51 protein-coding genes and 2 other annotated features (2 of these 53 only partly in view) are annotated in these 57,671 nt (G+C 45.0%); of the genes, 9 read left to right on the forward strand and 42 right to left on the reverse strand.

Going from position 1 to position 57,671, the window contains the following annotated elements; translation table 11 throughout:
- The 3 genes from galE to EV212_RS01225 all read right to left on the reverse strand — a co-directional run.
- On the reverse strand, positions 1–900 hold the 5' portion of the coding sequence (gene galE / locus EV212_RS01215) for a UDP-glucose 4-epimerase GalE (RefSeq protein ID WP_132087631.1). The gene continues 120 nt to the left of window position 1, outside the view; 900 of the gene's 1,020 nt are visible here — the first part of the coding sequence; its start codon is at positions 898–900; its stop codon lies beyond the left edge, outside the window.
- Between the two features lie 90 nt (positions 901–990).
- Positions 991–1,224, reverse strand: a complete 234-nt coding sequence (locus tag EV212_RS01220) for a helix-turn-helix transcriptional regulator (protein ID WP_132087634.1) — start codon at positions 1,222–1,224, stop codon at positions 991–993.
- Between the two features lie 87 nt (positions 1,225–1,311).
- Entirely contained in the window at positions 1,312–1,863 is a 552-nt protein-coding gene (locus EV212_RS01225) for a class I SAM-dependent methyltransferase (protein WP_165873257.1), read from the reverse strand.
- A gap of 125 nt (positions 1,864–1,988) precedes the next feature.
- Between EV212_RS01225 and EV212_RS01230 the strand changes: the two genes are divergently transcribed.
- The gene (locus tag EV212_RS01230) at positions 1,989–2,279 is read left to right on the forward strand and encodes a hypothetical protein (RefSeq protein ID WP_132087640.1); all 291 of its coding nucleotides are present in this window, start codon (positions 1,989–1,991) and stop codon (positions 2,277–2,279) included.
- A gap of 70 nt (positions 2,280–2,349) precedes the next feature.
- Positions 2,350–2,826 (forward strand): hypothetical protein, encoded by a 477-nt coding sequence (locus EV212_RS01235; RefSeq protein WP_132087643.1) that lies wholly within the window; start codon positions 2,350–2,352, stop codon positions 2,824–2,826.
- A gap of 56 nt (positions 2,827–2,882) precedes the next feature.
- Here the strand turns inward: EV212_RS01235 and EV212_RS01240 are convergent, their stop codons facing one another.
- Positions 2,883–3,089, reverse strand: a complete 207-nt coding sequence (locus EV212_RS01240; RefSeq protein WP_132087646.1) for a hypothetical protein — start codon at positions 3,087–3,089, stop codon at positions 2,883–2,885.
- A gap of 35 nt (positions 3,090–3,124) precedes the next feature.
- Entirely contained in the window at positions 3,125–3,610 is a 486-nt protein-coding gene (locus tag EV212_RS01245; RefSeq protein ID WP_132087649.1) for a cytidylate kinase-like family protein, read from the reverse strand.
- 160 nt (positions 3,611–3,770) lie between these two features.
- Between EV212_RS01245 and pdaA the strand changes: the two genes are divergently transcribed.
- Entirely contained in the window at positions 3,771–4,595 is an 825-nt protein-coding gene (gene pdaA / locus EV212_RS01250; RefSeq protein WP_132087653.1) for a delta-lactam-biosynthetic de-N-acetylase, read from the forward strand.
- A gap of 79 nt (positions 4,596–4,674) precedes the next feature.
- On the opposite strand, the gene EV212_RS01255 is transcribed toward pdaA, so the two are convergent.
- From EV212_RS01255 to EV212_RS01315, 13 genes are all read right to left on the reverse strand, one after another.
- The gene (locus EV212_RS01255) at positions 4,675–6,741 is read right to left on the reverse strand and encodes an ABC transporter permease (RefSeq protein WP_132087656.1); all 2,067 of its coding nucleotides are present in this window, start codon (positions 6,739–6,741) and stop codon (positions 4,675–4,677) included.
- Entirely contained in the window at positions 6,738–7,502 is a 765-nt protein-coding gene (locus tag EV212_RS01260) for an ABC transporter ATP-binding protein (RefSeq protein WP_132087659.1), read from the reverse strand. Before EV212_RS01260 ends, EV212_RS01255 begins: the two co-directional genes overlap by 4 nt.
- 113 nt (positions 7,503–7,615) lie before the next feature.
- Entirely contained in the window at positions 7,616–8,605 is a 990-nt protein-coding gene (locus tag EV212_RS01265; RefSeq protein ID WP_132087662.1) for a sensor histidine kinase, read from the reverse strand.
- A 12-nt stretch (positions 8,606–8,617) separates the two neighbouring features.
- Positions 8,618–9,289, reverse strand: coding sequence for a response regulator transcription factor (locus EV212_RS01270; RefSeq protein WP_132087665.1), 672 nt, complete (start codon positions 9,287–9,289; stop codon positions 8,618–8,620).
- A 178-nt stretch (positions 9,290–9,467) separates the two neighbouring features.
- Positions 9,468–10,625 (reverse strand): N-acetylglucosamine-6-phosphate deacetylase, encoded by a 1,158-nt coding sequence (gene nagA / locus EV212_RS01275; protein ID WP_132087668.1) that lies wholly within the window; start codon positions 10,623–10,625, stop codon positions 9,468–9,470.
- Entirely contained in the window at positions 10,625–12,079 is a 1,455-nt protein-coding gene (locus EV212_RS01280; protein WP_132087672.1) for a glycoside hydrolase family protein, read from the reverse strand. Before EV212_RS01280 ends, nagA begins: the two co-directional genes overlap by 1 nt.
- A gap of 28 nt (positions 12,080–12,107) precedes the next feature.
- Positions 12,108–13,025, reverse strand: coding sequence for a dihydrodipicolinate synthase family protein (locus EV212_RS01285; RefSeq protein WP_132087675.1), 918 nt, complete (start codon positions 13,023–13,025; stop codon positions 12,108–12,110).
- 31 nt (positions 13,026–13,056) lie between these two features.
- Positions 13,057–13,509: a YhcH/YjgK/YiaL family protein gene (locus tag EV212_RS01290; protein ID WP_132087678.1), complete on the reverse strand. Its 453-nt coding sequence runs from the start codon at positions 13,507–13,509 to the stop codon at positions 13,057–13,059.
- Positions 13,506–14,525, reverse strand: coding sequence for an ABC transporter ATP-binding protein (locus EV212_RS01295; RefSeq protein ID WP_132087681.1), 1,020 nt, complete (start codon positions 14,523–14,525; stop codon positions 13,506–13,508). Before EV212_RS01295 ends, EV212_RS01290 begins: the two co-directional genes overlap by 4 nt.
- A 1-nt stretch (position 14,526) precedes the next feature.
- Positions 14,527–15,555 carry an ABC transporter ATP-binding protein gene (locus EV212_RS01300; RefSeq protein ID WP_132087684.1) on the reverse strand — a complete coding sequence of 343 codons (1,029 nt, stop codon included), beginning with the start codon at positions 15,553–15,555 and terminating at the stop codon, positions 14,527–14,529.
- Between the two features lie 11 nt (positions 15,556–15,566).
- A complete protein-coding gene (locus EV212_RS01305) occupies positions 15,567–16,454 on the reverse strand; it encodes an ABC transporter permease (protein ID WP_132087687.1) in 888 nt (295 codons plus the stop codon).
- Positions 16,455–16,471: 17 nt separating this feature from the next.
- The gene (locus tag EV212_RS01310) at positions 16,472–17,431 is read right to left on the reverse strand and encodes an ABC transporter permease (protein WP_132087690.1); all 960 of its coding nucleotides are present in this window, start codon (positions 17,429–17,431) and stop codon (positions 16,472–16,474) included.
- A 135-nt stretch (positions 17,432–17,566) separates the two neighbouring features.
- Positions 17,567–19,174: an ABC transporter substrate-binding protein gene (locus EV212_RS01315; protein ID WP_132087693.1), complete on the reverse strand. Its 1,608-nt coding sequence runs from the start codon at positions 19,172–19,174 to the stop codon at positions 17,567–17,569.
- Between the two features lie 317 nt (positions 19,175–19,491).
- On the opposite strand from EV212_RS01315, the gene EV212_RS01320 reads away from it, so the two are divergent.
- Entirely contained in the window at positions 19,492–20,349 is an 858-nt protein-coding gene (locus EV212_RS01320; protein ID WP_132087696.1) for a MurR/RpiR family transcriptional regulator, read from the forward strand.
- 57 nt (positions 20,350–20,406) lie between these two features.
- Here EV212_RS01320 and EV212_RS01325 read toward each other — a convergent pair whose 3' ends face one another.
- The 4 genes from EV212_RS01325 to EV212_RS01340 form a co-directional block, all read right to left on the reverse strand.
- Positions 20,407–21,288, reverse strand: a complete 882-nt coding sequence (locus EV212_RS01325) for an ROK family protein (RefSeq protein WP_132087699.1) — start codon at positions 21,286–21,288, stop codon at positions 20,407–20,409.
- Positions 21,288–21,992, reverse strand: coding sequence for an N-acetylmannosamine-6-phosphate 2-epimerase (locus tag EV212_RS01330; protein ID WP_132087702.1), 705 nt, complete (start codon positions 21,990–21,992; stop codon positions 21,288–21,290). The genes EV212_RS01325 and EV212_RS01330 overlap by 1 nt, the downstream gene beginning before the upstream one ends.
- A 16-nt stretch (positions 21,993–22,008) precedes the next feature.
- Positions 22,009–22,737, reverse strand: a complete 729-nt coding sequence (gene nagB / locus EV212_RS01335; protein ID WP_132087705.1) for a glucosamine-6-phosphate deaminase — start codon at positions 22,735–22,737, stop codon at positions 22,009–22,011.
- 99 nt (positions 22,738–22,836) lie between these two features.
- Positions 22,837–23,748 carry a helix-turn-helix transcriptional regulator gene (locus tag EV212_RS01340; RefSeq protein WP_132087708.1) on the reverse strand — a complete coding sequence of 304 codons (912 nt, stop codon included), beginning with the start codon at positions 23,746–23,748 and terminating at the stop codon, positions 22,837–22,839.
- Positions 23,749–23,873: 125 nt separating this feature from the next.
- Here EV212_RS01340 and EV212_RS01345 point away from each other — a divergent pair, with 125 nt between their 5' ends.
- Positions 23,874–24,200, forward strand: a complete 327-nt coding sequence (locus tag EV212_RS01345; protein WP_132087711.1) for an LPS biosynthesis protein — start codon at positions 23,874–23,876, stop codon at positions 24,198–24,200.
- Positions 24,201–24,277: 77 nt separating this feature from the next.
- On the opposite strand, the gene EV212_RS13840 is transcribed toward EV212_RS01345, so the two are convergent.
- The 6 genes from EV212_RS13840 to fusA form a co-directional block, all read right to left on the reverse strand.
- The gene (locus EV212_RS13840; protein ID WP_132087715.1) at positions 24,278–25,264 is read right to left on the reverse strand and encodes a GNAT family N-acetyltransferase; all 987 of its coding nucleotides are present in this window, start codon (positions 25,262–25,264) and stop codon (positions 24,278–24,280) included.
- Positions 25,265–25,403: 139 nt separating this feature from the next.
- On the reverse strand, positions 25,404–25,874 hold the full coding sequence (locus EV212_RS01355) for a VOC family protein (protein ID WP_132087718.1): 471 nt from the start codon (positions 25,872–25,874) through the stop codon (positions 25,404–25,406).
- Between the two features lie 117 nt (positions 25,875–25,991).
- A complete protein-coding gene (gene leuS, locus EV212_RS01360; RefSeq protein ID WP_132087720.1) occupies positions 25,992–28,403 on the reverse strand; it encodes a leucine--tRNA ligase in 2,412 nt (803 codons plus the stop codon).
- Positions 28,404–28,586: 183 nt separating this feature from the next.
- The gene (locus EV212_RS01365; protein WP_132087723.1) at positions 28,587–29,828 is read right to left on the reverse strand and encodes a MucBP domain-containing protein; all 1,242 of its coding nucleotides are present in this window, start codon (positions 29,826–29,828) and stop codon (positions 28,587–28,589) included.
- Between the two features lie 222 nt (positions 29,829–30,050).
- Positions 30,051–30,647, reverse strand: coding sequence for a recombinase family protein (locus tag EV212_RS01370; protein ID WP_132087726.1), 597 nt, complete (start codon positions 30,645–30,647; stop codon positions 30,051–30,053).
- 300 nt (positions 30,648–30,947) lie between these two features.
- The gene (gene fusA / locus EV212_RS01375) at positions 30,948–33,029 is read right to left on the reverse strand and encodes an elongation factor G (protein WP_132087729.1); all 2,082 of its coding nucleotides are present in this window, start codon (positions 33,027–33,029) and stop codon (positions 30,948–30,950) included.
- A 185-nt stretch (positions 33,030–33,214) separates the two neighbouring features.
- Positions 33,215–33,469: a binding site (T-box leader), on the forward strand.
- A gap of 184 nt (positions 33,470–33,653) precedes the next feature.
- On the opposite strand from fusA, the gene EV212_RS01380 reads away from it, so the two are divergent.
- The 3 genes from EV212_RS01380 to EV212_RS01390 all read left to right on the forward strand — a co-directional run bounded on the left by EV212_RS01380 (position 33,654) and on the right by EV212_RS01390 (position 36,532).
- Positions 33,654–34,757: a prephenate dehydrogenase gene (locus EV212_RS01380; RefSeq protein WP_132087732.1), complete on the forward strand. Its 1,104-nt coding sequence runs from the start codon at positions 33,654–33,656 to the stop codon at positions 34,755–34,757.
- 18 nt (positions 34,758–34,775) lie between these two features.
- Positions 34,776–36,053, forward strand: a complete 1,278-nt coding sequence (aroA, locus tag EV212_RS01385; protein ID WP_132087735.1) for a 3-phosphoshikimate 1-carboxyvinyltransferase — start codon at positions 34,776–34,778, stop codon at positions 36,051–36,053.
- Positions 36,054–36,268: 215 nt separating this feature from the next.
- Positions 36,269–36,532, forward strand: coding sequence for a hypothetical protein (locus EV212_RS01390; protein WP_132087738.1), 264 nt, complete (start codon positions 36,269–36,271; stop codon positions 36,530–36,532).
- Positions 36,533–36,535: 3 nt separating this feature from the next.
- Here EV212_RS01390 and EV212_RS01395 read toward each other — a convergent pair whose 3' ends face one another.
- The 13 genes from EV212_RS01395 to pheS all read right to left on the reverse strand — a co-directional run bounded on the left by EV212_RS01395 (position 36,536) and on the right by pheS (position 55,290).
- Positions 36,536–37,438, reverse strand: coding sequence for an AEC family transporter (locus tag EV212_RS01395; protein WP_132087741.1), 903 nt, complete (start codon positions 37,436–37,438; stop codon positions 36,536–36,538).
- A gap of 48 nt (positions 37,439–37,486) precedes the next feature.
- Positions 37,487–38,665, reverse strand: coding sequence for an iron-containing alcohol dehydrogenase (locus EV212_RS01400; RefSeq protein ID WP_132087744.1), 1,179 nt, complete (start codon positions 38,663–38,665; stop codon positions 37,487–37,489).
- A gap of 87 nt (positions 38,666–38,752) precedes the next feature.
- Positions 38,753–39,253 carry an SEC-C metal-binding domain-containing protein gene (locus EV212_RS01405; RefSeq protein WP_132087747.1) on the reverse strand — a complete coding sequence of 167 codons (501 nt, stop codon included), beginning with the start codon at positions 39,251–39,253 and terminating at the stop codon, positions 38,753–38,755.
- A gap of 85 nt (positions 39,254–39,338) precedes the next feature.
- Positions 39,339–40,916 carry a hypothetical protein gene (locus EV212_RS01410; RefSeq protein ID WP_132087750.1) on the reverse strand — a complete coding sequence of 526 codons (1,578 nt, stop codon included), beginning with the start codon at positions 40,914–40,916 and terminating at the stop codon, positions 39,339–39,341.
- Positions 40,909–41,616: an ABC transporter ATP-binding protein gene (locus tag EV212_RS01415; RefSeq protein ID WP_132087753.1), complete on the reverse strand. Its 708-nt coding sequence runs from the start codon at positions 41,614–41,616 to the stop codon at positions 40,909–40,911. The genes EV212_RS01410 and EV212_RS01415 overlap by 8 nt, the downstream gene beginning before the upstream one ends.
- A gap of 138 nt (positions 41,617–41,754) precedes the next feature.
- Entirely contained in the window at positions 41,755–42,489 is a 735-nt protein-coding gene (locus tag EV212_RS01420) for a class C sortase (protein ID WP_243115425.1), read from the reverse strand.
- Entirely contained in the window at positions 42,479–43,363 is an 885-nt protein-coding gene (locus EV212_RS01425) for a class C sortase (protein ID WP_132087756.1), read from the reverse strand. The genes EV212_RS01420 and EV212_RS01425 overlap by 11 nt, the downstream gene beginning before the upstream one ends.
- 95 nt (positions 43,364–43,458) lie before the next feature.
- Positions 43,459–45,048, reverse strand: coding sequence for a SpaH/EbpB family LPXTG-anchored major pilin (locus tag EV212_RS01430; protein WP_132087759.1), 1,590 nt, complete (start codon positions 45,046–45,048; stop codon positions 43,459–43,461).
- A 63-nt stretch (positions 45,049–45,111) separates the two neighbouring features.
- The gene (locus EV212_RS01435; protein WP_132087762.1) at positions 45,112–49,434 is read right to left on the reverse strand and encodes an MSCRAMM family protein; all 4,323 of its coding nucleotides are present in this window, start codon (positions 49,432–49,434) and stop codon (positions 45,112–45,114) included.
- A 347-nt stretch (positions 49,435–49,781) separates the two neighbouring features.
- On the reverse strand, positions 49,782–50,612 hold the full coding sequence (locus tag EV212_RS01440) for a tyrosine-type recombinase/integrase (RefSeq protein WP_408609153.1): 831 nt from the start codon (positions 50,610–50,612) through the stop codon (positions 49,782–49,784).
- A gap of 184 nt (positions 50,613–50,796) precedes the next feature.
- Positions 50,797–51,822 (reverse strand): tRNA preQ1(34) S-adenosylmethionine ribosyltransferase-isomerase QueA, encoded by a 1,026-nt coding sequence (queA, locus tag EV212_RS01445; protein ID WP_132087769.1) that lies wholly within the window; start codon positions 51,820–51,822, stop codon positions 50,797–50,799.
- A gap of 6 nt (positions 51,823–51,828) precedes the next feature.
- A complete protein-coding gene (gene pheT / locus EV212_RS01450; protein ID WP_132087772.1) occupies positions 51,829–54,255 on the reverse strand; it encodes a phenylalanine--tRNA ligase subunit beta in 2,427 nt (808 codons plus the stop codon).
- Between the two features lie 15 nt (positions 54,256–54,270).
- On the reverse strand, positions 54,271–55,290 hold the full coding sequence (pheS, locus tag EV212_RS01455; RefSeq protein WP_132087775.1) for a phenylalanine--tRNA ligase subunit alpha: 1,020 nt from the start codon (positions 55,288–55,290) through the stop codon (positions 54,271–54,273).
- 54 nt (positions 55,291–55,344) lie between these two features.
- Positions 55,345–55,570: a binding site (T-box leader), on the reverse strand.
- Positions 55,571–55,693: 123 nt separating this feature from the next.
- On the opposite strand from pheS, the gene EV212_RS01460 reads away from it, so the two are divergent.
- Positions 55,694–56,533: a YihY/virulence factor BrkB family protein gene (locus tag EV212_RS01460; protein WP_132087778.1), complete on the forward strand. Its 840-nt coding sequence runs from the start codon at positions 55,694–55,696 to the stop codon at positions 56,531–56,533.
- Between the two features lie 39 nt (positions 56,534–56,572).
- Here EV212_RS01460 and EV212_RS01465 read toward each other — a convergent pair whose 3' ends face one another.
- Positions 56,573–57,671, reverse strand: the 3' portion of a protein-coding gene (locus EV212_RS01465) for a SpoIID/LytB domain-containing protein (RefSeq protein WP_165873258.1). 1,094 nt of this gene lie beyond the right edge of the window; the window shows 1,099 of its 2,193 coding nt (coding positions 1,095–2,193); its start codon lies off the right edge, out of view; the stop codon is at positions 56,573–56,575.

A 57,671-nucleotide genomic window follows, 5' to 3' on the forward strand; every position in this document is an offset into this window, starting at 1 on the left:
ACACGTTGCGATATCGCCGGGACGTCTTGGCTTAATGACATATGGAATCGGTTGCCCAACGGCTTTTTCGAAACCTTTCACAATATCGAGAACGCTGTAGCCAATACCTGTACCAAGGTTATAGATCAGAACGCCATCCTTGATCTTTGCCATCTTCTCAATCGCTTTTACATGACCAATGGCCAGATCTACAACGTGAATGTAGTCCCTCACACCCGTACCATCCGGCGTGTCATAGTCGTCGCCAAAAACGCCAAGAGATTCCAGTTTGCCGACAGCCACCTGAGTAATATACGGCACCAGATTGTTCGGTATACCCTTTGGATTCTCACCGATCCGACCGCTCTCATGGGCACCGATCGGATTGAAATAACGAAGTAAAATAACCTTCCACTCTGGATCCGCCGTATGCAGGTCTGTCAGAATCTGTTCCAGCATAGATTTCGTCCAGCCGTAAGGATTGGTACATATGCCCTTCGGGCATTCTTCTGTGATCGGAACAAAAGCCGGTGTGCCGTAAACGGTCGCTGAGGAACTGAATACAATACTTTTTACACCATGGCGGCGCATCACATCACAAAGGACCAATGTGCCTGTAATATTATTTTGATAATATTCCAGTGGTTTGGCTACAGACTCGCCGACCGCTTTCAGTCCGGCAAAATGAATCACTGAATCAATCTGCTCTGCCTCAAATACTTTTGTCAGGCCCTCTCTGTCCAAAATGTCCACTTCATAAAATTTTAAAGTTTTTCCGGTAATCTCCTGAACCCGGTCCAAAGCTTCTTTACATGAATTACATAAATTATCCACAACAATGACATCATAACCTTCATTTAAAAGTTCGACACAGGTGTGGCTTCCAATATATCCTGCGCCGCCGGTAACTAATATCGCCATGTTCATTCTCCTTTTCATCTTTTAAAATAACTATACCATATTTTTTAATCTGATGAAATACCTCCCCAAAGAATATACCCTTTTATGTATTCAATAATCTTTTTTGGCCTTTGAAATAATGTCGAGCAGTGAAATTTCCAATAAATCAGACAACAGCAGTAATGAGCCCATCGAAGGCTTGCATACTTTCGTCTCCCAGAGATGAATCGTGTTCGTGCTCACGCCCAGTTTTTCTGCCAGTTCCTGTTGGGTCATGTTATGTCTGACCCGATATTCACGCAGAGCATATCCCAATTGGGTCATCTTGTGTTCATCCGTTTTCATAAGTCATTCTCCTCATTTAAAGATATGTCCCGATTATATCACGAACAATCTTCAGAATTTGTCGAAGCCTGACGAGAAAATAAAATTTTATTTTTTCTCCATTATGTATAAAATTGGCGGACAATTTTTTCTATTGACAATTTCTGTCCGCAAAATTTCTCCCCATTCGGAGGGCATTTCTTTCATAAAGGTTTCCACTGCTTCTTTTTCTTCATTTCCCCCCGGATGACCATAATAAATAAGGACAAGTCCCAGACCACCGGGACTTAAAAGCTGTGTGAGTGCCCTCAGAGCGGCAACCGTAGATTCACTCCGGGTAATGATCTTCTTATCTCCGCCCGGAAGATAGCCAAGATTCATCGTAAAAGCCTGAATATTTTCATGAATACGCTCACCGGCTTCACTATGAGAACAGCAGAATAATTTAGCCCTTCCCAGAAAACCGGCATTTTCCAGACGCTCCTTTGTTGTTGAAACAGCCTTCTCCTGTATGTCAAATCCATAGACCATTCCCCTCTCCCCGACCAGTTCGCAAAGTTTTAACGTATCCCAACCATTTCCCATAGTCGCATCTGCCGCCCGGTCTCCCGGCTTTAATTTCTCACTTAATAGCTGATGGACTCTGTCGACCATCTGCATATTCATCCCTCCTTATACAGATTTTTCAAACCTGAATAAATTTTATCGTAAAATATGAAACCAGACAAGTCCTCCCACATAATATAAATCAAAAGTAATCAATTAAAAATATATGGAGGCAAATTATGAGTGATTTAGCTGCTACTGGCTGCGGTAACAATGATTGTGGTTGTGGATGTGGTAACAATGACTGCGGTTGCGGATGTGGTAACATGACCGGATTTTTTAACGGAGGCGACAGCTGTTCTTTAATCTGGCTCATCCTTATCTTAAGCTGCTTTGGCAACGGCGGATGTGGATGCAACAATGGCGGATGCAACGGATTCTCCAATGGTTCCAGCTGTGACTGGCTGCTTCTGATTATTCTCCTGTCCTGTTTTACGGGCAACTGCAATAACGGTTGTGGCTGCTGCTAATTTCTGATAACAAAAGACGGGGTGCCTTCGGGCGCCCCATGCTCCAATATATAAAATTTGAGGTGAAACCATGTCCAATGAAACAACCTATATTCCTCTGACTGAATTGGATCGTCAATCCTTTCAGGGTACATCCCAGATGCTGAAAGCAGCCGTAACCTATATGGACCCTTCTTCCGGGAAAATGTTGGCCATGCTTGCCCGGATGCTGGAATTAAAGCAGACCATCAATCTTTTCAATCAGGAACAAATTTCTATCTGCTCTGTCCCCCCCGACGGCCACCGCCCCGGCATCGAAGAAGTTCTCAAAGATATCCGTAAATATTGCGCTCCGGCGGAAGCCGAACAGATTGACCAGTTTTTAAATATCTTAAATGCGGTACGGCTCTATAATCAATATAATGAACTCACTAAAAATACAGACTTTTCCAATATGATGAATCAGATGAACCAGATGAAAAACATGAATATCTCCCCGGAACAACTTCAGATGATACAGACACTTCTGCACGCCCAATCGGTCTCCTCGGATAAAGAAAAAAGCTGATCTTTCTTTTGAAATCCTGAAAAGGGCTGGCGCTCTGCCCGCGTCAGCCCTCTTACTTACATCAACATCTTAAACAGCATGGCTACCTGTTCCTCTTCCACCTGCTGTTCTTCGTCCCACATCGTCACTTTTCCATCTTCATAATCCGCCGCATCTCCCGGGAAAACACGTCTCGGAAAAAGTTCTCTCGGCAGTCTGAGCGTCTCCCTGTCCGACTCGCATACAATGACGTTTTCCATAACTTCTCCAACTACAATTTTCATTGTTTTTACCTCCGTCATGTTTCTTTTATGTATCCTTAAATATACTGCATCCGTTCAAAATAGCGAATCAGTACATCCGCACAATTCTCAATACCCCATTCCGACGTATCCAGTATAATGTGATAGTCGCTCACATCTCCCCAGGTCCGTCCAGTATGCTGATAGTAGTATTTCTCCCGCTCCGCATCCGTCTCTTCAATGCGCTTTACAGCTTCTTCATAGGAAAGCCCATCCTTTTCCATCACCCGGTGAATCCGGTCCTCTTTGTCGGCGCACACATAAATATTAAAAACATTGGATTGATCTTTTAATATTTCTGACGCGCACCGTCCGAGAATAATACAAGGCTTCTCAGCTAACTCACGGATAGCTTCCGCTTCCGTCTCAAAAGCATTCTTGCGAACCTCCTGCTCCACATTCACCTTGTCATAAACCGGCAATCCCAGTCTCTCCGATAATTCTTTCGCAATGGTGCTTGCGCCTGTACCATATCTACGGCTCATGGTAATAACTAATCCCATACCCGTGTGCCCCCTTTGATGTAAATCTTCTTATACAGGTTCTATGATAAGTCACTTGATGTTATTTGTCAAATTCTCAAAGGTCTTTTTATCCCATTTTTTTAGAATATTTTTCACTTTTTACACATACAATTTATGGAAAAATTTTTTGAGGTTTTTTATGAAAATGAAACCCAGATACATAACTGCCGTAAAAATCGGCATGCTTTTTGTCGCCGCTTACATGTTTGGCCATTTCAGCGCCGTTGCCGCAGATTACTTTCAGCCGGAAGCTGTAGAAGCCTCTGCTGACGGTAACTGGGGACTGAGTTTCCAACAGGAAGGAGAACCCCCGGTAGCCAACGCTTCTGCTGAAGAACTGGCAAAATATGATGCCTACTATGCCGAAATGACCGATGAAAAAGTTCTCTATCTGACCTTTGATGCCGGATACGAAAACGGAAATATGCCTGCTATTTTAGATGCGCTGAAAAAGCATCAGGCACCGGCCACCTTTTTTGTTGTGGGAAACTTCATCGAGAGCGAACCCCAATTGATCCAGAGGATGGTATCCGAAGGCCACACCGTTGGAAATCACACCTACAGCCATCCGGATATGTCAAAAATCTCCACTGTGGAAGCCTTTACCCAGGAGCTTGAAGGCGTCGAAAAGCTCTATGAAAAAATAACCGGTCAGCCGATGATCAAGTATTATCGACCACCGCAGGGTAAATACAGCGAAATGAATCTCCAAATGGCCAAAGATCTGGGATATAAAACCTTTTTCTGGAGTCTGGCCTATGTGGACTGGTATGTGGATAAACAGCCGACGAAGGAGGAAGCCTACGATAAACTCCTTGGCCGCATCCATCCCGGCGCTATCGTCCTCCTCCACAGTACCTCTTCCACCAACGCTGAAATCCTCGATGAACTTCTGACCAAATGGGAAGAAATGGGCTACAGCTTTAAGAGCCTGGATGAACTGGTCGGCGCCCCGCAGACATAATTCGTAAATTTTTTCCCTTCTCTCAGGGCAAAAAAATTCCTTCTCTGTTCATCATATCCGGAACAGAGAAGGATTTCTTTTAATCTAAATTATTTTCACTGACAATGCTATAATAGGCCCTGGATGTTGCCAGGTATACTAAAATATAAAACAGAGCAAATACGCCAAAACTACCAAGGGTTACCAAAATCAATAATCGGATATTCATTAATCCAAACAGCATCAACAATTTGGAAACCAGAGGAAACGCAAACCCCATATGAATCCCCGACATAATCAGTGGTGCAAAAAAGACGGTCAGCACCTGAGAATTGATGCTTTTCTTAATCTCCTTTTTCGTCATGCCCACTTTCTGAAGAATTTCAAACCGGGACTGATCTTCGTATCCCTCGATAATCTGTTTATAATACATGATCAGCACAGCGCCGCAGATGAACACAAGCCCCAGAATCAGACCAAGGGCAAAGAATCCGCTGTTTAATGAGAGATAATCATCCCGATAGGCAGCCATACATTCAAAGGACACGCTGAGATTCTGTTCAGCCACTTCCTCCGCTGAAAGTCCGGTGGCTTCCATAATTGGCTCTGCCGTGACCCTTTCCATGATACGGTTATATATTTCCGTCTGTTCCTGCTCATCACACGCCAGATCGAAGCCGTAATAATCATGAATATAGGCCATTCCTCTCGCTCCTTTATCTCCCGTCCGGACCACTATTTCATTGAGAGCATTTAAAATGTCGGTCACATCCGGGACGAACAGAAACATCGACGGCATGATCTGCATCGAATCCGTTTTGTTTGACACGAATCCTTCTTCTGCGTTTTTGACGTGGAAAGTTCCGATGCCATCCAGAGTAATCTCATCATATTTAAAGTTTGTCTTCGTCGCATAGATTAAAGCCTCCCCTTCTGCAACGGTCTCGGACGTTCCCATAATCTGGTTATAATCTTCCAGAGGGATAACAAATATCTGCCAGTAATTGGAAAAATCCACCGAAGCGCTTATCTTGCTCTCATCTAAAATGATTCTGTCATCCTCCCTGATGCCTCCAAAGCTCACGTAACGGTAATGAATGGCATTTTCCTCCCTCTGCTGATGGGCTGCGAGCTCTTCGTCAATCACCTGATGAAAATAGGCCGTATACTCCTTATCCGCCACATTCGTTTCCAGGACCATATTTCTCGGATAACGCTGACGCAGCATATCTTCACCGCCAATGTAGAGGCAGGAAGTGGATGAGATCATTACAAGTACCATCGTTGAAAGAATACATATAGAAGCCAGCCCGGCGCCGTTGCGTTTCATCCGATACACCATGGAAGACAAAGAAATAAAATGATTCGTTTTATAATAATAGCGTTTATTTTTCTGGAGCAACCGGCAAAAAGTTACTGAGCCGGCGATAAACAGCAGATAGGTCGCCACAATGACCATGACGACAGCAACAAAAAACAAGAGCATGACCGTTATCGGATCCTGGATCGTTATGGCCAGATAATAAGCGCCGCCTAAAAGAACAAGGCCGACCAAAGCCAGAAGCCAGTTGGCCTTCGGCGGTTTCTCCCCTACCGACTCACTCTTCATCAGTTCCACTGGTTTTGATTTATAAACCTGATACAGACTACTCAGCAGAATCAAAGAGAAAATAACTCCAAACCATTTTAAAGTCATTACCAGAGCTTCTTCATCAACGGTAAAATTAAATCCCACCGTACTGTCTAAAATTCTCGATACCAAAAGCTCCGCAGCTTTTGAAAAAAGGACGCCGCAGCCAAGCCCCAGAACAATCGATGTCACAGCGATGATCAAGCTCTCCCAGATAATCACTCTCGAAAGATTTCCCTTACTCATACCAAGAATATTATATAAACCAAATTCCTTTTTTCTGCGTCGTATAAGAAAGGAATTTGTATAAAACAAAAGCATGGTCGAAAAGATGCCGATGACCCCGATTCCCAGACTCAGAAATCCCTGGACGCTCTCACCGCCCCGCATATTGCCCACGGCGCTATTTTCAGATAAAAAAGTGACAATATAAAACATCATGACCATACCGATGCCCGTCAATATATAAGGAACATAGGTTTTTTTGTTTTTGGCAATGCCTGTCACTGCCAGTTTTGGATAAAATCCCAGTCTCATCGCCGCTCACCACCTGTCATTAAAATGGTCAGCGTATCTGAAATCTTCTGATACAGCGCCTCACTGGAACTATTGCCACGGTAAATTTGATGAAAGACTTCGCCGTCTTTGATAAATAATACCCGGCTTGCATGACTGGCCGCTTTCACCGAATGGGTAACCATCAGAATAGTCTGACCTTCCTGATTGATTTTTCCAAACAGTTCCAGCAATTCATCCGTAGACTTGGAATCCAGAGCCCCCGTCGGCTCATCCGCCAGGATGAGCTTCGGATGGGTAATAAGGGCCCGGGCCACCGCCGCCCGTTGCTTCTGACCTCCGGATACTTCATAAGGATACTTGCCCATCAGTCCTTCAATCCCCAGTTTCTGCACGATAGGCATCAGTTTCGCCCGCATTTCTCCATAATGCTTTCCGGCCAAAACCAGCGGAAGCATGATATTATCTTTTAATGTAAATGTATCCAGGAGATTAAAGTCCTGAAAAACAAACCCCAGATTCTCCCGCCGGAATTCGGCGATCTTCGTCTCACGGATTTTTGAAAGCTCGTTTCCATCCAGACAGACACTCCCGGAAGTCGGTCGGTCTAATGCCGCCAAAATATTCAGCAGGGTTGTTTTTCCTGAACCGGATTCTCCCATAATCGCTACATATTCGCCTTTTTCCACACTGAAAGACACATCCGAAAGGGCCTGCACTTTATTGGCTCCAAATCGTGTCGTATAAATTTTTTTAATATTATTGACTTCCAAAATTGCCATTTGGAATCCCTCCTTATTCTCTTTTACGAATCTATTGTAGCAAAACAGGGAAATGTGCTGCCATCGCTTTGGCTTACATTTCCCCGGTCCAACCTTACATTTTTGAAATATTTCTATTCAACTTCCAGTACTTTTCTATTAAGATCAATACGTACCTCGGTTCCTTCATCTACCTTTGAGGTCACGCTGATCTCATGATTTAATCGGCCGCAGATCCTCCGACACAGATATAATCCGATACCACTGGCCTTCTTATCGCTCCGGCCGTTATATCCGGTAAAGCCCTTTTCAAAAATCCGCGGTAAATCCTCCGGTGCGATACCGATGCCCGTATCCCGGATACACAGTGTTTTCGGAGCCTCCAGGGTAATGCTGATTTCCCCGGAACGGGTATATTTCAGCGCATTGGACAATACCTGCTCAATAACGAATAAAAACCATTTTTCATCCGTCAGCACCTTGCAGGAAAGAGGTTCATAGACAAGCCGGATTTTTTTACGGATAAACTGGGAAGCATATTTCCGCACGGCCTGACGGAGAATGTCATCCAGATCATACTGTTTTAAAACGTAATCCGTAGCTCCGGCATCCAAACGCAAATATGTAAGCACCATCTCCACATACTGTTCAATCCGCTGTAATTCATCCAAAAGTTCCCGGTTGCTCTCGCTATCCTCGCCCTGCAGCTGGAGCCGCATGGCTGCAATCGGAGTTTTTATCTGATGAACCCAGATTGTATAGTACTCCATCATATCCGTATATTGATGGGTCATCTGATTCGTCATCTGCTGTTTTTCTTCATAAAGCGAACGAATAACCTCCTGATAATCCATTTCAATCCGCCCATCCGCTTCCGGAAAATGGCTGTCTGTGTATTTGATTTCTTCCACCATCGACTCAAGCTGCTTATGTTTCGCACAAAAACGATGATAATCCCGTCCCCATATGATCACCGCGACAAAGAGTCCAATCACAGTCCCATAAAGGACCGAAACAACCGGAAGTTTCCATAGAGCAAAAATAATCCCAAAGATGACAGCAAACAGGAAATATACTCCAATCACTTTTCTATGAAGTTTTATATACTCTGCCAACATTTCCATTGTCCATCCCTCTTATCCGATCAAATATCCCATACCTTTTTTGGTCACAATAAATTCCATTAATCCAACCTGTTCCAGCTTCTTCCGAAGCCTTGCAATATTGACTGTCAAAGCATTTTCATCCACAAAGCTGTCTGTCTCCCAAAGCCGCTCCATCAATGTATCCCGGCTGACAACCTTTCCTTTGTTCTCCATGAGTGTCCTTAAAATACGATAATCATTTTTGGTCAATTCAATCCGCTCCCCATTATAGGTCAGACTGGCATCCGAAGTATTCAACATGGCGCCCCGGTGCTGTAAGATTGTCATCTGCCCGCCAAAATCATAGGTTCTCCGCAGTATAGCCTGAATTTTCGCCGTAAGTACATTCAAGTCAAAAGGTTTGGCGATAAAATCATCTCCCCCCATATTCATGGCCATGACAATGTTCATATTATCCGAAGCGGAAGAAATAAAAATAATCGGTATTTTGGAAAACTTTCGGATTTCCGCACACCAGTAATATCCATTATAAAAAGGTAGTGAAATATCCAACAGCACCAGTTGGGGGGCAAATTCTGAAAACTCTTCCAGCACATTTCTGAAATTCTCCACACAACTCACTTCCAAATCCCACATCTCTATCTGTTTTTTCATTGCAGACGCAATGCCCATATCGTCTTCCACTATCAATATCCGATACATCCGCTACCTCCTGTCTCATACTTTGTCTGTTGCAGTCATCCCTCCATCTGAATAAAAGAAGTATATCATACCAGACCTGGTGTTTCAAGAAGCGATAAACACTATGATTTTTATATAAAAATGTCCGGGATTTCTGTCTGACATTCAAGAAATCCCGGACACTTTTTATTTTTTTACTTTAAAGCATAAAACATTTTTCTCTAAACGCATTGCCGCGGCAATAGGTCTGGATAACATCATAATCCCTGTTCAACACCACCAGGTCTGCATCATATCCGGCGCAGATCCTGCCTTTCCGGTCGTCTACCCCCAAACATCGTGCCGGATTCAATGTACAGGCATTGATTGCCGCATCCACAGGAACGCCTGCTTCCTCAATGAGAATCCGAAGCCCCCTGTTCATCTGCAGTGTACTTCCCGCAATGGTATCCGTTCCTTTGAGTCTGGCCAGACCATCTTCACCGATTTCAATATCATGACCGCCAAGCTGGTAATCTCCTCCCGGCGGGCAATGTTTCGCCCGCAAGGAATCCGTGATCAGAATTCCCCGTTCCCGGCCTTTCGTCTGAAAGAATATATTCAAAGCCCCAACATGGGAATGGTGCCCGTCACCGATAATCTCTCCGTAAATATCCCGGATACGGAAGGCAGCGCCAACCAATCCCGGGTTTCGATGGTGCAGTGGCGTCATTCCATTATAAACATGGGTCATAGATGTTGCGCCATTAGCCACTCCCATTAAAGCTTCCTCGTAAGTTGCCGAGGAATGGCCCATGCTGACAACAACGCCGTGAGACGCACAATAACGAATCAATTCAAAATCTTCATCGTGCTCCGGGCTGACCGTAATATACTTAATCCATCCTTTGGCAGCCGCCTGATACATTTTAAACTGCTCCACCACAGGCTTCGCAATCGCTTCCGGCGGCTGAGCGCCTTTATACTCCATGTCCAGATAAGGCCCCTCAAAATGAATACCGAGAATTTCAGCGCCCTTATATCCTTCTTCAATAACATTAGCTACATTGGCTACAGCCTTAGTAAGAACATCCGGCATTTGCGTCACCGTTGTCGGCAGAATGGCCGTTACCCCTTCTTCCGGAATCCGTTCCATCCAATCCCGGAGTCCGGACGGTTCACCATCATTTGTATCAAAGCCATAGGCGCCGTGGGTATGAATATCTATAAAGCCCGGAAGTATGGCCAGATTTTCATAATCCACATCCACAGGTTTTGTTCCCCAGGTATAAATTCTTTCAATCTTACCTTGTGAAATTTCTATCTGAGCCGGCAGAAACTGGCCGCCAATCCAGACTCTTTTGCTCTGAATAATCATTAAAATCCCTCGTTTTCCATATCGGCGCCTTCCCAGAGGCGATGCCCATCCAGGCAGATATCTCCCTGCACTGCCCAGATTTTCAGATTTTTAAATTTCAATTTTATACAGCCGCTTGTTCCGGCAAGACTTTCCAGTCCCTGTGTCCACTCGATTCGTTTCCATCCGCCCTCCAGTTCCGATACCCTGCTCTCCTCATAGGAAAAGCCTGAAATCGGTGCTTCTGTCCACACTCGGTGAATCTGGGCTTCCAGATAAATCGGCATAGAAGGTTCGACCGCTTCTGCCAGAATTTCCAAAGATGGTCCCTGAAATTTTAATTTGCAGGAAGTCAACAGACTGTTTTCCTCCTCACGTTTAGGCACCATAGATGCAAAACAATCTGCTTTCCACCGGGCCCTTGCCAGTGATGACTCACGGAAATTCGTATGTCGTCCATTGCCTCCCATATAATAGATCCACAAACTGCCATCAGGCCCCTTGACCGGCTGCGACGCATAAATACAGCCGCAATCAAAATCTCCCGTCGGATAAGCTCCCGCTCCCCTCGGAATGACTGTCTGTCCCGGTGCCACAAAGTCAAAATGATCCGGAGACACGGCCCAGGTCAGTTCACAGTCTACTGTATCAAAATCCACATCCGTCCGATCCCCTTCGTGGATGATCGATGCCAGTCCGAGATAAAGGTTGTTCCAAAAAAATACAGGCATGGAATAAATCTGATTTTCAAATCCACGCCCCCGAAGTGTCTCTTTCGGCTCACTCCAATGGATAAAATCATCGCTCCGGCTCAACGTCGTCATGCGGATACCGTCTTTCCATACTCTGGATAACAGCATATAGCACCCTTCCTCTTCATTCCAAAAAGGAAGATTATGACTGTCTGCCGGCGGATTATATTCCGGCCATGGAATCAGATCAGACCAGTTAACGCCATCCGGCGAAAAGGCCACCGCCATATAAGCTCCATGCCCCGGAATATCCACTTTTGTGACCATTTTGTATCTTGCGGCAGAATCAGAGCCATGGTGATCCACCATGACTCCGGTTCCGTGTGCAAATAGAAAAAGAATGTTATTTTCTTTATTACCGCGCCATTCGACCCGGCCTAAAGCCGGCTTCTCCCAATGAATGCCGTCTTTGCTCTCGGCATAGGCCAGAGAAGTTACCCGGTCCATTCTCGGAAGATAGTCTCTGGATGTCCGTTCTTCAAGAGTTGTCCCTTCCGTATCCAGATCGTCTGTAAACAATGTATAATAACAACGGAAAATCTGAGCCTGTTCATCATAAATAACGTTCGGATAGCCATTATCAATGCGTATCTCCCACGGCTGATCCTGTATAAACAGCGGATTATTTGCCTGATCCTTTTCCGGTGGCGTTATCCGAAGTGTGACATTTTCCATTGCCTGCGGATTCAGAAACCTTCGGTCAAGCATTAGATACTTTGCCAAAGAATCATCTCCATTTCCCGACACAGGCTTAGCAGTAAGCCTTGATTGCCTCGTCAATCATTGCAGCACATTTTTTTACCTGTTCCATATCCTCAGGAATCAGTTCCGGCAGAGGTTTACGAACCCCACCGACATCCAGACCTTCACGTATTCTTAAAATCTCTTTCATAACCGCATAGAGATTTCCATGACATTCACACATCGCATAAATGACAGCGTCTGCCGCATACTGAATCTTCTGAGCCTCTGCAAGATTTCCGGCTTCAACGAATTCTTTGATCTTTAAATAAAGTTCCGGCATTACCGCATAAGTTCCGCCGATACCGCCATCGGCGCCCATAGCCAGACCGGAGACAAGCTGTTCATCCGGACCGTTGAATACCACAAATCCTTCGCCGCCTTCCATCTTGAACATCTGAATGTCCTGAACAGGCATGGAACTGTTCTTTACAGCAGCCACCTGCGGATTTTTACGCATCTCTTTAAATAATGACATTGTCAATGCGACTCCGGCTAACTGAGGAATATTATAGATCACAAAGTCTGTATTCGGTGCGGCTGAGGAAATATCATTCCAATACTGGGCAATGGCATGCTCCGGTAAGTGGAAATAAATCGGAGGAATGGCAGCAATGGCATCTACACCAAGGCTTTCCGCATGTGCCGCCAGTTCCATACTGTCTGCCGTATTATTGCAGGCAACATGAGCGATCACTGTCAGTTTTCCTTCAGCTGCTTTCATCACATGCTCCAGAACCAATTTACGTTCCTCAACACTCTGGTAGATACATTCGCCGGAAGAACCGCCGACATAAACACCTTTAACACCTTTTTTGATCATATACTTTGTAAGCGCTTCCACCCGCTCCGGGCTGACAGCTCCCTGATCATCATAACATGCGTAAAATGCCGGGATAATTCCCTGATACTTCGAAATATTTTTCATAATTCTCGCTTTCCTTTCAATTCTGTCTTAATTATTTCATCTGTACTTTTACTACTGCCTTCTCGACACGTTCCGGGCCGTCTACGGCAATCTTAACCTTATGCGCGTCCTCTGGAAAGACGATCAACACCTTCCCCGGAGTCATATAAAGCCGATTCTCCACCGGACCGTCGCAGTCCACCGAATCTGTCACTTTATCTATGGCAGTGACGTTCATCTTCTCCATGTCCGTCACACCGACCCACTCCTGTCCGGATAATACCAGATGTATATCCGCATAAAATTCATGGGCCTCAAAAGCAGCCGCTTCCTCAGCCATCGTCTCGTAACCAAAACGATTAATAAACACATTCTCGCCGTCCACATCATTCCTTCCGGCTTTAAGCTCGGTGAGCGCATGACTCTTTAAAAAATCAATAGCCGTATCCAGATGTGGTGCCATTCCGCGATAATGCTCCAAATTGTTCATGTCCGTATAAATCATTCGCTGTCTCCACTTTCTTTTCCATCATATAAGTGGCATGCCACCATATGGCCCTCTTTTCCATGATACCGGAGCGCCGGGTCCTGTTCTTTGCATATATCCATGCAATGTGGACATCTGTTACGAAATGCGCAGCCGCTCGGTTTATGGATCGGGCTTGGAACTTCACCTTCAAGAATCTGACGCTGTTTTTTATTATGTATATCCGCTACAGGAATTGCTGAAAGCAATGCTTTTGTATACGGATGAAACGGTTCTTCGTAAAGCGCTCTGGAATCGGCAACCTCCACGATCTTTCCAAGGTACATGACCATGATACGGTCGGACATATACTGAACAACCGAAAGGTCATGGGCAATGAAAAGGTAAGTCAGATTCAGTTCCTGCTGAATCTCTTTCATCAGGTTCAACACCTGAGCCTGAATAGATACATCCAGTGCAGATACCGGTTCGTCACAGATCAGCACTTCCGGCATAACCTCCAACGCTCTGGCAATACAAAGACGCTGACGCTGTCCACCGGAAAATTCATGCGGATAACGCAGCAGATAATCCGGCTGGATATTTACCATTTTTAATACTCTCTGCATCATCTTTTCCCGTTCTTCCTGAGAATTAATGCCGTGAGTTTTTAACGGTTCTTCAAAGGAAGAATAGATTTTCTTCTGAGGGTTTAACGCAGAATACGGGTCCTGGAAAACCATCTGAACCTTTTTACGAAATTCAAACATTTCCTCTTTATTAAATTGGGTAATATCTTTATATTCACCGTCATAGTTAAACATAACCTGTCCGCCTGTCGGTTTTTCAAGCATCATAACCGTTTTGCCAAAGGTTGATTTACCACAGCCGGATTCGCCAACGATTCCCAAAGTTTCACCCTTATAAACATCCAGACTGACGTCATCCACCGCTTTAACGTGGCCGACTACTTTTTTCATAAAACCTTTTGTAATCGGAAACCATGTCTGCAAATTCCGGATCTTAAAGATAATTTCTTTATTTTCTGTACTCATATCAGTCCACCTCCGGATAAGAATCAAATTTCAGGCAACGTACCCGGTGTCCCGGGGCAATTTCAAACATTGGTATCGTTTTTTCACGGCACCGATCCATACATTCGGAACAACGGTCTGCAAATTCACAGCCGCCTTTCAAATCGGCCGGGTTCGGTGTAGCTCCAGGAATTGTCTCCAGCTTCTGTCCGTCAGCCAGACCGAGTACAGGAACGCTTCGAAGCAATGCCCGTGTATATGGATGACTTGTGCGGTCAAAAAGATCTTCCAGACTTCCAAACTCAACCACACGGCCCATATACATAACGCAGACTTCATCAGCCATTTCGGCCACCAGACCCATATTATGGGTGATCAGAATAATCGACTTGCCTTCCTTCAACTGAAGTTCTTTTAACAAGTCCATGATCTGGGCCTGAATCGTAACATCCAGCGCCGTTGTCGGCTCATCACAGATGATCAGCTCCGGATTACAGATCATAGCGATGGCGATGACCACCCGCTGTTTCATACCGCCGGAAAACTGATGCGGATAACAATCGATACGCTCTTCCGGATCCGGAATACCAAGTTTCCTGAACATCTCAAGAACCAGTTTGCGGGCCTCATCCTTTTTCATGCCCTTATTATGCTGAAGCAATCCCTCAGCCACCTGATCGCCAACCTTATATACCGGATTCAAACTGGACATTGGATCCTGGAATACCATAGACATATCCGGTCCGCGCAATGCACGCATCTCAGGACCGTTCGGTTCCTTGATACTTTCCAGATGATATTCGGTGACTTTCCCATCCCGAAGTGCATTATACTGGATATTTTCCGCTTTGACAATGGCATTCTTTCCGGTAAACCGCATAATAGAATTCATGGTAACACTCTTACCGCAGCCGGATTCTCCAACAACAGCTAATGTTTTTCCACGGCGCACCTGGAAAGATACGTCTTTAACAATCTTAATTTCTTTTCTATCAGAGATAAATGTAGTATTTAATTTCTCAACATTTAAAATAATTTCTTTATTATCCATGAGGCCCCTCCTTACTGCTGTTTAGCATCCAGCACATCACGCAGACCGTCGCCGAAGAAGTTGATTGCCAGGACAAAAAGACTGATGGCAAGACCCGGGAATACCCAAATCCACCACTGGTTAGTAACAACGGATACGGATTTCGCCGCATTTAAAATATTTCCCCAGGTCGGTGTACTGTCAGCGACGCCAAGACCGATAAAGGAAAGCGCTGCTTCCTGAAGAATGAAAAAGGCTACGTTTGTCGTTGTGGAAACGATGATCGGACTCATAACATTCGGAAGAATCTGCTTAAACATAATATTGCTCTTCTTCATACCAAAGGCTTCACATACTTTAACGTAAGTCTCATTTTTCAAGCTCATAAATTCGTTGCGGACCATACGGAAAGTCGTCATCCATCCGGTAAATACGAAGATAAACAACAGATTGCCAAGGCCTCGTTTATTTACGATAGCCACAAGCATCATAACAAGTACCAGCTGTGGGAATGCCTGGAATATTTCGGAGATACGAATAAGGACCATATCGACTTTTCCACCGAAATAACCGGCCAGAGCGCCCAAGATGGCGCCGATCACGGAACTCATGATCGCACAGAAAGCACCGATCAGGATAGAATAACATCCGCCGACAAGGACACGAGCGAACAAGTCGCGTCCAATAGTGTCCGTCCCAAAAAAATGTCCATTTCCCGGCGCCTGTTTCATATCAGTTATGACCGGTGTGCCATAATCCACACCAACGATCATGCCGATCACACAGGCGATCGTAATAACCACAATAATAACCAAACCAAGAACGGCCAGCTTATTATTCATAAACTTTCGTACATTTCGTTTAAATAAAGAAGAAGATGCACTTTTATTCGAATCTTTAATACTCGTTGTTTCACCCATAACTTCTTCCTCCTTCTTTATTCACCAAGACGTACACGCGGATCTAACAATGCGTTGAATACATCGACCATGAATGAACAGATCAACATGGTAGCCGCAATAATTAACGTTGTTACAAGAACGACCGGATAATCTCCGGATACAATCGCATTTGTCATCGTGAGACCGATTCCAGGATAAGAGAATACAGTCTCAATAACAACGGAGCCGCCGATCAATGCCGGAATACGGAACACCAGAATGACGAGAACCGGTTTCATGGCATTTCTGAATCCATGTTTTAAATAAACCTTCCACTCCGGAATGCCTTTCGAGCGTGCCGTTTTAATATAATCACTGTTCAACACATCCAGCATGGTATTTCGGGCATAACGCATCAATACGGCTACCATACCAATAGTCAATGTAAGGACCGGAAGAAACAGATGGAAAAAGGCATCTGCAAAAGCGCTTGTTGCATCCGGACTGACACGGTTGCTGGCCGGAAACCAGCCAAGCTTGATTGAAAAAACCTGAATCAGTATAATACCAACAAGGAACTGAGGAACGGCCTGTCCAAGAACAGCAAGAACACGTCCTACATAATCAATGATACCATTCTGACGTACAGCAGAAATGATACCAATGCCAATACCAATGATAGTAGAAAAAAGAAGTGAATATCCAGCCAGTTCAAAGGTATACGGAAGTCTCACTGCAATAACAGAAGCGATGGATGAACCGTCAAAGGAATATCCAAGGTCACCGTGGAGAATATTTCCCAACCAGCGGAAATATTGAACGATCAACGGGTCATTTAATCCAAGGGATTCTCTCAGAGCCTCTACATTTTCTTTATTTGAAGAAAGCATTTCCGGGCTGACCATAAAGTTGATCGGGTCGATACCTGTCAGCTGCAGACCATAATACACAATAAAACTGATAATCAAAAGCATCGGAATCATCATGAGCAGCTTTTTAATGATGAATTTTAACATTCTATCACCCCATTCTTAAGGAAACATCAAACAAAAGACTCTCAACCTCCAAAAATCAAGGGGAGACCTTCGAAAAATTCTCTCCCGTCTCCCCCTTTAATCACTGAATCAATGTTTGATTTCTAAACAACTATCTTACTGAGCCATTTCCCAGTTAGCGAAATCCAGATCGCACATATACAGTGGATTACAGAATGTTACGCCTTCCGGAATGACAACTTTGTCACTTGTGAATACATATGTACCAACAGTGAATACCGGAACTTTATAAACAACTTCCTGTTCTTTTTCCTGAAGAGCTTTCAGAGCTTCGTTTCTTGCTGCGGAGTCTGTAGCTTTAAACAGATTGTTGACCAGTTCGTCAAATTCGTCTGTTCCGCCGAATACGTTAGCGAACAGAGCATCTGAACTCTGATATTCGGTATACCACTCATCGATAGAGAATGCACTCTTACCTTTGAAACCAATATCGTAGTTACGTGTTGTAAACAGATCTGTTGTACCGTCGTTGGACAATGTAGCTTCAACTGTCAGACCTGTCTGTTCAAGATAATGAACAACTGTCTGGATCAGGTCAATCGATGTCTGATCGTTGTTGTAGTAACAGATCTTCAATGTACGGCTCATATCATAGCCGGCTGCAACGAGGTCTGCTTTTGCTTTTTCAGCATCGAAAGTATATTCAAAGCCATTATAAGCTTCATTGCTGTTTGGAACACCACTGTTCAGAACAGTTGCTGTTGGGTAAAGTGTTGCCAGAGTTGCACGGTCAATAGCTTCGATCAAAGCTTTACGAACTTCTACATTCTGCATAGCTTCGTTTTCGTTGCCGTCGGCGCCCTTCATGTTGAACAGGAAGTATTTATAGAATAATACATCAACTTCGTGTTCTGTGTAGTTCGGCATAGCTTCAAGTGCTTCCACAAGGTCTGCTGCATTACCAAATACATAGTCAGCCTGTCCAGCCTGTGCTGCTGTAATGTAATCCTGTACAAAATAGCAGATAATAGACTGAATCTTTGGTGCTGTACCTTCATAGTTTTCATTTACTTTCAATGTAAAATAGTTACCAACATTCAATTCATCCAGTGTATACATGCCGGAGCAAACTGGATTTGTCCAGAACGCATCCGATTCCAGAGTCAGAGGATCTGCGTTTTCAAGACTATGTTTCGGTAAGATTGCAAACTGAGCAAGTACGTCTTTCATTGATGCATATGGCTCCGTCAGAGTCATTGTGATCGTACTGCCATCAACAGCCATATTGTCAATCTTTTTGAAAGCAGATGTATAAATGGAGTTACATGTTGCTGCTTTTAATGCTGTTTCAATAGACCACTGAACATCTTCTACTGTCAGGGCTTCTCCATCAGACCATTTGAGGCCTTCTTTCATCTTAATGGTGTATACAAGACCATCTTCACTGACTTCTACAGATTCGGCCAGATCCGGCTCTGGATTTGTCAGATCACTGTCTGCGATAAGCAGGGCGCGGAACATCAGATTGGTTGCCATGATGCGGTTATACCATGGGGTTGGAATCTTGTCATCTGTTGTAGAACCATCACCTGTCGTTACAGACAATTTTAAAGTTCCGCCGTCAACGTTTGCTGCTTCTGCAGTACTCTCTGCCGTTGTTTCGCCGGACTTTGCTGCTGTTGTCTCTTTATTACCGGAACCACATCCTACTAAAGAAGCGACAACCAGCGTTGTTGCCAATAAGGCGGCCAACATTTTTTTCATAGTAACATCCTCCTTTTTGCACAAGCATTTTCAATGCTTATCGTTATATCTATCATACTATTCCTGAAAATAATTTTCAATATCTCATTTACATGAAAATTGCTTGTTTTTTTGTGCAAAGTGCACAATATGATTTTGCTTTTTCCTTTCCCAATTAAGCAAAAAGAATACCATTTGTGTCGAATTTTAAAATTATATTCATTAAAATGTAAATTTTTGTCATCAATTTTGAAAAGTTTTTGAAACTTTCCTTGCGTTAGAAATCAAATTGTATTATAATGTAATAGATTTTGAATATATACAAGGAGGCGGTTTTTTTGGCTGAAAATATACTGGATTCGATTACAAAGCAATATAACTCGTTGACCCGTTCCGGGAAAAAGCTGGCAGACTACATTTTTGCCAATACAGCCAGCACACAATATATGTCGATCACCTCCCTAGCGGAAAGCTGCGGTGTATCTGAAGCCACAATTACCCGTTTTTGCCGCGGGCTTGGTCTTTCCGGATATAATGACTTTAAACTGGCTCTGGCCAAATGCGAACGCATCAGCAACCTGGGAGACCCATCGGATATACCTCAGACGATCAATGCTGAAGACGACTTTGACACCATGTGTCATAAGCTGCACGCTTCCAATATTGTCTCTTTAAATGAAACATTGGAACATTTGAATGAAAAAACACTGAATCAAGCTATTGATCTGTTATCTGCTGCCCGCCACGTATACTGCTTCGGTCAGGGAGGCAGTATGGTCATGGCAATGGAAGCATGGGCGCGCTTTTCCACAACTACTTCAAATTTTATCCACATTGAAGATTCTCATATGCAGACGATGGCTGCTGCTCTGGCTTCTCCACAGGATGTGATTCTCTTTTTCTCTTACTCAGGTTCCACAAAGGATATGGAAGAGGTTTTAGAGCTGGCCGAAGAACAGAAAACACCGATCATCCTGGTGACTCACTTTCCAAAATCACGGGCCGCCGAGATTGCCGATGTTGTTCTTCAATGTGGTTACAGCGAAAGTCCGCTTCAATCCGGATCCATTGCCGCTAAAGTCGGACAATTATTTCTGATCGAGTGTTTGTTCTACGGCTACTGTCGGAAAAATCCTGGAATCCGCGCTGCTGCCCGTTCAGCAACAGCCCAGGCCATTGCAAAAAAATTGCTCTAAAAAAAACAGCCGTTTTCCTGCCGCTATATGGCAGATAAAACAGCTGTTTTTATTTTCTTACTTTTCTAAAAGTTCGCGGGCCAGCCAGGCTGCTCCCAAAAGCCCTGCCTGATTGCCAAGACCTGTCTGTCGGATACGCGTTCCCCGAAATCCTTCTGAGATTCCCACATCTACTCTCCGGCGTACTTCTTCAATAATATATTTCTGAGCGAGAATTCCGCCGCCCAACAGAATATCCGAAGGATTGAAAATGTGAATCAGCGTGATCAGTCCATAGACAATTTCATCAATCCAGCCATCAATCTCCGCCCGTATTTCCGGGCGTTCAAAAGCCTCAAAAATCTTTCGGCCATTATCCAGCGAAGCATCTACTGCCTTCACTCGTTTAACAAGGGCCGTTGTAGACGCATATTTCTCATAACAACCACTGAATTCCTCATCTTTTCTGATGGACTCCGGATGAACGACAATGCCGCCGAAACTGGCGCCCGAAAATGTATTGCCGGTATAAATGCTTCCATTCAACACGATAGCTCCGCCAACGCCGGTGCCATAAGTAAGGCAAAGAAAATTTTTACTGCCCTTAGCCGCTCCAAAATAAAGTTCTCCAAGCGCTGCCGCATTGACATCATTTTCCACAGCAACAGGAACACGGAATTCCTTTTCCAAAACAGCACGGATTTCCATCCCTGTATAATTCGGAATATTGTCATTTGCATAATGAATTTTTCCTTTTTCAGAATCTACCTGTCCGGCCGTACTGATACCAATAGCGTCAAAAGCCCCATACGTATGTAAAATCTCTTTTACACGCTCCATCAGATATTCGCCGCCCCGGCTCGCATTTGTATCCCATTCTTTTAATTCGCTGGCCTGGCATCCATCCCAGATACCCGATTTTATCGACGTACCCCCAATATCCAGTGCTGCTATTCTCATTATTTCACGCCCTCATCAATCGCTTTCATAAACCGCTGAGCAATTTCCAGCGGACGAGTGATCGCTCCGCCGACAACAATAGACCAAATACCTGTCTGAAGAGCTTTTACAGCCTGATCCGGATAGTGGATTTTTCCTTCGCCAATAACCGGAATATCAATATCCGCCGCCAGACGGGTCATCAACTCATAGTCCGGCTCATCTTTTTTGGATGTATAGTCCGTATAACCGCTCATGGTCGTGCCTACGATATCCACACCGCATTTCCATGCGTTGATACCTTCTTCATAGTTGGAAATATCCGCCATCAGAATAATATCCGGATATTTTTGGCGAATCTGAGCGATAAACTCATTGATGGTCGTACCATCGCCACGTTTACGGAGTGTACAATCCAGTGCCACCACATCCGAACCAACAGCTACCAGATCATCCACCTCTTTCATCGTTGGTGTGATATAGCTGTCATATCCCGGATAATTAATCTTTACCAGCCCAATGACCGGTAGACCGGTTTCTTTTTTAATCGCTGCTACATCCCGGATGCTGCTTGTCCGGATTGCCGGTGTGCCTGCTCTTTTGGCAGCCCGTGCCATCAGATACATAACAGAATCATCTTCCAGATATAATGGCTCTCCCGGAATTGCCTGACATGAAATAATCATTTTACCATGAATTGCATCTAAAATTTCCTGCTTTGTCACAATCGCCACACTCCTTTTATTTAATCAAACTCAACGCCGCTTCATCGGCCACAACCGTCACATCATTATGCATCTGAAGAATAGAAGCCGGTACATTAGATGTCACAGCGCCAAATAAGGAATCTCTCAAAATCTGTGCCTTATCTACTCCGCTGACAACAAGAAGAATCTTTTTTGCCTGCATGATCGTCTTGATCCCCATCGTATAAGCCTGGCGCGGCACATCATCGGCAGAAGCAAAGAAACGCTTATTTGCTTCAATCGTACTCTCTGTCAAATTCACACAGTGGGTCATCTTTTCAAAAACTTCTCCCGGCTCGTTGAATCCGATATGTCCATTATGTCCAAGCCCTAAAAGCTGCATATCAATACCGCCGACTTTCTCGATCACATGATTATAACGTTCACATTCCTTCTCGCTGTCCATCTCCATACCATTTGGAATATTTGTGTTCGCCATATCAATATTAATATCTTTAAAGAAATTTGTGTACATAAAGTAATAATAACTCTGATCGTGATCCTTTGGAAGTCCCTTATATTCATCAAGGTTTACGGATTTCACCTCAGAGAAATCCAAATCCCCTTTCCGATACCACTCAATCAGCTGTTTATAAACGCCGATCGGTGTGGAACCTGTGGCCAACCCCAGGACACAGTTTGGTTTCATGATGACCTGTGCAGATAAGATATTCGCCGCTTTCCGGCTCATGTCCTGATAATCTTTCGCTTTGTAAATACGCATATGTAACTCCCCCTTTTATTATGATCATTCACTATCTATCCTCATTATAACATAGTGAAAATTATTTTCAATATTACTTTCAAATTAAAATGCTCAACATTACAGAAAAAGCGACTCTTTATTCTGTCGATATTTTACAGGCGTCATTCCATAAAATTTTTTGAAATATTTAATATAGGAACTGACGGAATGAAATCCCACATTCATGGCAATCTCTGTGACTGTCTCGTCGGAATCTCTCAGCATCACCGCACTTCTGTCCAGGCGATACCACATCAGATATTGATAGGGCGAGCGCTGAACATATGCCCGGAAACACCGCTGACACTCTGTGACGCTGATATTTGCCGCCCCTGCAATATCGTTCAGGGAAATATCTTTTCCATAGTTTTCATGAACAAAAGAGAGCAATGTCCGAATCCGTTTATGACTTCGCGCATTTTCGTACCATTCAGGTGACACCGTATTGGAAAACTGTTCAAGGAATGCCAGCCATACCTTCACCAATTGTATAGAAATCCGATATTCCAAATGGTCTGTATGTTCAGATTCATTAAAATATATCTGATCCAGCTCCCGGACTTCTTCCAGGATACTCCCACACTTTTCGTCCTCCCTCCGCATTGCAAAATGGGTCAAAAAAGGATGATTGACCACTGCCCCTACATCCCGCTCTTCCATAATACTTCCCTGAAAAAATGAAAGCAGTCTCAACGGAATAATATAGCTGTGATAATGGCAGTCTTCCTTTTCCATGATCTGATGCAACGCTGCCTGATTAATAAACATGCAGTCCCCAGCTCTTAAATCTACTTCCTTATCATAAATATGAAAATGTACGATTCCCTGTAAAATATAGACAAACTGTATTTCATCATGCCAGTGAAATACCCGAAAGCCTTCATTATAAGGTTTGCATACCTGCCGTTTCACGTCCAGAACAAGAAGCGGAAACCGGGTGGCATCATAAGGGTTATGGGAATAAACAGGAATCACATCTTTTTCAATCATTATCCAGTCACTACCTTTCCGCGAGAGTTGGTTATTTATTTATAAATTATAGGTAAAAATCGACTATCATTCAAGGCTTTTGTGCTATATAATTCTATTTGTTTAAAGCAAAGGAGGAATTCCCGATGATGATTGAAGAAAATCCAATTGAAAAACAAGCCATGAAAGCTTTTCACGCCGGCCGCCGGGAGGAAGGCCTAGAAATTCAGGAAAAATTTGTTTCCAGATTTCGGCTGGAATACGGCGAAAAAGATCACTGTCCATGTAAAAAGGCCTGCCGCTATCATGGCAACTGCAAAGAATGTGTGGCAATCCACAGAGCCCACGGTGAACATGTCCCGAACTGTATGCGCCCTCTCATCAATAAGAAACTCAAAATATTGTCGGAATTAACAGAACATACGCTGGCTTATGAAATCGAACCCCCAAAAGAAATTCTTCGCAAGAAATAGAAAAGTGCGTGATCTCAACCCCGCACAACGCCAAACTGCCGGATATCATCTGATCCGGCAGTTTTACGTTATAAAATTTATTCTTTTTTCTCATCTACTTCCCATATCATCAACAATTCGGTCTCTCCGGTATTTTCATCGGTCTGCTCATGTTCAATCTGAAAACCCTCCCGCAGATAAAAATGCAACGCCCTTTCATTCTTTTGGTAAACATGTAGTGTCAGACGTTTTTTTACCTGCTTTGCATGATCCAGCAGCACTTTCCCAAGTCCCTGACACTGCTTTTTTTCATCCACAAATACTCCCGCAATATAATCATCCATCAATCCGATAAAACCGGTCACCTGCTGATTTTCTTTACAGACATAAACCTCTGATGCCGGCAGCATCTGGCGAACCGCCTTCTCATTGGATTTCCAATAATCTGCCGGAATAAATTCATGGGCCCGCACATTGGCCTGAAGCCAGATTGTCATCACCTGATCCAAATCATCCTCAGAAAATTTCTGTGCCAGCGGCCGAATTACCCGACATGGATTTCCCCCGGCCAGTACATGATCCGGAATATCTCTTGTAACAATACTGCCTCCCGCAATCACCGTGTCGTTACCGATCGTCACTCCTGGCATGACATGTACGCCGCCGCCAATCCAAACATTGTCCCCAACAAAAATCGGACGGGCATATTCCAGCCCCTGATTTCTCCGCTCCGCATCCATCGGATGGCCCGCCGTATAAAATCCACACCCCGGTGCAATAAAAACATTATCTCCAAAGGTAACCTTTGCGCAATCCAGAATGACACAATTGTGATTCATAAAAAAGTTTTCCCCAATCTCGATATTATATCCGTAATCACACCAGAAGGGTGACAATACATAGAAGGATTCTTTGGTCTTTCCAAATATTTCTCGAATTAACCGTGTTTGTTCCTCAATCCGGGACGGGCGCAGCTGATTGAACTCATAACACAAATCTTTACATTTAAGCCGTTCCTGCATCAAATCCTTATCATAATTGGCATCATAAATCATTCCGGCCAGCATCTTCTCTTTTTCTGTCATTGAGTCATCTCCAATTTTCATATTTTTTCATAAATAGTTATCCCTTCTTTTGCGATGGATTCTCTCAGCTCCTGTTGCACAGGCCCGTCTAAATTAACAACATCAAACTTTAATAATGTATATGTTTCTTCATCGACATCTATTGTAAAAGATATGATATCGCCTCCACCTGGGCCAAAGGTAACTGGGTCTTTTTTGCCGTCTGCTCTGCTGTCATCCCCTGTCTTAAAAATCTCCGTGCAACATATTCCATTTCCTCACCTATTTCGATGATATGCCGGTCCGGATCATAAAGCCGAATCACCCTCTGACCCCAATCATGCTCTTTCAGACGATTCACATATTCGATATTGAAGGAACTGTCATCCAGTTTTTTCAAAAATCCATCAATATCATTTTCCTCAAAATAAAGTTCCGCATCATTGCCGCCTTCGATGGACTTTCTCTCAATAAATGTCTCCCACAGGTTCTTTTCTTGAAGAGCCAGTCCTTCAGTCAGCACAACATTCTCGCCAAAATCGGCTGCTATTTCCAGACCAAACAATTCTTTATAAAATTTTTTTGACTTTTCAATGTCCTTTACAACGATCAATATATTTTTTAGACGCATAAATTTCATTCCTTTCCAGAACTCTGACTCCGAATCTTATTTACTGCTTCTATTATATCAAAAAATCATTCAAAATAACGCAGATAATGTCTCCACTACCTGCGCTATTTTTCATTATTATTTCTGCACAATATTTACGATTTTACCCGGCACATAGATTTCTTTCACGATGTTGCCGCTTAAGCGGTCCCCAAGAACTTCTTTTGCTTTGGCAATGACCGCATCTTTCGCTTCATCGGCTGAAATGCTGATGACAGCCTTCGTTTTTCCGTTAATCTGAACCGGAATTTCCACTTCGTCATCTTTCATGGCTTCTTCATCGGCGGATGGCCACGTATTCTTAAATACGGAGGTATCATGGCCTAACTGCTGCCACAATTCCTCTGCCACATGCGGAGCAAACGGAGCCATCAGGATAACGGCTGTTTCCAGTGTTTCCTTATCTACGCCGCCTTTTTTGGTCATCTCAATTAATTTATTGTTATATTCCATGAAACCGGAAATAACCGTATTTAAACTAAAGGACTCAAGACGGCTTGTGATATCGTAAACCATCTTATGACGCAGCTTCACAAGTTCTTTTGTCTCTTTAACGTCCTTATCTTTATTCTGAAGAACCATATTCCAGAAACGATTGAGGAAACGATATACACCGTCGATTCCCCGGTCATCCCATTCGGAATCCAGTTCCGGCGGACCCACAAACAGCTCGTACATTCTCAGAGAATCACAGCCGTAATCGCGTACCAGATCATCCGGTGAAATAACATTGCCTTTAGATTTACTCATCTTGATACCGTTTTTACCTGTGATCATCCCCTGATTGAACAGTTTATGGAACGGCTCGTCAAAATCGATCACGCCGATATCATAGAGGAATTTTGTGTAGAAACGGGAATAGAGCAAATGCAGTACCGCATGTTCTACGCCGCCGATATACATATCTACCGGCAGATATTTATCCGCTTTTTCTCTGGACACGAGTTCATCCTTATTATGTGAATCCACATAACGAAGGAAATACCAGGAAGAACCGGCCCACTGAGGCATGGTATTTGTCTCTCTCTTCGCCGGAGCGCCACACTTCGGACAGGTTGTATTTACCCAGGAGTCGATGGCCGCCAATGGAGACTCACCGGTGCCTGTCGGCTGATAGGATTCAACTTCCGGAAGCAATAATGGAAGTTCTTCTTCCGGTACAGGAACACAACCGCATTTCGGGCAATGGACGATTGGAATCGGTTCCCCCCAGTAACGCTGGCGGCTGAATACCCAGTCACGCAATTTGTAATTAACGGTCTTACGTCCGAAGCCTTTTTCTTCAATGATCATCGGAGCTTCTTTTTTCAGAACCGCCGATTCCATACCGTTCCACTCACCGGAATTGATCATCGTTCCTGATGCTTCCGTATATGCTTCGGTCATATTTTCAATCGCTTTTCCGTCTTTGGCAATAACCTGAATGATCGGAATATTGAATTTTGTAGCAAATTCGAAGTCGCGGTCATCATGGGCCGGAACGCACATAATCGCACCGGTACCATAATCGGCCAGGACATAATCGGAAATCCAGATTGGTGTCTTTGCACCATTCAGCGGATTAATCGCATAGCTTCCGGTAAATACGCCGGTCTTTTCTTTATCCTGCAGACGATCCACGTTCGATTTCATGGAAGCTTCATAAATATACTTATCCACAGCTTCTTTATTCTCCGGTGTTGCCAGAGATGCTGCCAAAGCATGTTCCGGCGCCAGTACCATAAATGTCGCACCGTGAAGCGTATCCGGACGGGTCGTATAGACTGTAATCTTTTCGTCTCTTCCGTCAATCGGGAAATCTACTTCCGCACCATAGGATTTTCCAATCCAGTCGGTCTGCATCTTTTTAACCTTTTCCGGCCAGTCCAGCTTATTCAGATCTTCCAGCAGACGATCCGCATATTTTGTAATCCGGAGCATCCACTGTTTTAAGTTTTTCTTTGTTACAGGGGAACCGCAGCGCTCGCAATTACCATTGACAACTTCCTCATTTGCCAGACCTGTCTTACAGGAAGGACACCAGTTGATCGGCATCTCTTTTTCATAAGCCAGACCTTCTTTGAACATCTTTACAAAAATCCACTGAGTCCATTTATAGAAATTAGGGTCGGTCGTATTTACTTCCATATCCCAGTCATAAACAGCGGCGATTTCATTAATCTGACGTTTAATATTGGCCACGTTCTCCGCGGTGGATTTTGCCGGATGAACGCCCATCTTAATGGCATAGTTTTCAGCCGGAAGTCCGAAAGCATCCCATCCCATCGGATGGATAAGATAGTATCCCTGAAGCATCTTATAACGGCTCCACACATCAGAAATAACATAGCCTCTCCAATGTCCGACGTGCAGGCCGTTTCCTGACGGATATGGGAACATGTCCAGGCAGTAATATTTCGGTTTCTTACCGTCATTGACGTTTACCGGATTCTTTTCCCAGTTCTGACGCCATTTTTTTTCAATCTCCTTATGATTATAAGGTGTTGCCATAATATAAACATCCTCTCTGTATCTCAATTTTGAACTTTCATTCTATCGTTCACAGTATACCATATTCCAGCCAAAATTCAACGTTTATTTTGAACACTGATTCCCTTTTCATGGTGTCCTCCCAGAACGCGCAAAGCGACGGGGCAGATATGATTGGTTCATTTGCCCCGCCGCCAGACTTATTTATCTTTTGCGCCGTTTTCCTTTGTGCCGCATTTTAAACATGGCTAAAACAACAATTATTCCAATGCCGGAACCCCCCATCAGCGCCAGCCACAAGGTCAGATCAGCGTCATCCCCTGTTGCCGGTACATCATCGGTTGGTGTGGATTTCGAAGGCTTTGTATTTGGTTCTGTTGGCTTTGTGCCCGGCTCTGTCGGTTCATCAGATTCGCCCCTGGTGGTTCTCTCATATGTCAGAACAAATTCCTGAGAATCACTGTCCGTCTGCCCAGCCACGAGGGTGATCTCATCCGGACTGGTACTTTTATAGGTATATGTCACCTCCTGGTATGTAGGACGCAGTTCAATCGAATCCTTGGATATCTTCTCGCCCACCATACCGTTCCTGACTTCCTCATAGGTTCCCGTCAGACTGCCGTCAGTGTAATACTCATGCCGAACGGTATAGGCTGCAGATATCGGCTCGTCGGGACCAGTCCCGGTGGTTCTCTCATATTTCACAACGAATCCCTGAGAGTTGCTGCGCGCCTGATCGGCCACAAGAGTAATCTCATCTGGACTGGTACTTTTATAGGTATATGTCACCTCCTGGTATGTAGGACGCAGTTCAATTGAATCCTTGGATATCTTCTCGCCCACCATACCGCTCTTGACTTCCTTATAGGTTCCCGTCAGACTGCCGTCGGTGTAATACTCATGCTGCACGGTATAAGTTACAGATGGAATCTGCCTGTATTTGACGACCACAAGGACATCCTCTCCGGGCATAACACCTTTGATCATAGCCTGGGTCTCATCTGACAACTCATAGCCGGGGATAGTCGGGGATTTCACATTATACACATCATCCCTTTTCAGATTTGTCTGGCTGTATGTAGTTGCCAGTTCATGACTCAAATCGGCTTCATCCACATATCGGATTGTCAGAGTATGATTCTTGTCTTCCACTGGCGGCGTTTTCTGCACAAAGTAAAGCTTTAACGCCAGCACAAACTGAACAACGCCGATGATCGCTATGGCTCCCACCCAGCCGACACACAGCCGTTTGAGTAGCTTCTTTTCCTTCTCGTCCAGACATGCCATCAAAAGATAGAGCAATGGATAAATCATTTGTGTAGAAACGTACCCCTCGGCAATATTGCCATATACCATATAGGAAGAAACCGAACTGAAGAGATTGTAAACGATCAACGGCACAAGAACCCACAGCAGGAGTGTATCCACTTTTTTTCGTTTTATCATAGTCCACTCCTTTCTACCCGTATATACAATGTACGATATGGCAAAAATATCGTATGCCGTAAACAGGAAAAAGCAGGAAATATCGTGCGCATATTTTACATGCATTTTGTGTGTTTTTATCTGTTTTATAACCTGTTTTTTGTACAGACTAGTGTAAAAAATGTTCAACGATAGGATAACACATACGCCCGAAAAAGTTCTACTTTTTCAGGTGTATTTCAATTATTGTCCGTGTACCCACCGTAAGAATGTGTCCTGTGCGATAGAGAGTTGTCTGGCCGCCTCCCGTGAGGCGATTTTTTTATTTTCCCAATCCTCTTTGAGTTTCCAAAACTGCTCTGGTACAGCCTTTCTGGGCCGTCCGAACTGTACCCCGCGCAATTTGGCCGCCGCAATTCCTTCCATCTGTCTTTGGTGAATGTTTTCCCGGTCTGTCTGCGCCACATAAGATAAAATCTGCAAAACCAGATCGGCTACAAATGTGCCGGTCAAATCGCTGCCCGATTTTCTGGTGTCCAGAAGCGGCATATCCAAAACCACCACATCCACCCGTTTTTCCTTGGTAATCATCCGCCATTGCAGAAGAATTTCCTCATAATTGCGTCCCAGACGGTCAATGGACTTCACAACCAGAAGATCGCCGGGTTTCAGCTTCCGCAAAAGCCTTTTGTATTGCGGTCTGTTAAAATTCTTTCCGCTGAGTTTATCCATATAGATGTTTTTCTCCAAAACAGGAAACTCCTGCGGGGCAATCATCTGTCGGTCTTCGTTCTGTTCCTTCGTGGATACGCGCACATATCCGTAAATATTGCTTTCCATAAAAAAAGCCTCCTTTATAATTGTACTAAGAGTAGTATCTGCTCTTAACACAATTTTAAAAGAAACCTTTTTCTGTCATATTTACTATAAAAACCCTGGACAGAAGCCAAGTGACGGAGCATGCTTGCATGCGCAGGCACACGGATATTTGACGGGCTGACTCTTATACACCCATTTAATGACATTGACTTTAGAAGTATCCCATCACTATCGCGCGGTTTTCTTAATAGAAAAAGACAATCAACCTATTTATTTTACAGGCTGACTGTCTTTTAAAGAATTAGATTCCAGATTCAATTACTATTCTGCTTTTGCATTATCCGCAATAACTTTCTCCTGAACATCACTCGGAGCCTGTTCATATCTGCTGAAGGAGTATGCATAGCTTCCCCGTCCGCCGGTCATAGAACGAAGGTTTGTGGAATATCCGTAAAGCTCAGACAATGGAATATCTGCAATGACTTCTGTCTTTCCGCCTTCGGTTGGATTCATACCAAGTACACGGCCGCGTTTCTTATTCAAATCCCCCATGATATCGCCGGTATAGCTGTCCGGAACGATAACGCTCAGGGAAACGATCGGCTCAAGGATAACAGGATTTGCCTGCATAAATGCGCTCTTGAAGGCCTGACGTGCAGCGGTCTTAAATGCCATTTCGGAGGAGTCTACCGGATGGTAGGAACCATCGAACAATGTGGCCTTTACGCCGACAACCGGATATCCGGCCATAGGTCCTTTGAGAACGGAATCCTGAATACCTTTTTCAACAGCCGGGAAGTAATTCTTCGGTACAGCGCCGCCGACTACCCGCTCTGCGAATACATATGGTGTTTCCAGATCGCCGGATGGCTCAAATTCCATAGCAACATCGCCATACTGGCCATGTCCGCCGGACTGTTTTTTATATTTTTCACGTACGGAAACTTTTTTACGAATTGTTTCACGGTACGGAACTCTCGGTTTGGAAAGGTTGATCTTAACTTTATATTTTGCCTCCAGTTTGCTCACAACAACATCCAGATGCTGGTCGCCCATACCATAAAGGAGGGACTGACGGTTTTCTTTGTCGTTGAAAGCTCTCAGCGTCAGATCTTCTTCCATCATCTTCTGAAGAGCCTGAGAAACCTTATCTTCATCACCCTTATTCTCAGCTTCATAACGCATATATGTATACGGGGATTCCACTTCGAATTTCTCAAATACCAGCGGATCAGCCTTTAAGGATAATGTATCACCGGTAGATGTATTGGATAATTTAGCAATGGCACCGATATCACCGGCTTTTAATTCCGGCATTTCGATCGCTTCCTTACCTCTTAAAACATAAATTCTGGAAAGCTTTTCTTCCGTTTCTTTTTCATAATTGTAGATAACAGAATCGGATTTCAATTCACCGGAGCAAACCTTGATCAATGAATAACGGCCGATGAACGGGTCAACGATGGTCTTAAATACATAAGCGGAGAATGGACGACGGGAGTCATAGTCCACGTTATACTCTTTATCTGTCCGAGGATCTTTACCAAAAATCTTAATGTTATCACGGATTGGTGATGGAAGGAATTCGACACATGTTTCGATCAAACCTTCAATGCCATAAGCCAGTGTACCGGAACCACACTGTACCGGAACCACAGAGCCTTCATTAACATTCACACGAAGAGCATCAATGATCTCATCTACCGTAAATTCGCCGCCATCAAAATAGCGTTCCATATATTCTTCACTTGTTTCAGCAACTGCTTCCATCAATGCTTCACGACATGGTTCAAGATCATCCTGTACATCATCCGGAACATCTCTCTCTTCCCATTTGCCGCCACCGGTAAAACGACGTCCTTTTAAGGTGACCACATTGACAACACCGGTAAATTTGTGGTCTTCACGAATTGGCAGATGGAACGGTGCAATTCGTTTGCCATAGAGATCACGAAGCTGGTCAACAACTTTCATGTAATCTGCGTGTTCATCATCCATGTTTGTTACAAAGAAAACTCTTGGAATACCATATTTCTCACAGTAAGCCCATGCTTTCTCTGTACCGGCTTCCACACCGGCTTTTCCGTTGATCACGATGATCGCACCATCGGCTGCTGCCAGAGCTTCATCGACTTCACCGGCAAAATCCAGATATCCCGGTGTATCTAAAAGGTTAATCTTCCAGAATTTCCATTCAATCGGTACAACAGATGTACTGATTGAAAATTTACGACGGATTTCTTCTTTATCATAATCGCTGATGGTATTTCCATCCTCAATGCGTCCCTGACGTGTTGTAACTCCCGTAACATGGGCCATTGCTTCTACAAGTGATGTTTTTCCACAGCCACCATGGCCTAAAATTGCAACGTTACGTATGTCCTGTGTTTTATAAACCTTCATGTCCTATTCCTCCAATACGTTTTTAACTACTATGGATATATTTTACTAAAAAATCTGTCCATCTTCAAGAGTTTTATAGAAATTATACAACTTTTTCCGGTTTTTTCTCAATTTTCTTTCGAAAAAAGCCCTGTAGAAAAAAAGCTTGATTTTTTTTTTTAATAATGCTATCATTAGGACGAATGAAAAAAGCTATGATGGGAACGAGTAAGGATTCTTTGGTTTATACAGAAAGTTACCGGTTGATGAGAGGTGCATAAAACAGATTTCTGAATACATCCCTGAGCTGCAGGCTGAACCCGTTGTCAGTAGGCTGTGCCGGTTGCAACCGTTATATTGCGAGAGTATAATCAGCAGACTGACGTACTCTATAAGATTTGTACAGCGATGTGCAGATGAATAAAGGTGGTACCACGGAAGATTTGGCTTTCGTCCTTTACAGCAGGGACGGAAGCTTTTTTTGCGCGAAGGCACGAGTCAGGCGAAAGTGTTTACACTTTCATTTGACGACGCCCGCGAACCGGGGTGAAAGACGTTTTGAAATTTCTCCCGGTATGCGCGAAGGCACGAGTCAAGCGAAAGTCTGTCCCACAATCATCATGAACATTTCAGGAGGACACTGCAATGAGTAAACAAACTATTGGATTTATCGGACTGGGCCTGATCGGCGGTTCCATTGCCAAAGCCCTGCGTGCAAAGCACCCGGACCTTACTTTAATCGCTTACAATCGAAGCAAAGACAGTCTGATCGAGGCTATGGCCGACGGAACGATCAATCAGGCCATGGATACCATCGGACCGGGATTTTCTGACTGCGATATTATCTTTTTGTGCGCGCCGGTCAGCGTAAATATCCGCTGTCTGGAGCAATTAAAGCCTATCATCAGACCCGACTGTATCCTGACCGATGTGGGAAGCGTGAAAACGACCATTCATGAAGCCGTTGCCAGACTGGGTATGACGAAACATTTTATTGGAGGCCATCCGATGGCCGGTTCGGAAAAGACAAAATACAGCAGCGCCAAAGTGCATCTGCTTGAAAATGCCTATTACATTTTAACTCCGGGAGAAGGAACCACCGATGAAATGATTTCTGAAATGGTCTGCATTGTCAAGGATATTAATGCGATTCCTGTGACCCTGGATTATCACGAACATGACCGGGTCACCGCTGCTATATCACATCTGCCCCACATTATCGCCTATACTCTGGTCAATCTGGTCAGAGAGTCGGATAACCCGGATGGCATGATGCGCATGCTGGCCGCCGGAGGATTTAAAGACATCACCCGAATCGCCTCCTCATCACCGGAAATGTGGCAGCAGATCTGTGATGAAAATCAGACACAGATTCTGAATATGCTCCACCTTTACATAGACCGGATGACAGAAGTCGGAGAAGCAATCCAGGATAACAACACCGGGAAGCTCCTGGATACTTTTGCATCAGCCAAAGAATACAGAGATGATATTCCTCAGAGTCATGCAAAAAGCCTTCTTCCGCCAACCTATGAAGTTTTCGTTGATCTGGTCGACGAATCCGGTGCCATCGCCACAATTGCGACGATTCTGGCAACCAACGGAATCAGCATTCGAAACATCGGCATTGTTCATAACCGGGAATTTCAGGAAGGTGTCCTTCACATCGAATTTTATGATGGTGAATCCGCTGAAAAAGCAACCGAGCTTTTAAATCGTTTCCACTATGTTATCCATCTGCGCAAATAATACACAGGAGATATAATTATGAAAATAAAACGCCTCAATGGATTAAAGGGAACCATTTCGGTTCCTGGAGACAAATCCATTTCCCATCGAAGTATCATGCTTGGCTCTATCGCCGAAGGCACAACGGAAGTTCACAACTTCCTTCAGGGAGCAGACTGCCTCTCTTCCATCGCATGCTTTCGGCAAATGGGCATTGATATTGAAAACAACGGAGATATCGTCCGCATCCATGGGCAGGGACTTCACGGATTGAAACGCCCTGAAAACACCCTCGACACAGGCAACAGCGGAACAACGACCCGACTCATGTCAGGCATCCTCGCCGGACAAAATTTTGATTGTACGATCAATGGCGATATCTCGATTCAGTCCCGCCCAATGCGCCGGATTATGACGCCCCTGTCTTTAATGGGCGCCTCCATTGAAAGTATCCGGAGCAATGACTGCGCCCCGTTAAAAATCACAGGGCAGAAGCTTCACGGCATCCATTACGATTCACCGGTATCTTCTGCTCAGGTAAAATCCGCTATCCTTCTGGCGGGTCTTTATGCCGATGGCGAGACCAGTGTGACCGAACCGGTCCTCTCAAGGAATCATACGGAACTGATGCTCGGCGCCTGCGGCGGTGATGTCCATTCTCAGGGAACAACCGCTACTCTCCGGCCGGTCAAACGACTGGAATCTCAGAAGATCATTGTTCCCGGCGATATTTCCTCCGCCGCCTACTTTATGGCTGCCGGCCTTATCGTTCCCGACTCAGAAATTTATATCGAAAATGTGGGAATCAATCCGACCCGGGACGGTATGGTCAAAGTATGTCAGGCGATGGGTGGAAATATTTCTCTTGAAAATGTTCGGGATGTCTGCGGTGAACCGGTAGCTGATATGGTTGTCCGGCATTCTTCACTGCATGGAACCGTCGTCGAAGGTGATATTATTCCAACCCTTATCGACGAACTGCCGATCATCGCTGTCATGGCCGCCTTTGCTGAAGGTCAGACCATCATTCGGGATGCCGCCGAACTGAAGGTTAAAGAATCTGATCGTATCGCTGTCATGGCTGAAAACCTCAGTGCCATGGGCGTGGACATCACCCCGACGGCTGACGGCATGATCGTCAATGGCGGCGGAGCGCCTCACGGTGCCCGGATTCAAAGCCATCTGGACCACCGGATTGCCATGTCCTTTGCCGTGGCTGCTCTTGCCAGCGATGGCGAAACAGAAATCATTGGCAGCGACTGTGTCAATATCTCCTATCCGACATTCTATCAGGATTTATTCAAACTGGCTGAATAATGCAATAAAAAAGTATTCTCCTTTGGAGCCTTCAAACGGCGCCTTTGGAGAATACTTTTTTATTCTTCCTGAAAATCACTTGCAAATTTTGTCGAATCATTTATATTGACTTCATTCTCACTTTATAATAAACTATGTACACATCTTTTCTTCATATCTCAGAAATCAACTCACAAAACACTATTTTTTTACCCAAATTGAAAGGAAGTAGAATCATGTCACTGACAAACAAAGATTTATTATCTATTTCCCAACTACTTGATTCAAAGTTAAAACCTGTAAATGTCAAAACATCGAACATCGAATTATTACTTGAAAATGATATTCTTCCAAGACTTCAAAATATTGAATCTTGCTATACTTCTACATATCGCAGATATTCTAACGGAATATCTGAATTGGAATCTCTCAAAGCCAATATGGACATCATTGAAAAAGTCGTTGCAGAACATTCTGTGGAATTACAAAAACTAGCCTAAATCTCATCCTGCAATCATCATACAGAGCGGAATGGTCACGATCGATAAAAGGGTTGTCATACCGAAAAGTTCTGTCGCATAGTAATCATCCCGGCCATAGAGAATCGCCATGGTGATGGTCATGGCTCCCGACGGACAGGCCGCTGTCACCGCTGCAACAACCCGCATCTGTTCATCAATCGGAACAAATCGGAGCAGCAGGGCAAAGATGGCTGATGAAACGATCAGCCGAAGAGCCACAACGAAAAACATCCGTCCTTTTTTGAACGTTTCCTTAAAGTTTAACTGAGCCATGATAGCGCCGGACAAGAGCATGGCCAGCGGTGTATTCATATCGGCAATGGAATTCATGGCAAATGCGATGTTTGTCGGAATCTTCAGTTGAAAGATAAAGCAAATAATTCCGCTGCAGACCGCGATCAGACATGGATTGATCAGCTTCTTCGGCTGAAATCCGCTGTTATCCAGCAAAAGGATGCCGTGCGTCCAACAGAAAATATGAAAGGTAGCCACGAATACGGTCGCATAAATGACGCCAATGCTCCCAAAAAGAGCGTAGCCCAACGGAACACCGATAAAGCCACAGTTCGTATAGGTCACGGCAAATTTTTCCACAGCCAGGTCATAACCTTCCTTTTTATGAAGCAAAAAATGACCCAGCACGATTGAAATTACATAGCTGATGACCGCCAGTATAAACAAAATTCCCATATTCTTTAAAAGCGCTGTATCATATTCCATCTGGAAAGACATAAAGATCAATATGGGGTTTACGATCAGGGTACTCAATCTTGAAAGTTTTTCTTTCGTGTTGTTATCAATGATGCCAACTTTATAACAGATGACTCCGACCACCATAATAATGAATATGGATATAATCTTGCCCAGTACTGTGGATACAATCATCTCTGCTAATCTCCTTTTCTTTTGAATATGATTCTGACAATTATAACACTATCTTGCCATTTGGTAAATACGAATCATATCTGCTTTTTCCAGCTTTTTAAAACCGCCAATATACCGGGTTTCCATAAAACTGCACTTATAAGCCAGTGTTTCAATCTGTTCATCTGTTAAATCAATTCCCATCTCATGGACAGACGTCGGCATTCCGATATCTCTGAAAAAGCCTTCTACAGCCCGGATACCTTCCAGCGCTGTCTTCTCCGGGTGATTGAAGTCCTGGGGAATTCCCATAACATTCACTGCGAACTGGGCAAATCTTTTTGGATTTTCCATATAGACATATCTGGCCCAACTCCCCCAAACAGCCGCCAGACCGGCGCCATGAGCTACATCAAACATGCCACTGAGTTCGTGTTCCAGCTGGTGACTTGCCCAGTCGGAGGAAAGGCCGCAGCCGGTCAAATTGTTATGAGACAGGCTGCTCGCCCACATCAGTGACGCCCGGGCATTATAATCTTCCGGTTCTTCCATGAGAATCCGGGCATTATGGATGACAGAAACCATCAGTCCCTCAGCAATCCGGTCTGTAATTTCAAAATCCGTCTCCGGATTAAAATATCGCTCCATCGTATGCATCAGAATATCCACGGCACCACACTGGGTCTGGTACATTGGCAATGTATAGGTCAGTTCCGGATTCATAATGGCAAACCGACAGCGGCTCAGATCATTACTGTATCCCCGTTTGATCCAACCATCCTCGTTCGTAATGACCGACGACCAGCTCATTTCACTGCCGGCTGCGGCGATCGTCAGCACAGCGCCGATTGGAAGACAAGCTTTTGCTTCCCGCTTTCTGCTATAGATATCCCATACATCGCCTTCATTGGCAACGCCGTAGCCGATCCCCTTTGCCGAATCAATGACACTGCCACCGCCGACCGCCAGGATAAAGTCTACGCCGGCCTCTTTACACATACGGATGCCCTCATACACAAGTGATAATCTCGGATTCGGCACCACACCGCCCAGAGAAATATACTCAATGCCGGCTTCTTTTAAGGACGCTTCAATTCGACCTAAAAGGCCGGATTTCTTTGCACTCTGTCCGCCGTAATGAAGCAATACCTTCCGGCATCCCTGCTCCCTGATAAGTCTCCCCGTTTCCTTCTCTGTGTCTTTTCCAAAGATTACCCGCGTTGGCGTGTAATATTCAAAATTAATCATTTTCTTACCCCTTTCCCATACTATTATAAAAAAGCCCAGATATCTCTTCCGATATCTGAGCCCCTTATTCACTGTCTGACCTGATGACTATCTCCCACAGCAGAATTTGTATTTTTTACCGCTGCCACAAGGGCACGGTTCGTTTCTGCCGATCTTTTTGCCTTTTACCACAATCATGGAACGTTTCTGCGCCTTGTAAAGTTCTTTTCTCTTCTCTTCATCAAGAAGTTTATCCCACTGAGGCAGTTCATACAGCCACTCAGCCTTTGCTGCCACCATATTATAATAAAGTTTTTCCAGATCAATATCAATTGTTACCTGGCTGTCCGCCTCAATCGTATCCACCGGATTTGGCTCTTTTAAGCTCTCGTTGATACCATCCAGAAAACCGCCGAAAAGAACAACATCCATTTCGAATTTATCGGCCAATTCCTGAACTGTTCCTGAAATAGCTTCTACAGGCTCCTCCAATAATTTTTCATAAACACCTTTTTCCTGAAGATAATAGTCTGTCCAGAATTTCTGCTGAGCCTGAGCATTATTATTAAATACAGACACCATATCTTCCCATTGCTGCATTAAACTCATTGTATTCACCTTATCCTTTGATTTTTTTAAGTCGTATTCAATTTTCTATTATATAGAATCCGGTGATTAATGTCAAATATTGATTTTATATTCGAATCCGAAATGTCTTTGGAGCAAACCGGTAGACCAGGATACAGGCCGCAATACTATACGCCACACAGAACAGAATCGTCATGATCCCAAATACCGGAATAGGCATGCGAAACTGCATTAAAAACAGGCAGATAAAATAGGTCGCCAGCATTATGATACGATAAGTACCGCTCTTTAATTCTGTCCCTGCATTATAAGGCTGCAGCAAATAATAAATCGTAAGGTAATGAATAGAGAAGAACAGACTCATACAAACAATCGAAACAACCAGGATAATATAGTTCATCCAATGATCTGTTCCTCCGGTAACAAAAAGAATCAGCGCCAGACCACTGCCGATGACGAAGGCCGGAACCGCATTGATCTTCATGATTTCACGAAGGCGTATCTGGAACAATCGCAGTACAAAATTTGGCTTCTTATAAAACGAATATGTCAACAGACTATGATCACAGTTCATGAAAAGCGCCTGTGTGAAGTTTGTACCGCGGTTGATCGCATACATAATGAATACAAAATAGGGAAGCCATGTCATCACCATTTTATTGATCTCCGGTTTCAACTCGGGTCTCAAAAAAACTGCCGCCAATATTCCAATCACTAAAAAAGTACAGACATAAGAAATTTTTTTCGTCGAATTCCATAATATTTTTTTATGTCTTTTGATAAACAGTTCATTCAGATATTCAAAGCCTCTGCGGCTGCTGGTAATCGAAATATCCCCGGATATTTTCTTCTCATTTAACTGCTTTACAAGCTGCGCCTTTGCTGTCGAATCCATCTGATTCGTTAAACCGGACAACAGTTCTTTATTGACTGCCCGATAGTCACGGAAGTTCAGTATTTTTACCAACCCGGCAAAGCCCAGAGGAATACAAAACAAGAAAACCGTCATAGAAATTACTATCGGCAAAACCAGGCCGAGTACCGGCAAGACGTAAGCCGCCGCTAAAAGCAAAGCAATACCGCCCCATACATATTTAGAAAGCTTATTTTCGTTATATCCAAAGCCCCGTTTCTCATAATCCCACAGAGAAATTGACACAACAAATAGTTTCATACCTGCTATACAAAACGGAAGAATCAGGCAAAACCACAAAGGCACGCCCCGGTCCACTCCAAAGAAAATGGCAAAGGGCATAAAACCGACAATAACTTTGAAAATAGAATAAAGATAATTGACCAGTGTATATTCCCTTGCATCCATCCTCATAAGGAACATGGCGTAATATTTATCCTTCGATGGATTAAAAAGGCTGGTGTTCGTAAAACTGCCAATTACTGTCAGAAACAACAAAACATGGAGAAATACCTGGTTTTCAGGTAATTCCGCATAGAGCATCCCCATTCCCCATACCATCGTGATCAGATAAAGGAATTTTCCGATAAACGCGGAAATAATTTCCCAAAGTACTGACAGAACATTCGCAAATATTTTAAGTCCCTGTACTTTATACAAAGATTCCGGAAACATATTTTTCAAAAGTGGAATCTGTTTTAAAGAAAACAAAATACCGTTGACACGGTATGTATTTTTCAGAGAGAAAGAAATTTTCAAAGTTTTATTCATAGTCTTCCTCCCGCAAAGCCGCGATAATTTTATCCTTAAATTCCCTGCTGTCCAAATCGGTTTTTTCTACAACTTCCAGTTCGCCATGATTGAGCAGAACGATTTCATCACAAAGATCCAAAGCCAGATCCATAATGTGCGTAGAAAAAATCGTAATACGGTTCCGTTTTAATGAACGGAGCAGCTGCTTCATCTCCTCAGCAACAACCACATCCAGGGATGTCAGCGGCTCATCCATCAGCAAAATATTCGGCTCAGCAATAATATTGATCAGCATCTGCATCTTATTTTTCATTCCGTGGGAATAATCCTTCAGCAGCTTATCACGATCTTCCTCTGCAATACTCATGTAATCAAAATACTCGTCAATACTTTTTGGGTTCTCAATGGATTTTTCATTGATATCCATAAAAAACTTCAAAAACTCTCTGCCCGTAAGGAATTCCGGCACCGTAGGCGTCGAGAGTACATAACCGATATCTTCGGCCACCACCTCACGGCGGGAACCCTTTTCCTCCAGATAAAAGCTGCCGCCGTCCGTCTTTATGTCGCGGTTCAGGCAATTAAACAATGTGGTTTTGCCCGCGCCGTTTCTGCCGAGCAGCCCGTAAATCTTACCCTCTTCAAACGTAAAATTAATGTCTCTTAAGACTTCCTTTTTCTCAAACCTTTTCGACAAATGCTCAATTACAAATTCCATGTCGTTTCCTCCGCCACATTCTTTTTTTCTACATTATAACATGGTATTTCAGATTTTCGGCGGTGCCTGGCAAATGTAAGGTAAATGTAAGATGTGAAGGAGGTTCGCCTAAGATTGAAAACCTATACTGGCAGAAAGTCATTTGATAGTCTCCTGAAATATTCTCTCGCAAAACACCACATACCGCTGATAGTTATGGCGATAGGGATGGCAGGTAATCAGCGTCACCAGGTCCCGTCCCTCCTGGATGAGCAGCTGATCGATATCCGTCGGGTCGATGACCCGTATCTCCGCCACCTCATAGGTCAATGTCTCCCGGAAATTCTCAATGTGAATCTCATCCCCAATCTCCAGCGCTTCGATATCCCGGAACATCGCCGTCTCGCTGTAGCCCCGGTGGGCCGCTATGACGCAGTTGGTGTTCTCTCCGCCAATGGGGTAGGAAGTCTCCGTCAGATGGACAGCTCCAAGGGCCATGTTTTCCTGGTTAGCCCCCAGGAGTATTGGCAGTTCAATCTCCATCTTCGGGATTGAAAGAAAACCTATCGTATTTCCCTCCAGGCCGTATTCTGTCAGATTGATGTCCGGCTGTTCATAAGCCCAGGGGTCGGTCAGGTTTTTCTGTTTTTCCAGATAGAGGGCCTCATTTCTTTGTTTCAATTCCTGATAGAGTTCTTCAAAGGGCAGCGCTTCCTTCCCGGGGACCTCTGGCTGCAGCTGCCGGTCAAACTGTCCCTTCTGCTCCCGAACGTCCTCCCGGTACAGCCAGTCCGTATAAAAGGGGTAAATGAGGACGGCCAACCCGCACAGGAACATCAGGACAGGGATCAGTAGATATCCTTTTCCTCTTTTTTGTTCTTGCTTATTTTTCATGTCGCCTTCTCTTCCTCCGCACCATCAAAAAGATTGCCAACAATACCAGCAGACAGAGCCCCAGAATCATCCCAACTCCACTCAACTTCAAAGTCAGCCCGGTCTCCTGTTTTTCCATGGTCCTCACTGCTTCTTCCTCCTGCGGCACATATGCTGTCCGGCTCCCACGGACCAGCAGCCGATGAGTATTGACACCATAAGGGGTGCATGTAAGGAGCGTCACCAGATCTTTTTCCGGTATGGCCTGGATGTCCCCAAGTTCTGTAGGGAGTACCGTCTTGATCTGGTCCACCTCATAGGCCAGTGTCTGGTCCAGCACATGGATCAGGAAAATGTCTCCGATCTCCATCTCATCCAGCCGGGTGAAAAGCTTCGCACTGGGAAGGCCCCGGTGGCCGGTGAGAACGCTGTGACGGAAATTCCCGCCGATAGGCAGAGCGGTGGATTCGATATGCCCCACGCCTTTTTCCAGCACTTCCTCCGATGTTCCATGATAAATGGGCAGCAATACGTCAATCTTCGGTATCTCCACATAGCCCATGACGCCGCCCACATTCAGGACTTCCTCATAGTTCCCCGGCAGTGCATAGCCGCTGCCCGGCACGAAGGGGTCCTTTACCGGATCGCCCGCCAGATTTTCATTGTAGGCTTCGGCCTTCTCCCATTCTGCCTCCAGATCTTCTGTACTTCCCGTCTCCATCTGAGCCTGATACTCCCGGATGACCGATATCTGCTCCCGCTCTGCGAAGTAGTTGCTGACGGTAGGATAAAAAAATACGCCGGCTCCTGTAAAAAACAGCAGGGCGGCCAGAAGGGGGGCAAAAAGCTTGCCTCTCAGTTTTCCCTTATTCTCCGTTCTTTTTCCTCGTTTCATCTGCATGTCCTCTCTGCATTTTCCTGACGGAACCAGTAAAGGGGCGGGGTCTCAGCCCCGCCCCTCTTTCTGGGTCCATCCTTTCTGGATGCCTCTTATCTATTGGATACGCCCTTTCTCCTGCGGAGGACAACGAACAAAAGTACCGCTGCGCCCATGATAGCTACGCCGCCTGCTGTGAACAGGATCGTTCCCATACCGCCGGTAGTCGGAAGTACAAAGCCCTGGGTATTGATCACATCCAGCGCCACATATCCGTCGGCGAACTCACTGCTATTGCCGCTGGTCGGTTTGCCATCAAGGTTGTCATCTTTGATCTCAATAGTCACCGAAGTATTCGGTTTGTTGTATCCACCCGGTGCTTTTGTTTCAGTCAGGTAATACGTTCCTGTGGACAAACCGGAAATTGTAAGCTTACCTTTGGCATCTCCATTTTCTCCTGCCACAAGCGTAGTCGTTTCCTGCTCGCCGGTCAGTGCCAGACGGTATGCACCATCATCAGTTTTAACAAGCATCAACGGATTGCTTCCGTCCGAATTCTTGGAAAGGGTAAACTCGGCGCCGGTCAGCAGTTCGTCCTGCTTGTTAACTTTCCTTATTTTCAGGCCATAGGTGTATACCTTGACATCGTCCGGTGTATCTTTCCATGAAGAACTATCATACGGGTTATTATTGTAATCCAGTATGGCTTTATTCGTGTTTGCGCCTGTACCTACTACTGCATTTCCGTTGATGACTGCGTCATAATCTACATGAATCTGCGTATAAGCGGCAATCTCATCATAAACAAAGTTCAGTGTGAAGCTGGTGGTTTCACTGGCTGCGGCCGGATTTGGTCTTTTTGTGTCTATGCTATATGCCGTATCTTTTGTCAGCAAAGTTTCACCGTCTGCATTAACACCATATACCTTGATGGAACCATCCGCCAGGCTCAGCCCTGCGGACAGGATATCGCTGATGGCATAGTTTTTAGCACTCGCATTTGCCGGATATTTAGGCACGTCGGCGCGCAAATCGAAGTTTACTGTATCGCCGATGGCACCCTTGTCGGATACGTCCGAATCATGCCCATCACTCTCATCTTCATTGACTTTTTTTTCAATGTCCATGTTGCTGGATTTCACTTCCAGAGAAGGTGTACTCATCTTCCATTCCTGGGCAGTCTCATCATACTCCGGTACGATGTTGACTGCGGATGGACGATATACTTTCATACCGTTTTCAATCAGGAGCAGGTAGCCGCCCATAGGCAGGCTGCTGATCGTTCCATTCCCGGTGCAAGTACCACTGGCAGTAAGAGTAATGGTATTATTTTTAATCGCAGCCGCCAGCGCATCATAAAAGCCAGCTTTCTGATCCGCATTTAGCTGATTCTCTGTAAATGTTTCCGTCACGCTGTCATCTGTGCCTATGTAACTTGAGTAGTTATCTCTTACCCATGTTTTGACTTCGTCGCTCCAGACATATACCGGGTCGACCGGCTGCTGTTCATCATAATTAAAGTTCACGTCCAGCACCTTGTAGGCGCTCACAGTAACGCCATCCTCCACACCAGTTACATTGATACTGCCTGTGCTCTCGGCAATCGGAGCCGCAAAAGCGGTCGCTGAGAATATCCCCACTGCCAGGAGCAGGGACAGACATAAGGCTGTCAGCCTTTTCCATGTGTTTGATCGTTTGTTCATACTCTTGTCTCCTTTACATGTTTCTGAATTTTTATATATGATAACAGTCCGGGAGGCCCGCCGCTAAACGGCAGGGCGTCCCCGCCGGCTGTTCCTGCGTTTTAAGACGGCCGCGCCGAGTAAGAGGCCGCCGCCCATAAGCAGAACCCCAAACAGGATAAACAGCGTCGTACCGCTGCCTCCGGAGGACGGGATGTCCGCCGGTCTCATATTTGGAAGAAGCCATTCTCCTTCGCTTCCCACCGCAAAAGCCGGCGGCAATGTATCCCCAAGGGCTGTGATGGTAATCTGCAGGTCGGTCCCTACAACAACCTGCCACTGCCCCGCTGGGAGTACCCGACCATCCGGGGCCTTAGTTTCTGCCAGACGGTATTCGCCGGGAAGAAGGTCCGTAAAGGTCACCTGTGGATTGCTGGCCTGTGTATCTACAAGTTTCCAACAGCTTCCCGAATTCTTCACATCTACAAGGGCGTTGTGGTCATGGGATGTGTCTGTGCAGACAAGCTGATACAGTTTGAACTCCGCACCAGTCAACTCCGCTGTGGTATCCTCCGCTTTTATCTTTGTGAAGGTAAAATTCACAGAATTCATCTTATTAACGATTTCATAGTGCTCTTCATCGCTGGGTGTCAGTTGGCTGCCGTCCGGTTCGTAAAGCTGAACTGATCCATCCTTATCCAATACAAGCCTCCAAGGCTGTACAGGTTTTTGATAGCCCGGCAGCGCCCCGGTCTCATACAGCAGATATGTTCCCGGCAAGCGCTTTTCCTGAAAAGAAAGTATTCCATCCGTGTCCGTTTTTGCTGTAAGCGCTTCGATTTCACTGTCTTCATCAATCACCCAGTTTCCAGTTCCATCCTCTTTTGCAGCGCTGAGAGTAAACTCCACGCCTTCAAGACTTTCTCCGCTCTCATTGACCTTGTGAATTCTGCAAGAGAGCGGAACCGACGGCTGATAATAATTGACCTTAACAATATTGCTGGCCTCTGTGGATTCATTCCAGACAGTTCCATCGGTCGTCGTGCTGACGGTGCATGCTGCATCGTTGTAGGCGTACACAGTGCCGTCAGCAGGAATTTCCCCCTTTGGGGAAGCCTGCATAAAAATCTCCACATAGACGGACTGAGCGTTCTGCATCACAAATTCGCCGCCGCCCGTACTTTGCCGCAAGTCAAACGCCAACGCCGTCACCTGGCTCAGATCTTCCGGAGGCGTCAGCGACCACAAGTCAATATCTGACAAATCCCCCTGGGCTGTAACGCCCTTTGAATCGTATGGCCGGATACCCTGCGTGGTGGAATAATAGACCTTCACATCCGCCCCCTTTACACTCGCCTGGTGAACACTTACGCCTGTAAGCACCCCTTGCCAACGATTCTTTTCGCCATCAGCTGTTTCCAGCGTGTCGTAAAAGACAAGGTTTTTTGCCTTAAGGTTGTCTATCCGGGCAGTTTCATACCGCAACTGATAAGAGTATCCACCGTCTGCTTCTGCGGTGGCTGACTGCCCGTAAAGGCCGCCCGGTACTTTAACAAATTTTTTAAACCCGGATTCCGTTGCCATAGGTACAGTGACAGTCGTAACAGCATCACCATACAGTGTCGTTTTACGATCCACTCCGTCCGGATTTTCGTTGCCATTTAAGTCGGTGAAATAGCTCTTTATCGGCTCCTGAAAGCTTCCGCCGTCGTCATTCTTTCCTTGCCATAGCGTGCCCACCTCTGTTTGCCAGGCCGCGTAGTTGTGAAATGTACTTCCGTTGTCCAGGATATTTGCAAAGGTACTGATGAGGTCATACCTAAGACCGTAACCAACACCCAGATAACTTCCCTTCTGCGCCGGCCCTTGCACAGAAACAATCATCATCGTCTGACCGGAATCTCTCCAGTTATCCACAAACTCCGTCTCCCAGGAAATATCACCCGTGTCCTTGCCGGAAGCTAGCACCTCTACATTCTCTACTGAAGTACCTGGCGGCAGAAGATCGTAAAACTTTCCTTTTTCAAAAGAATTATAATAATAATCGCAATTAGGTCCTCCTTCTTCTTCTTTCGCCCACACAAGCCAATGAATAACGACTCTGCTGTTTTGATAATCTATTTTAGAAGTACTACGCTTCACTAAGCTACTCTTAACATTTACGGGCACAAGATCTACAGAAGCCTCATCTTCTATATTGACACCATTATTATTGTCATTTTCGACCTGAAAAGAAGCCCAGTTCCAAAATTTAAATCTGTACTTGTCACGGGAAGACAGAATCTCCCGGACGATTTCCTGCATATGTTCTGTAGGATTTAAACGGACGATAGGCTTGCACTGCATCTTGACATAATCAGAAGTCGGGGCATAGGATATCCGGAAAGCGCAGGTTCCCTCCGGCAATTTAAAACCTTGGGCAACGGGCGAACTGTCTGTATAATCTTCACTCAGAATTCCATCTTCATAAAGTCGAAGACGAAGCACAGAAGCAGAAACTGGCGTTACCTGCCCCCAATGATACCAATCATCCTCTCCATCGGCTTGCAGATAAATCTCCAAAGGCGCATACTTGTCATACTCTGTACCCTTCCCCGTCCATCCACGTTCCGGGTCCAGGACCATACTGTATTCTCGTACATTGAATCCAAGATAATCAAAATTAAAATCTCCCTTTTCAAGTGAAATTTTATTTTTATCACCTATTTTACCAATCGCCATTTGATAATTCTTATTTTGTGATGAATGAAGAATTCCATCTGTGATTTCTATAGGAACAGGTGTGCCGCTCCCCAACTGGTCCTGCGGTCTTCTAAACTCTGCCTCCATAACAAATGTAGACACGGTACTCGCAGTAGTGCTGTGACCATATAAAATATCATCAATATTGTCAATTGAATCTCCGAGGCTTTTAGAAAAATTATATAATTCTCCAGGGTAAGTTGTATCTACAGGCTTATATATGTAACTGGCCGTGGCCTCTTTTTCTTTCAGCACATCGTCATACCCTTCCAACTTATATTTCACGGTATTGGTGAGTTTGAGTTCTTTTCCCTCTTCAATCAAAGTCCTGGGATACTTCACAACTACATAACCTCTTGGGTCATTACCCGAACTTCTGGGGTAGTCCCATATGACTGTTATTTCACCGTCTTGTATTTCCGTGCTTGTTCGATAGTATTCACTAGTACCATTAATAGGATTATCATAGTAATATATAACCTGGCCCATATCACCGCCATCATCGGTCATCGTGACTTTATAGGGTTGCGTAGAACCATACTCTATATCTGACTCTACCCTCCACAATACGTAGAAGTAGTCCTCCGCATCTTCCGGCTTTTCTCCCCATGCATTCTGCCAAGTCTCATACTTCGAGGAAGAAGATTTTATCACAGAGTTAAGCACCACAAAAGTATGGTTTATTACTGTCAGGATGTCCGTCGACAGTTCTTCCTGGCGCTGTCCGCTCTCTCCCGGATATTTAAAAGAAGCCGAAATATCGCCCTTTGTATATCCGTTCGCCACTTCAGGAGCTTCGTAACGATACACAATATCGCAGGTAAAATAATAAGCGCTGCTGACCTCTCTATAGTTCGTGATCACGATTTCATCATCGCTCCTGTCATCGGGCGTACCCTGATCATCGATCCGATACCAAAAGCCGGTATCGCCCTGTGCCGTACCCTCTTGAGACAGCGGAACCGTTACGGTATCCGCAGCGCTACCGTCGCGTTTATAAAAGATATGGGCCGGAACTCTTATCTCAATTTCTCCTGTCTTTGCCGTATAATCGCCGCCGCAGGTAAACTGAACCTGATAGCAGACGGAATTTCCATAGATACTATCCGGTGTAACATCCATCTGATTCCCATTGATTTCAGCATCGTCCCCTCGCACCCAAACGATGGTATGTTTTGCGCTGGAAGCATTATTTCTATAATCATTGTCAGACATAGCGGGAGTCTGTTCCGATGCACCGTTTTCCTTTCCACAAGTTTCACACACAAACGTACAGGGGCTGCCCACGCTCCCCTGGGCATAACCGCAGGCTTCGTCATGGATATGCTGGCAAGGCTGCCCCTCGATACCCGGCGCATAGGCGCAGTCCTCTGCGTGATCGATCACGCCATCACCGTCCGTATCGGTACATCCTTTATCGCAAGGAGTTTCCGGTACAGCTTCTATGTATCCACAACTTTCATCGTGGACATGAGTGCAGGGGCTTGCCTCCACCGCTGCCGCATAACCGCACTCTGCCGTATGCTCCGGATGATGCTCACATAACCCGGTATCCTCCGTTTTCGCCGCAAATGCAAAATTCGCCCTCATCGGGAGCAGCATACACAGGCACAGGAACAGAGCCATCAGCTTTTTTGCCCAATGCTTACGTTTCTTTCTCGTCATAACTCATCTTACCTCTCTTTGCCTTGATCGTTTTGCACCATAGAATGTTCCATCCGTGGTAACATTCCATCGGCAGAGACAAAAAAGGAAAAGAAAAAGAAAAATGCCGGCCTTATCACCGGGGAAACACAGTCTTTTTGACACAACAAGGAAGCCTGCAACACGAAAAATCGTTTCAGGTTTTCTTGGTATGCTCAGATTAAATTTGTTTCTGCTTTTTTACACAGGATTATTGAAAAAAACATTTTCATAGGTTATACTGTATGTAGTTTTATTTCTCAAAACGATGTTGAGGGAAAAAAGCGATACCACGGATGGAACACTCTGTGGTCTTTTTCTTTTAAGACCTATATGACCAACCCCATCCGGTTCAAAATCCTCTCATGGGCCGCTGCACTCACCGCCACATAGATCCGTGTGGTCTCAATCCGACTGTGGCCAAGGACGTCGGCCAGGTGGGCCAGATTCTTCTCAACGGCATAAAAGGTACGGGCAAAGAGATGGCGCAGGTTATGGGGAAAGACTTTGCTGGCATCTACCTTTGCTTCGGCGCACAGCTTTTTCATATCGTGACAGATATTGGAGCGGTCGAGGGGGTTTCCGCTTCTTGTCCGGAAGATATGTCCGCTCTCGATACTTTGTTCTTTTGCATACTGTAACAGCTTCCGGCAAAGCTCCTTTTGCAGAATGATCGTCCTGTTTTTCCCTTTCATACGAATCTCTGCCCGGCCTGACCGGACTGCTTCCACCGTAATATAGGGCAGCTCTCCTACCCGAATGCCGGTGCCGCAGATCGTCATCATCAAAAGATAGAGGCGCTCGTTTCCTTTGGCTTCGGCGGCTAAAAGAAGACGCTTATATTCTGCCTCGGACAACTCCCTGCTCTCATCCACAAAAGCCTGTCTCTGCACTTTCAAAAACTTTACCTTGCAATCCTGCAGACCCAGGAAATCCAAAAAGGCATGGAGGGCGGATAAGACGCCGTTGACCGTCTGGGCTTTCATCTGCCCCATGAGCAATTCCCGGTATTCCAGCAGACGGCGCTTTGTCAGTTCCTCGTCCTGTAAAAACTCTGTAAGCCTGCGCACTGCCCGGATATATTTCACTGTAGTTGCCCTGGATTTTTCATTGAGGTAGAGATAAGTTTCAAATGCCTGTATATCGTTTTCTCTGATCATGTTCATGTTTCATTCCTCCTGTCATCTTATTCTTCCCCAATACCTTATCTGATGACACAACATAAGAAAATTTTTATCTAACTGGTGCAAATTCATATATAGATATAAAAAAACACCAATGCTCAGCTACATTGTTATACTGAACATCGGTGTTTTGTCGTTATACTATTTGAATTTTTTGCACTTACTCAATAAACATTGCATCTCCGAAACTAAAGAAACGATAACCTTCCTTCACGGCGGTCTCATAGGCGTTCAGAATAGCCTCTTTTCCCGCCAGAGCAGACACGAGCATGAGCAGAGTGGATTCCGGCAGATGGAAATTGGTGATCAGAGCGTCGATACATTTAAATCGATAGCCCGGATAAATAAATATTTCTGTCCATCCGCTTGTCTCCCGGACAAAGCCCTGTTCATCGGCCACTGATTCCAGCGTCCGCGTACTTGTCGTTCCTACAGAAATGACCCGTCCGCCCCGGCGCTTCGTATCATTGATGATATCCGCCGCTTCCTGACCGATCATATAAAACTCGGAATGCATATGATGGTCATTCACGTCTTCCACCTTCACCGGACGGAAAGTTCCCAGGCCCACATGAAGCGTCACTCTGGCAATCCTCACGCCCTTTTTCTGGATAGCATCCAGAAGCTCTTCGGTAAAATGAAGACCTGCCGTCGGCGCCGCTGCACTGCCTTCATGTTTCGCGTAAACCGTCTGATAACGATTCTTATCCTGAAGCTTATGGCTGATATAAGGCGGCAGGGGCATTTCCCCAAGCTGATCGAGAATTTCTTCAAAAATCCCATCATATTCAAAACGAATAAGGCGGTTTCCTTCCTCCACCACTTCCATAACTTCACCCACGAGCAGACCGTCGCCGAAGGAAATCCGGGCGCCCGGCCGGGCCTTTTTGCCCGGCTTGACCAGAGTTTCCCAGACCGAATCACTCTTTCGTTTCAAAAGAAGGACTTCAATATGGGCGCCCGTATCTTCTTTCACGCCGTGAAGTCTGGCCGGAATAACCTTTGTATCGTTAATCACAAGGCAGTCCTCCGGATTCAGCTCATCGATAATATCTTTAAATATTTTATGCCGGATATCACCGGTCTCCTTGTCCAGGATCATGAGACGGGAACTGGAACGGTCCGTCAGAGGGTCCTGGGCAATAAGTTCTTCCGGTAAATCATAATAAAAATCTGATGTTTTCATAATCTGTTACTTTCTCAGTTCAATGCCCATCTTTTCAAGTTCGGCAAGAATCTTATCCATGACCGCATTGACATCCTTATCTTCCAGAGTTCTTGTCTTATCACGGAACACAATAGAGTAAGCCACGGATTTAAAGCCTTCTTTGATCTGAGCTCCTTCGTAAATATCGAATAATTCAAAGCTTTCCAGAAGCTTTCCGCCCCGTTTGCGGATAACTTCTTCTACTTCACCGACCATGATATCTTTGCTCATGACCATACTGATATCACGGGTGACTGCCGGATATTTGGCAATGCCCTGGAATTTCCGTCCAAAGGATGCACATTCCACCAGATAAGGCATATCCAGAACAGCAATATAAGTTCTTGCACCCAGTTTATAATTATCCGCAACTTCCGGATGAATTTCGCCAAGATAACCGATAACCCGGCCATCATAAATAATGTTGGCCTGACGTCCCGGATGGAGATAATTCTTTCCGGCCTTCGGATCATAATTCACCTGTTTTTTCATGCCGATGCGTTCCAGATATTCTTCCACAACACCTTTCATAGTGAAAAAGTCACCCGAGCCATACATACCCAGAGTAAACTGTACCCGTTCGTCCGGATAATCCTTCAGTGGAAGTTCCTTCGGCAGATAAATGACAGCCAGTTCATAAAGTTTTGCTTCTTTATTCCGATGACTGTAGTTAAAAGCCAGTGAAGTGAGCATGCCGTTTAATGGCGTGGTACGCATAATGCTGAAATCTTCACCCAATGGATTCATAATGGTTACTGTCTGACGCAGCGGGTCATTTTCATCTAATAAAAGTTTATCAAATACCTTCGGACTCTCGAAGGAATAGGTCATGCTCTCGGAAAATCCGCAGAATTCAGCTGTCTCTCTGGCAACCGCTTCCACACGGAGTTTATAGGATAATTTTCCTGTGGTGGCTTCACCGCTCGGCAAAGTTACAGGAATATTATCATAGCCGAAGAAACGGGCAACCTCTTCGGCCAGATCAGCCTGGCCCTCCAGATCCTGACGGAAGGTTGGCACAGTCACTGTCTTTCTTTCCGGATTATATTTTAATTCCAGAGGTCCGAAGTAGGTCAGCATCTCATCTAAGGTCAGATCTGTTCCAAGTAAGTCATTGACTTTCTCAGGGCTGAAAAGAATGTCGTGTTCTTCCCGTTTTTCCGGATAAATGTCAACGACACCGTCAACCACTTCACCGGCGCCCAATTGTTCAATGAGCTGGCAGGCGCGATTCATAGCATCTATGGCATTATTCGGGTCCAGACCCTTTTCAAATTTGCTCTGGGCATCGGTACGCATGCCAAGCTTCTTACCAGAAAGACGGATATTGGTTCCGTCAAAGCAGGCTGCTTCAAAGAGCATTGTCTGAACGCTGTCTGTGATCATGGAGTTTTCGCCACCCATGATGCCTGCGATACCAACCGGCTTCTTGCCGTCACAGATCGCCAGCATAGAGTTATCCATCTTATGGCTCTGTCCATCCAATGTCACAAACTCTTCTCCGTCAATGAAACGGCGAACAATGATCTGATGATCTTCGATCGTATCCAGATCATAGGCATGCATCGGCTGTCCATATTCTTCCATAACATAATTGGTAATATCCACAATATTGTTGATCGGACGAATGCCATTGGCTGCCAGGCGGCGCTGCATCCATTCCGGTGACGGTGCCAGTTTGATATTTTTAACGACTCTTGCTGTATAACGTGGGCATAAATCCACGTCTTCCACACGAACCTTGATGTAATCGTTGACATCGCCGCCGCAGCCTTTCACTTCGACCACCGGCGGTACAAAAGGCTTCCGGAAAGTTGCTGCCGCTTCTCTGGCGATACCGAGAACACCGAAGCAGTCCACACGGTTGGATGTGATCTCATACTCAAATACCACATCGTGAAGTCCAAGGGCTTCCACCGCATCGTCACCTGGTTTTACACTACCTGCTTTGAAAATGTAAATACCTGCCTCCGGTGCTTCCGGGTAAAACTCCCGGCTGGATCCCAGTTCCTCGATGGAACACATCATACCAAAACTTTCCACACCGCGAAGTTTGCCTTTTTTGATAGCAATGCCATTTTCCGGCAGAGGACCGCCGTCATGCCCTCCGGCTACCCGTCCTCCCACACGGACTACAGGCACCAGATCACCTTCATGGACGTTTGGCGCTCCGGTAACAATCTGAATATTTTCTTCTTCACCCACATTGACCTGGCAGATGATCAGTTTATCTGCGTCCGGATGTTTTTCAATCTTTTCAATCTGACCGACAACAATCTTGTCCAGATTCTTGTCCATTTCCACAAATCCCTCAACCTTTGTACCGGATAAGGTCATTGCATCTGTGTATTCCTGAGCAGTTACATCAAGGCCAGGAACATAAGCTTTAATCCATGATAATGGTGTATTCATTTTTCCTTTCCCCCTTTAGAACTGTTTTAAGAAACGTGTATCATTTTCGTAAAGCAACCGCATATCATCAATTTCATATTTCAGCAGGGCAATTCGTTCAAGACCAACGCCGAAGGCAAAACCGGAATATTCATCCGGATCAATGCCGCTCATAGTCAGAACCTTCGGATGAACCATACCACAGCCGAGGATTTCAATCCAGCCGGAACCTTTACACATACGGCAGCCCTTTCCGCCGCATTTGAAGCAGGTCACATCCATCTCGGCGCTTGGCTCTGTGAATGGGAAATGATGCGGACGGAACTTAACCTTTGTCTCTTCACCGAAAAGCTCTCTGGCAAACTCAGCCAGCGTCCCTTTCAGATCCGCAAATGTAATATGCTTATCAATAACGAGACCTTCAATCTGATGGAAACACGGAGAATGGGTCGCATCCACCTCATCCGAACGATATACCCGTCCCGGAGCAATCATGCGGATCGGCAGCTCCTGAGTTTCCATCGTGTGTACCTGAGTACCGGAGGTCTGGGTTCTCAAAACAAATTCTTTATTGATATAGAATGTATCCTGCTCATCCTTTGCCGGATGGTTGTCCGGGATATTTAAAGCTTCAAAATTATAATAATCCTTTTCAACTTCCGGTCCTTCAATCACTTCGTAGCCCATGCCGACGAAAATACGCTCTACCTCTTCAAGAGCGATGGTATTCGGATGGCGATGACCTACATTACTCTTTTTTGCCGGAAGGGTAACGTCGATCACCTCAGCCTTTAACTGGGCTTCTCTGGCTTTTCTGGCCAGTTCGGTCTTCATCTCCTCCATCTTTTTCTCAATTTCGGAACGGGTCTCATTCACCATCTGTCCAAAAGCCGGACGCTCTTCCGGCGCAATTTCTTTCATGGACTTCATGATGGAAGTCAATTCACCTTTCTTACCCAAAAAAGCGACACGGATATCATTCAGCTTTTCCAGCGCACCGGCTGCCTCAATCTGAGCCATCGCATTCTGACGGATTTGCTCTAATCTGTCTTTCATCTCTATCGATTCCTTTCTAAATAATATTCAGGGCATAAAAAAAGCCCCTTTACACAAAGGGACGGATTCTTTCCGCGGTACCACCCTAATTCCAGACGTTAAATGTCTGACACTCGGATATGCGTAACGTGCACCAACGTCATCTCCTACTACCAGAGGATTCAAAGATGCAGCTCCTGTGGGAAATTCAACACATATCCGAACTTAAACCGGCTTCCACCCGATGACCGGTTCTCTCTGTAAGAAAATATGCGTCTACTGACACATTCACAGCCTTTACACTGAGTTTTATTTTAACATATTCATTTTCTTTGTCAAGTGGCGCAGATGGATTTGGTTGCCATTTTTTCTAATCCGTGATATTATCGTTGTTATCTGAAAATGATATCCTCAGGAGGAGATTATGATGCTTAAATTAATTGACTGGGTTCAAAATCTATTAAAAAAAATCCGAAAAGACCGTCTTGCCGCCTACTCCGGCCAGTCGGCCTACTTTATCATACTGTCCTTCCTGCCTTTTCTTCTGTTTCTTTTGACATTGGTACAGCATCTGCCGATCGATATGGAAAATTTGATGGATGCCATTTTCCTGGTGATTCCCCGCTCCTATGAAACGACAGTGGCTGCCATACTCAATGATATTCATGTTGAATCCGGCGCAACTATTCTTTCCGTATCTGTTATTATGACCATATGGACCGCCGGAAAAGGTATTATGGCCCTTTCCGACGGACTGAATTCGGTACAGGAAATTGAAGAAAACCGAAACTATTTTATTCTCCGGTTGAAAGCGGCCCTCTATACACTGCTGTTTGCCATTGTGATCATCTTTACAGTGATCGTACTTGTCTTCGGTAACCGCATTTATTCCTGGCTGCGTACCGCAATACCAAATATGCCGGAATATTCCCAGATTTTAAGTATGCTCCAATCCTTTATTGCCATTGGATTTTATATTTTAATTTTTACTCTGTTTTACAAGTTTCTTCCCGCCAAGCCGATGAAAACCTTGAAGCAGCTTCCCGGCGCTATATTTACAACTGCCGGATGGATGATCGGCTCCTATATTTTTTCTTTATATGTTGAATACTCCAGCAGTTCTTCTTATATGTACGGCAGCCTTACCTACTTGATACTCTTCTTCATCTACCTGTACTTAATGATGTATATTTTCTTTTTGGGAGCAGAACTCAATTATTTCCTCTTTCCTGATAAGAAAGAAGATTTTCATTTACTGTATTAAATTTAAGGGTCGGCAGTTTTTAATTGCCGACCCTTATTTTTACTCCGTGATCAATTCTGAATCTGGAAAAAAGTATTTTAAAATCTCATCATATGTTTTTCCCATCTCGGCCATTTTCATGGCCCCGTTCTGGCTCATTCCGCAGCCATGCCCGTATCCACCGCCGTGAATCAGAACCCCCTCACATATATTATTTTCAACCACCGCATCCATATAGCAATAAGCGCTCGGAAGCATTTCCCATCCTGTCACCGCCTCTCCGCTCTGCGGAATGAGTTCTGCATTGACCGGAGAAAATATCTGTCGGATTTTATATTCGCCATAGACCGTACATGTGTCCAGACCGCCGTCAAGACGGATGGCTTTAAGCAAACCGCTCTCCGCCCGTTCAAGCACCGTGACACTGGTCAGCTCGCCGATATCTGTCTGACAGACATTTAGCACACTGTTCCGGATATCTTCTGCAGATACAAATACCTGCCAGCGAAACCACGGCAGTTCCTGTTCAAAGTAATCCGCACCATCTTCCATATTGATAAAACGCCGGAAATCCTCTTCCTGCATAAGATTTAACGTTACAGAATCGTCACTCAAAAAAACGGACACTGCCTTTTCATCATCCGTACCGCTGCCGCTGTACCAGACATCTTTTGCATCCGAGGTATGACCGCAGGAAGTAGAAAAGAAATAAGTCGCCGTCAGCCCCTCCGGATTCTGGAGTACCTGTCCCCGTGTCTCAGAAGCCGCCTGAATACTTTCCTCACATTCTTCCTGATTATTATATACCTGGCTGGACACCGTATCATCCAGATTCGCCGGATAGTCCCGAAAAGTTGTTCCAAGAGCTCTCCGTCCGAAAGTCCGGGCACACACCGCCTGCACCTTCAGCGCTTCCTGCCCATAGGATACCGGCATTTCACCAGGGATCACACCGGCGACATAATCTTCCATGTTCACCTGATTTATAACGAGCAATCCGCCTGCAGCCTCCTGAATCTGAATTTCACCATGATAGGAAGGCGCTCCGCTGCTTCGTTCCAGAGAAAGAACTTGTATTTTGCCCCGTTCATTTTCTGCTTTGATCGCCACTTCACCGCCCCCTTCAAAAATACTTTCTCCCTGGGAAAATGTCACTTCC

The organism is Frisingicoccus caecimuris, assembly GCF_004340975.1.
Classification (GTDB): domain Bacteria; phylum Bacillota; class Clostridia; order Lachnospirales; family Lachnospiraceae; genus Frisingicoccus; species Frisingicoccus caecimuris.

What these genes read in the sequence shown, in the direction of transcription:
- EV212_RS01220 (WP_132087634.1), bottom strand. Translation starts at nt 1,224, where the DNA reads ATGAAAACGGATGAACACAAGATGACCCAATTGGGATATGCTCTGCGT.
- EV212_RS01225 (WP_165873257.1), bottom strand. Translation starts at nt 1,863, where the DNA reads ATGCAGATGGTCGACAGAGTCCATCAGCTATTAAGTGAGAAATTAAAG.
- EV212_RS01230 (WP_132087640.1), top strand. Translation starts at nt 1,989, where the DNA reads ATGAGTGATTTAGCTGCTACTGGCTGCGGTAACAATGATTGTGGTTGT.
- EV212_RS01235 (WP_132087643.1), top strand. Translation starts at nt 2,350, where the DNA reads ATGTCCAATGAAACAACCTATATTCCTCTGACTGAATTGGATCGTCAA.
- EV212_RS01240 (WP_132087646.1), bottom strand. Translation starts at nt 3,089, where the DNA reads ATGAAAATTGTAGTTGGAGAAGTTATGGAAAACGTCATTGTATGCGAG.
- EV212_RS01245 (WP_132087649.1), bottom strand. Translation starts at nt 3,610, where the DNA reads ATGGGATTAGTTATTACCATGAGCCGTAGATATGGTACAGGCGCAAGC.
- pdaA (WP_132087653.1), top strand. Translation starts at nt 3,771, where the DNA reads ATGAAAATGAAACCCAGATACATAACTGCCGTAAAAATCGGCATGCTT.
- EV212_RS01255 (WP_132087656.1), bottom strand. Translation starts at nt 6,741, where the DNA reads ATGAGACTGGGATTTTATCCAAAACTGGCAGTGACAGGCATTGCCAAA.
- EV212_RS01260 (WP_132087659.1), bottom strand. Translation starts at nt 7,502, where the DNA reads ATGGCAATTTTGGAAGTCAATAATATTAAAAAAATTTATACGACACGA.
- EV212_RS01265 (WP_132087662.1), bottom strand. Translation starts at nt 8,605, where the DNA reads ATGGAAATGTTGGCAGAGTATATAAAACTTCATAGAAAAGTGATTGGA.
- EV212_RS01270 (WP_132087665.1), bottom strand. Translation starts at nt 9,289, where the DNA reads ATGTATCGGATATTGATAGTGGAAGACGATATGGGCATTGCGTCTGCA.
- nagA (WP_132087668.1), bottom strand. Translation starts at nt 10,625, where the DNA reads ATGATTATTCAGAGCAAAAGAGTCTGGATTGGCGGCCAGTTTCTGCCG.
- EV212_RS01285 (WP_132087675.1), bottom strand. Translation starts at nt 13,025, where the DNA reads ATGAAAAATATTTCGAAGTATCAGGGAATTATCCCGGCATTTTACGCA.
- EV212_RS01290 (WP_132087678.1), bottom strand. Translation starts at nt 13,509, where the DNA reads ATGATTTATACGGACATGAACAATTTGGAGCATTATCGCGGAATGGCA.
- EV212_RS01295 (WP_132087681.1), bottom strand. Translation starts at nt 14,525, where the DNA reads ATGAGTACAGAAAATAAAGAAATTATCTTTAAGATCCGGAATTTGCAG.
- EV212_RS01300 (WP_132087684.1), bottom strand. Translation starts at nt 15,555, where the DNA reads ATGGATAATAAAGAAATTATTTTAAATGTTGAGAAATTAAATACTACA.
- EV212_RS01305 (WP_132087687.1), bottom strand. Translation starts at nt 16,454, where the DNA reads ATGGGTGAAACAACGAGTATTAAAGATTCGAATAAAAGTGCATCTTCT.
- EV212_RS01310 (WP_132087690.1), bottom strand. Translation starts at nt 17,431, where the DNA reads ATGTTAAAATTCATCATTAAAAAGCTGCTCATGATGATTCCGATGCTT.
- EV212_RS01315 (WP_132087693.1), bottom strand. Translation starts at nt 19,174, where the DNA reads ATGAAAAAAATGTTGGCCGCCTTATTGGCAACAACGCTGGTTGTCGCT.
- EV212_RS01325 (WP_132087699.1), bottom strand. Translation starts at nt 21,288, where the DNA reads ATGAGAATAGCAGCACTGGATATTGGGGGTACGTCGATAAAATCGGGT.
- nagB (WP_132087705.1), bottom strand. Translation starts at nt 22,737, where the DNA reads ATGCGTATTTACAAAGCGAAAGATTATCAGGACATGAGCCGGAAAGCG.
- EV212_RS01340 (WP_132087708.1), bottom strand. Translation starts at nt 23,748, where the DNA reads ATGATTGAAAAAGATGTGATTCCTGTTTATTCCCATAACCCTTATGAT.
- EV212_RS01345 (WP_132087711.1), top strand. Translation starts at nt 23,874, where the DNA reads ATGATGATTGAAGAAAATCCAATTGAAAAACAAGCCATGAAAGCTTTT.
- EV212_RS13840 (WP_132087715.1), bottom strand. Translation starts at nt 25,264, where the DNA reads ATGACAGAAAAAGAGAAGATGCTGGCCGGAATGATTTATGATGCCAAT.
- EV212_RS01355 (WP_132087718.1), bottom strand. Translation starts at nt 25,874, where the DNA reads ATGCGTCTAAAAAATATATTGATCGTTGTAAAGGACATTGAAAAGTCA.
- leuS (WP_132087720.1), bottom strand. Translation starts at nt 28,403, where the DNA reads ATGGCAACACCTTATAATCATAAGGAGATTGAAAAAAAATGGCGTCAG.
- EV212_RS01365 (WP_132087723.1), bottom strand. Translation starts at nt 29,828, where the DNA reads ATGATAAAACGAAAAAAAGTGGATACACTCCTGCTGTGGGTTCTTGTG.
- EV212_RS01370 (WP_132087726.1), bottom strand. Translation starts at nt 30,647, where the DNA reads ATGGAAAGCAATATTTACGGATATGTGCGCGTATCCACGAAGGAACAG.
- fusA (WP_132087729.1), bottom strand. Translation starts at nt 33,029, where the DNA reads ATGAAGGTTTATAAAACACAGGACATACGTAACGTTGCAATTTTAGGC.
- EV212_RS01380 (WP_132087732.1), top strand. Translation starts at nt 33,654, where the DNA reads ATGAGTAAACAAACTATTGGATTTATCGGACTGGGCCTGATCGGCGGT.
- aroA (WP_132087735.1), top strand. Translation starts at nt 34,776, where the DNA reads ATGAAAATAAAACGCCTCAATGGATTAAAGGGAACCATTTCGGTTCCT.
- EV212_RS01390 (WP_132087738.1), top strand. Translation starts at nt 36,269, where the DNA reads ATGTCACTGACAAACAAAGATTTATTATCTATTTCCCAACTACTTGAT.
- EV212_RS01395 (WP_132087741.1), bottom strand. Translation starts at nt 37,438, where the DNA reads ATGATTGTATCCACAGTACTGGGCAAGATTATATCCATATTCATTATT.
- EV212_RS01400 (WP_132087744.1), bottom strand. Translation starts at nt 38,665, where the DNA reads ATGATTAATTTTGAATATTACACGCCAACGCGGGTAATCTTTGGAAAA.
- EV212_RS01405 (WP_132087747.1), bottom strand. Translation starts at nt 39,253, where the DNA reads ATGAGTTTAATGCAGCAATGGGAAGATATGGTGTCTGTATTTAATAAT.
- EV212_RS01410 (WP_132087750.1), bottom strand. Translation starts at nt 40,916, where the DNA reads ATGAATAAAACTTTGAAAATTTCTTTCTCTCTGAAAAATACATACCGT.
- EV212_RS01415 (WP_132087753.1), bottom strand. Translation starts at nt 41,616, where the DNA reads ATGGAATTTGTAATTGAGCATTTGTCGAAAAGGTTTGAGAAAAAGGAA.
- EV212_RS01420 (WP_243115425.1), bottom strand. Translation starts at nt 42,489, where the DNA reads ATGAAAAATAAGCAAGAACAAAAAAGAGGAAAAGGATATCTACTGATC.
- EV212_RS01425 (WP_132087756.1), bottom strand. Translation starts at nt 43,363, where the DNA reads ATGAAACGAGGAAAAAGAACGGAGAATAAGGGAAAACTGAGAGGCAAG.
- EV212_RS01430 (WP_132087759.1), bottom strand. Translation starts at nt 45,048, where the DNA reads ATGAACAAACGATCAAACACATGGAAAAGGCTGACAGCCTTATGTCTG.
- EV212_RS01435 (WP_132087762.1), bottom strand. Translation starts at nt 49,434, where the DNA reads ATGACGAGAAAGAAACGTAAGCATTGGGCAAAAAAGCTGATGGCTCTG.
- EV212_RS01440 (WP_408609153.1), bottom strand. Translation starts at nt 50,612, where the DNA reads ATGATCAGAGAAAACGATATACAGGCATTTGAAACTTATCTCTACCTC.
- queA (WP_132087769.1), bottom strand. Translation starts at nt 51,822, where the DNA reads ATGAAAACATCAGATTTTTATTATGATTTACCGGAAGAACTTATTGCC.
- pheT (WP_132087772.1), bottom strand. Translation starts at nt 54,255, where the DNA reads ATGAATACACCATTATCATGGATTAAAGCTTATGTTCCTGGCCTTGAT.
- pheS (WP_132087775.1), bottom strand. Translation starts at nt 55,290, where the DNA reads ATGAAAGACAGATTAGAGCAAATCCGTCAGAATGCGATGGCTCAGATT.
- EV212_RS01460 (WP_132087778.1), top strand. Translation starts at nt 55,694, where the DNA reads ATGATGCTTAAATTAATTGACTGGGTTCAAAATCTATTAAAAAAAATC.